Consider the following 57,671-nt stretch of genomic DNA (forward strand, 5'->3'; position numbering starts at 1 on the left):
TGTCTCTCAACACTGTCCCTCTCCGCTTTTCTCGTATAATTTTCGGTTACATGGGAAGACTGAATATAAACGGTTAATTTATCAGTCTGTTTCTTTAAATAACTCAGGCATTCACCGGCAAAAATACCCTCCACAATAATCACATCTTTTGGCGGAAATTGAACCTCACCATCAATTACCCTATCACTGGAGGGCATATCATAAGTTGGTCTGGGAATGGTTTTTCCAACTTCCAATGCATTGAGATGACTTCTGATCAACGCTTGATCTAAAGCTTCAGGTACGTCAAAATTCTTTTCTGCAGTTGGATCTATCCTGCTTTTAGGAAGATAGTAATGATCCAGACTTAATATAGCCACCGAAAGACCAGTCTCTTTTACTTGCTCAGCTATTTCTTGAGCAACAGTTGTTTTTCCCGACCCGCTGGATCCAATTACAATAATAACTTTACATGATGACGTAAGGTCCAGTTTAGATTGTGCCATATGCTCTCCGATGAACAAAAAAAAGGCATTATAATTGAAGAGCGTTAAATTACAATAAGGGATATTATAGATATCGATTAATAGATTGGCTTAATGTGTTTAGAATAACAGGTCTTAGCATTTTTCATTTGTTTATAAAGAAAAATACCCGGTTTGTATCAACATTTGCCTTACTCAACACCGAGCATTGCTCTTGAATACTCAAGGAGGCTTTTTATCGCCAACGTCCTTTTCATAGAAATATTGTCTTTACCCTCACTGATTTCATTATGTTGAGTACGCGTTTCCTTGGGAAATGGGTACTCAACAGGGTTAAATATCAAAGCAATTTACAAATTCTTGCATCTCCAATGGGAGCTGCTTGGCCACTTGGTTTGTATCTATATTATTTTTAACAAAAAAAGCAGCATAAGATTTAAGATTTGGAACCTCTTCTCTTAAAAGTCCACTCCTCCAGGCTAAAAATTGACGAGCTTCTGGATTTTTGGTATCTATTACGTCGTTTCCTCTATCATCTAACAGGATAATATTTTTAAAATTTGGAAAAATTTCTTTTAATGAAATCCACTTATTTTGAGACATCAATTTAGTTTCTCGCTCGCTCAAATAAATGGTTCTCACCTCAGGAAGCAGGCCTTTTAATTGTTTTAAATCAGACTCAGATAACTCATCAAGAGAATTGTATTTCAAATTTAGCGAGGTCACAGTGGGCGGTAAGGCTATAAAAAACTGAGCTAATTTAGCTCCGGTTGTTGTCCCAAGAGCATTCATGCTCAAATCAAGCGAAGTCACTGTCGGAGGTAGTGCTGCAAATGCCTGAGCTAATTCAGCTTCGGGTATTTTGCTATTATCATCTCGCCTCTTGTAACCCAAACCATTCGAACCCAAATTAAGTGAGGTCACAGTGGGAGGTATGGCTGCAAATAGCTGAGCCAATTCTGCTCCGTCTTTGTTGTACAGTCTATTGTCACTTAAATTAAGCGAGGTTACCGTAGAAGGTAGTGCTGCTAATGCCTGGGCTAATTCAAATCCAGTTAATTTGAAAAAATTATTGCCACTTAAGTTAAGCGAGGTCACGTTAGGAGGTAGTGCTGCCAATATCAAGGCTAATTCAGCTCCGGTTTTTGCCCCAAGCCCATTCATGCTCAAATCAAGCGAGGTCACGCTGGGGGGTAGTGTCGCAAATGCCTGAGCTAATTGAGCTCCGTTTTTTTCCCAAAGAGAATTCATGCTCAAATCAAGCGAGATCAAGCTGGAGGGTAGTGAGTTGAATATTGAAATCAAGTCATTTAATTCCTTTCTACCAAGGTGATTGAACTTTAAACTAAGCAAGATCAGACGGGGTAACGCTGTGAATGCTTGGGCTAATTCAACTGCAGTTTTTTGGTAAAGTTTATTGTCGCCTAAATTAAGTGAGCTGAGGCTACGAGGTAGTGATTTAAATATGGGGGCTAATTCATCTCCTGCTACCTGGTTAAGGCTATTACCGCTCAAGTCAAGGGTAGTTAATGTGGCAGGGATTGCTGCGAATGCCTGTACTAATTCAGCGTCGCTTTTGTTGCTTAGGAGATTGGAACTCAAACCAAGCAAGTTCAGGCTAGGAGGTAATGATGCGAAGATTTGGGCTAATTCAGCTCCGGTTTTTTTCCAAAGTTCGTTAATGCTTATATTAAGCGAGGTCACTCTGGGGAACGCTGAGAATGCCTGAGCTAATTCAGCTGCGGTTTTGTTATAAAGATCATTACTACTCAAATCAACCGAAGTTACACTAAGTGCTGCGAATGCGACAGCTAATTCAGCTCCGGTTTTTTTATAAAGACTATTCCATTTTAAGTCAATTGATTTAACGCTGGCAGATAGTACTGAAAATCCTTGGGCTAATCCGGATCCATTAATGCAGTCAAGATTATTGGAGTTAAATTCAAAGGCAGTCGTTCCGGGTGGAACTCCTTTAATGATGTCGACGAGTTGATCGGCTGTTGTTGGAACGCAGTTTTCTATTAAGTAAGGCATTTAAGCTCCTGTATTAACAATCGATTGAGATGGAAGTCTCATTTTCAAATATAAATTTGTTTTGAAATTATACATTAAATCAGAATTATGTCAAAATATGAACATTATGTTTACATATGCATCTTTTAGTGTCACGTCAAAATTTTATACTCACTACTACAAAGTTTGCAGGTTATGTGTATATTTATACTAATTAAAATTTACCTTCTGGGTGGCTTTGCGAGAATGCCTTAGAGTGTCTGCTTGAAAATCCGACAAAATAATTTCGCGACTTAAAATTGGTGAGTCGACCGAGGGAACTTCCCCCTCAGCCGCTCGCAGAACCGGACATGATACTCTCGCATCATCCGGCTCCCATTAAGTCAACGCACCGAACATACCTTCGCGCCAATGAATGAACAGCGTAGGCATTTCTTTATGGATTCGTTCCATTAGTTTGCCTGCTTTGGTTCTGCTGTTCCCCAATGATTTATACTTCTTCTTTGCCCAGGCCAACAACATATTGTTGACGCACCGCCAAACTCGATACATAGCGGATCGTGAGTATTTTCCATAATACGCAAGCCATCCCCTTAGCATCGGGTTGATGAAGTCAGCCAGTTCTTGAAGACTCAAGGAAGTGTTATTTCTCCAGCTGCCCCTCCGCAGTTTCAATGTCATTGCCTTCACGGCCTTTAATGATACCACCGGAGTGAAGCCAATGAAGAAACTGTTTCTTGACTTGACTTTGACTCGTCTTGCTTTGAACGTATAGCCTAGAAAGTCGAATGATTTATTTCCATATCGTCCTTTCCGTGCTCCGTCTTTGCAATAGATAATCTTTGTCTTGTCAGGGTGAATTTCAAGACCACGAGACTTAAATCGATCATCAATCTCTTTTAGCATTTCCTCTGCTTCTCGCTGTGTCCGGCAATGGGCAAGCCCATCGTCGGCATACCGACACCATGGAGACTCCGGGTGATGTTTTGTCATCCAGTGATCAAATGCATAGTGCAGAAACAGATTACTTAATAGAGGACTGATCACGCCGCCCTGCGGCGTGCCGGCCGTTCTCGGCAGGCATATTCCTTGTGGATCATGAATTGGTGCAGTTAACCATCTTTCCACATACAGCACTATCCATTTGTCGCTGATGTGATGCTTCACTGCTTTCATGAGAAGTTCATGGGATAAATTGTCAAACAGACCTTTTATGTCAAATTCAACGACCCAGTCATAATCCCAGCACCGTTTCCTTGTAACGCCTATCGCATCTAAGGCGGATTTATTAGGCCTATATCCATAGGAGTCGTTCAAAAAGTGCGGTTCAAGAAGCGGCTCCATCATTAATTTCACCGTCATTTGCGCAATTCTGTCCGTCACTGTAGGTATACCTAATTTTCTCACACCGCCTTGTTTCTTAGGAATAGCTACTTCTTTCACCGCTGGTGGAAAGTAGCTTCCTGAACTCATGCGATTCCATAGCTTATACAAGTTGCCCTTGAGGTCTTGGCTAAACTCATCAATGGATTGATTATCAATACCAGCAGAGCCAGCATTGGCTCGCACCAATTTATAAGCTTGCCAGACAAGTTGTTTTGGTATGTTAAATGGTTTTGTTGTCACTAATATGTCATCCTGCTTCCAGTTGTACATTAATGCTAACGACTTAACGCAACCCCTTCGCTCCATCACCATTACAGTGACTTCAACACTAATACGAGTTGCTCCGCCCCAATGTATTGCATCAGTACTATCAGCCTCATTGTTTCTGCAATTTGACCTTTCCCTTGGCATCAATACATTGGTTCCCGCAGTTCCATAGAAAAGCCCGAAAACAGACTCACGCCACCTACACGCCGGACACCATTTATGCAGCACCCAAGTTCGCTCATAAACTCTTCCCGGAAGTACGACCTTGCCCCCGGTTTCGATGTCAATATCACGCGCTATCGACGCGTCATCAGTGGTTCATTTACATTCGTCTTTCTGTTCCACACCTGCCAGATCTATTCTGACTTTTCTTCATCGCTCATGACCTATGCTCTTAACATACGCCACATGAAGTGGTTTCAAGCCCGCTCTTGGTCGCTTGCTTCGGCGGGACTACCGCCATCTTTTCTATAGCTTCTATGCTTCGAGGTAAATTCGTTCCTTAAATTCACGTTCTGTGCATCTACGGCACACAATCGTTGTCGCGTAATGATTTGAACGAATGGTGAGAGCGGTTTATGGCATTTAAATAAACTATTACTACTAAAAAACTTAATTTTGGCATACATCTGAGGCCGTCAAGAACCAATAATTAGCAGCGCCGTATTCCACATACTGTCCGATGCTCTTCTTGCGCTCAGCAGTACACGTTCCAATCGATTTTATCGGCCAAAACAGTACGCGACAGCGACAAGTTGGTGAGTCGACCGAGGGAACTTCCCCCTCAGCCGCTCGCAGAACCGGACATGATACTCTCGCATCATCCGGCTCCCATTAAGTCAACGCACCGAACATACCTTCGCGCCAATGAATGAACAGCGTAGGCATTTCTTTATGGATTCGTTCCATTAGTTTGCCTGCTTTGGTTCTGCTGTTCCCCAATGATTTATACTTCTTCTTTGCCCAGGCCAACAACATATTGTTGACGCACCGCCAAACTCGATACATAGCGGATCGTGAGTATTTTCCATAATACGCAAGCCATCCCCTTAGCATCGGGTTGATGAAGTCAGCCAGTTCTTGAAGACTCAAGGAAGTGTTATTTCTCCAGCTGCCCCTCCGCAGTTTCAATGTCATTGCCTTCACGGCCTTTAATGATACCACCGGAGTGAAGCCAATGAAGAAACTGTTTCTTGACTTGACTTTGACTCGTCTTGCTTTGAACGTATAGCCTAGAAAGTCGAATGATTTATTTCCATATCGTCCTTTCCGTGCTCCGTCTTTGCAATAGATAATCTTTGTCTTGTCAGGGTGAATTTCAAGACCACGAGACTTAAATCGATCATCAATCTCTTTTAGCATTTCCTCTGCTTCTCGCTGTGTCCGGCAATGGGCAAGCCCATCGTCGGCATACCGACACCATGGAGACTCCGGGTGATGTTTTGTCATCCAGTGATCAAATGCATAGTGCAGAAACAGATTACTTAATAGAGGACTGATCACGCCGCCCTGCGGCGTGCCGGCCGTTCTCGGCAGGCATATTCCTTGTGGATCATGAATTGGTGCAGTTAACCATCTTTCCACATACAGCACTATCCATTTGTCGCTGATGTGATGCTTCACTGCTTTCATGAGAAGTTCATGGGATAAATTGTCAAACAGACCTTTTATGTCAAATTCAACGACCCAGTCATAATCCCAGCACCGTTTCCTTGTAACGCCTATCGCATCTAAGGCGGATTTATTAGGCCTATATCCATAGGAGTCGTTCAAAAAGTGCGGTTCAAGAAGCGGCTCCATCATTAATTTCACCGTCATTTGCGCAATTCTGTCCGTCACTGTAGGTATACCTAATTTTCTCACACCGCCTTGTTTCTTAGGAATAGCTACTTCTTTCACCGCTGGTGGAAAGTAGCTTCCTGAACTCATGCGATTCCATAGCTTATACAAGTTGCCCTTGAGGTCTTGGCTAAACTCATCAATGGATTGATTATCAATACCAGCAGAGCCAGCATTGGCTCGCACCAATTTATAAGCTTGCCAGACAAGTTGTTTTGGTATGTTAAATGGTTTTGTTGTCACTAATATGTCATCCTGCTTCCAGTTGTACATTAATGCTAACGACTTAACGCAACCCCTTCGCTCCATCACCATTACAGTGACTTCAACACTAATACGAGTTGCTCCGCCCCAATGTATTGCATCAGTACTATCAGCCTCATTGTTTCTGCAATTTGACCTTTCCCTTGGCATCAATACATTGGTTCCCGCAGTTCCATAGAAAAGCCCGAAAACAGACTCACGCCACCTACACGCCGGACACCATTTATGCAGCACCCAAGTTCGCTCATAAACTCTTCCCGGAAGTACGACCTTGCCCCCGGTTTCGATGTCAATATCACGCGCTATCGACGCGTCATCAGTGGTTCATTTACATTCGTCTTTCTGTTCCACACCTGCCAGATCTATTCTGACTTTTCTTCATCGCTCATGACCTATGCTCTTAACATACGCCACATGAAGTGGTTTCAAGCCCGCTCTTGGTCGCTTGCTTCGGCGGGACTACCGCCATCTTTTCTATAGCTTCTATGCTTCGAGGTAAATTCGTTCCTTAAATTCACGTTCTGTGCATCTACGGCACACAGTCGCTGTCGCGAAATGATTTGGGCAAGTTTGAGGAATAAAAATCGAAGGAATTTTTTTGATTTTAAATCATGAACAAAGTATCATAATTAAGAGTAATTTTTCAATACTCACTAACGCCAAGTAAAAATATAGGATTGCTGATGCAGGGAATGAACTATCGATTAGATATCAAAAAAGGATTGCTGGTAAGGTCCAATGACGGGACGATTGCCAGCAATCAGCAATCAGCAATCAGCAATCAGCAATAGCTTTTTCCTTATTTTCAATGTCCTCTATTATTTTTTATTGTGTGTATTTCCTTTGTTCAGGGTTCTTGCCTATCCTTTTGCTCAGTTTTTATTCAGCGATGCGTATTAGTCCATTTATTCGCTTGTTATTGAAATCGATTGCCGCTGCCTGTTGTTTAAGTCCATTTAATAAATCATTTGTATTATACAAGGAACGTTTATGAAGCATCGCTTAGTTCTTTCTCTCATCACGGCAGGAGTGCTGGGAAGTACAGCCTCAGCTGGCACTATGGGGCCTGTCATGGCCATCAAAGACTGGACCTGGGTAGGCTCTGTGAGCGCAGGCCCGGTTTGGGCTCGTGGTGGGGAGACTCAGACTTTTTATTTGGCTCCGGAAATTGAAAAGACGTATGCGGCCAGAAAATCGACCAATGCATTAGCATCAGGTGAGCTGTTTGTGGGGATACAAAAGTCATTATCCTCCCAGTGGTTGGGTCAATTGGGACTGGCAGTGACCACCACCGGCAGTGCCCATCTTCAGGGCATTATCTGGGATGATGCCGACCCTCAATTTGATAATTACAGCTACCAATATAAAGTACGCAACACGCGCATAGCGGCAAAAGGAAAACTTCTGCTTGATAAAGGCTATTGGCTCATGCCCTGGGTGAGCGCGAGCCTTGGCGTTGGTTTTAACCGCACTCATGAATTCACCAACACACCCTTGATTTTTGAAGCCTTACCCAATGCCAATTTTACAGACCACACAAAAACCGCATTGACCTACACGCTGGGGGCTGGCGTGCAAAAGTCGCTCAATGACCACTGGCAGGTAGGGGTTGGATATGAGTTTGCCGACTGGGGTAAAAGCGAACTGGGTCGCGCTTTTGGGCAGACTATGAATTCAGGATTAGCACTCAATCACCTTTACACCAATGGGGTGTTGGTCAATCTTACTTACGTGGCATAAGGATAAAAATCATGCTAGAGAAAACAAAGACATTTTTCAGCAATGCAATACTGACCGTTTTATTCTCCTGTCTGACGCTTGCAAGTGCGCAGGCGGCGAAGCCCTTATGGACGTTTGTGCCGCAAACACCAACCGAGATTACCGTAGCTAAAGGGGGCAGTGCACAGGTGATTTACACGGTACAAAATCAGTCCTCGAGAGCCAAAAACCTGGTGATGAAACCCATTGCAGGGGTGATTCAGGGCGCACCCTGCCAGTTTCCAGCTAAAGGAAGTTGTACGCTGACGCTCAATATCAATGGCTCTGCCCTGCTGGGCGATGTATTGGGCGGCCCTGTTTTATGCCAACAGGGCAATGACCTGCAGTGTTACCAGCCGAGTTCAGCCAATATCCTGCGTATTCACCTGGCAACGCCGCCACCGGTGCAGCAATTCACCGTGGCACCATCGGCGGGTGCGAATGGCTCCATTTCCCCCACAACAGCACAGGTGGTCAATGCTGGCAGCAGCCTGACGTTTACGGCAACACCCAATACCGGTTTCGGAGTCAATCAGTGGCTGCTGGATGGCAATGTGGTACAAAATGGTGGCACGAGCTTCCAGTTGAACAATATCCAGGCTAATCATGCTATAGAGGTAACCTTTAATCAGACAACCCTGTCTCCTCTCACGCAAAACTTGGCTTTGTCAATTAACAATCCAGGAGCAGACCCAGCCCTTTCTGGCACTGCGCGCATCATTCGAATAGAAAATACGGGCTCAATACCAGCAAACAACGTACAGGTGAGTACATCCGGATTTCCTGCTGGAACGTCAATTACCAGTAATGCCTGTATGGGCACACTGAATAACGGAGCCACCTGCGACATCACCATCACCCCAGGCATTAATGCCAGTTTGGATTCTTTAAGCTCTGCCTGCACTACTGCGCCAGGAACTGCGCCTGTACCAACAACGGTCACAGTAACTGCAGATAATGCGCCATCTACGGACGTTAATGTCTTGGTGTTAGGATACGGTTGTATTTATCAAGGGGGTTTTTTGTTTTCTGTGGATAATGCCACACCCAGCACACAAAGCATTGGTGGGAAAGTGGCCGCATTAACGGATGAAGAAGAAAGTCCAGCAGACTTTTTTTTCCAATGGGCAACATTATTCGATAATACGGCAGCGGACAGTATCACGGATGGATTAAGTAACACCAATGCGCTTGAAACCCCTGTAGGTCAATATCCGGCAGCGCAGGCCTGTCGAAACAAGAGTGAACAGGGGTTTACTGACTGGTTCATGCCGGCGATTTGCGAGTTGGGACGATATTCCAATCCACCAGGAGGAACTGATGCGGGTTGTGGCACTACCAATCCCAACTTATATACAACGTTGCATACGAATGGTTTAGGCGGTTTTGCCGGTGACTACTACTGGAGTTCTACCGAGTTTTCCGGCGTTCCTACGACCGGCGCCTGGATCCAGAACTTCTTCGATGGCGTCCAGGACGTCGACAATAAGTTCGACAGTCTTCGGGTTAGGTGTGTTCGGGCTTTTACCCCTTAAACCCTTTATCCCTTTTCTTTTGAGGCAGCGAAGCTGCCTCTTATAAAACCGCATAGCGGTCGGACTTAATTTTTATGGTTTAATGATGGCGCTATATACCGAGTTGCCGGTTTATCGGGACGCATACCTTTTGACACTAAAGGTGTTTGAGATAACAAAAGATTTTCCAAGGGAGTACAAATACACACTGGGCCAGGATATGAAGCGTGACGCCCTTCATTTGCTTCGTTGTATTTACCGAGCAAACAAGAATCAAAACAGAGTAGAGCACTTAGAGGTGTTTTTAGATGAGTTGGAGTTATTGAAACTAGAAATTCGCCTGTGTGTCGAGATGAAACTGGTATCACTTAAAAAGCAGGCATTATTAAGTGAGCTTTTAGATCGCATAGGCAAACAGGTGACCGGCTGGCGTAATGCCAGTCGATAAAGCCAGAATCATGAGAGCTACGGCGTTCATGAGCGAGCATGCTTTTGTTTAAAAGCGATAAAGGGACTGACTTGGCAGTTGATTCGCGTCTGCACAAGACGCCTTGTACAGACCAAAACACCTTTATTAATTGTTTAGGCGGTTTTGCCGGTGACAACTACTGGAGTTCTACCGAGTTTTCCGGCAATCCTACGAACAACGCCTGGAACCAGAACTTCAACAATGGCAACCAGAACGACGACAATAAGAACAACAATCTTCGGGTTAGGTGTGTTCGGGGTTTTAAACAAAGTAAAGTCACAATCGGCGTGGGCTTTTAACAAGTCCACGCTACCCTATTAGAATGAGACTATTGATAGAAAAGGAACAGAGCCGTATGAACTATGGTGCGTCATTGGAATCCTTATTTCAAGCCTATTTTGACTGCCGCAAGAACAAGCGCAACACCATGAATGCGCTCCGCTTTGAAACGGATTATGAAAGCAATCTCATTGCTTTGCGAGATGAACTCAATTCTAGCACCTGGAACCCTGGGCGCTCGATTGCTTTTGTGATTGATAGGCCTGTGAAACGCGAAATCTTTGCTGCTGATTTTCGTGACCGTGTGGTGCATCACTGGTTAATCAATCAATTGAATCCTCTGTTTGAGAAAGCCTTTATTTATGATAGCTATGCGAGCCGCAAGGGACGAGGCGCGCACATGGGCATTGCGCGTGCCGACGAATTTATCCGCAAATGCTCTTTAAATTACCAAAGAGACTCCTATGTGCTGAAGCTCGATATCTTAAGTTTTTTCATCCGCATTAACCGCCATATTCTCTGGGAGAAACTTCGCTGTTTTATCGAGACCCATTATAACCAGCCCGACAAGGGATTAATCCTGGAGGTCGCCTGCAAAGTCATTCAAAATGAACCAACCAGCCACTGCTTTATCAAGGGGAAACGACGCGACTGGCAGGGTTTTCCCAAAGACAAGAGCCTTTTTTATGCCAGGTCTCACTGCGGGCTACCGATTGGCAATCTCACCAGCCAGGTATTTGCCAATTTCTATTTAAATCCCTTTGACCATTTCATCAAACACGATTTGGGTGTGCGTTTCTATGGTCGTTACGTCGATGATTTTATTCTGGTGCATGAAGATAATGCATTTTTAAAATCACTCATACCCCGAATGGAGCAGTTTTTGCAAAAAGAGCTCGAACTTGAGCTTCATCCGCGTAAACGATACCTGCAGCACTACTGCAAAGGCGTCCCGTTTCTTGGAGTGATGCTCAAACCACACTGCATCCATGCCGGACGTCGCATCAAAGGGAATTTTTATGAGGCCATCCAGCGCCATAACCAGGTTGTTAAAGACCATAAACCCACCAAAGAAGAGCAGATGGCTTTTTTATGCTCCATCAACTCTTATCTTGGGATTTTAAGTCATTACCAGACCTACCGCCTACGAAAAGGCATGCTTAAAAAGCACTTATCCATCTGGTGGTGGAATCTGATGTTTTTCAGTAACAGATGTGCCAAATTAGTAGCGAAGCAAAGAACAGTACGATAAAGAGGGTGTAAGCAAACAATGAGCTTGGATGTGAATGGCTTTGATGAGCCGGTTACAGGAGGCACCGCTACCATTACAGTCGGTAATGACCATCGCCTGGTTAAGCTGGCTCAGAAACTCCCCTGGGATGAGATGCTGCAATTAGTATTGCCTGATTTACAGCGCACGGAGAAGAAACATTGGTGGATGGGCAGACCCTTGCGAATCCGTATTCATTTAGGGGTTTATGTCTTACAGCAGATGTTTAATTTAACCGATAGGTTTGCTGAGCAGCAGGTACGTGATAATGCCGCCTTCCGTCTGTTTTGTGGTTATGGTCTCATCAAGAAATGGCATGCGCCAGACCATACCAAAATCGAGACGTTTCGTTCTCGATTAAGCCCTGAAAAACAACGACGGCTTGCCAATTTGATAGCGCAACAAGCGGTTAAACTGAATTATGCTAATCCTACGGAGCTCGATATTGACTCTACTGTGCAAGAAGCTAATATAGCCTATCCCGCAATCGCTAATTTATTGATTAAAGTTGCTGTCCTTGCGTCAAAAGTTGGAAAAGGACTGAATCAATTGTGTTCTGGTGGCATGAAACAGTACTGCGTTGGACTAAGCAATTTAAAACAAATCGCGCTGTATTATTTTAATTTGAAACGTAAAGATGTTGGTGGGGGTATATTATCCGTGGTACTTCAGCGATTATGGCGTGAAACGTATGCTGATGTACTGCCTATCTTAAATGATTTATATTTGTTTGGTGCTAAGTTAGCATCGGGTAAATATTGGGCGCTTCGCCGTTCTGTCGAGACGCTGAGCTGGCGCGGGACTATGTTATTACAGAATGTACATGGTTATCTTTTTGAAGGTATTATCAATACATCGATCTCTTCATTGCATGCTTATGAAGTCGGCTGTTTTAACAAAGGTAAATTAAATAAAGGAGTGCAGTTTGGCCGCGTCTATCAATTAGGACGTATTGGAGGTAATTTTCTTTTTGTTGGCGAATGCACGTCTACTTATATGCCAGATGCTCAGTCTTTACCGCTGATGCTCAATACACATGAGCATCTTTTTGGAAAGGGGTTGCTGGCATCTGTGGCGACAGATAAAGGGTATTATTCACTGAGCAACGAACAGCTATTGATTGAAAAAGGCGTCCTTGAAATTCAATTACCCCGTCCTGATAGGACGCTCAATGCGGCTCGTGAAACAACACCATGGCCAATTCGGCAATTATTGCATCATCGACGCGCTGGTATTGAGCCTTTGATTGGCCACACGAAACACGGAGGTCAATTGGGTAGAAGCCGTATGAAATCTGATGAAACCACCAAAAGCGCTGGTTATGCTGCTGTATTTGGGTTCAATTTAAGGCAACTTACTCGTTATCTTTCAGGCGAGGTACGTCCAGAAATTGATAAAATGACTAATATTGCAGCAAATAATGCAAATAGCACCTATAAAACGGTTATACAAGGGTGTAAATCAGCATGCAAAAATGACCCCCTTTTAGGGTAAATCAGCATCCAATTTTGACCCTCTAAAATCGAGTAAAACGTGTACTCTAGATTTTAATAATCTAGAGGGAATTAGAGGATGTTGATCATGGAAACAGAAGCAAAAATTAGGCGCATGTTTCATGTGCAAAAATTAACTATTGCGGAAATTGTTCGCACAACAGGATTATCGCGTAATACAGTTAGACGGGTAATCCGAGCAGAAAAGTCTGGGAAAAATTATCAACGCTCCATTCAACCACTACCTGCACTGAATATCTTCAAAGAGACGTTGGTATCATGGTTGAACAACGACCACAAGTTATCGAAAAAGGAACGCCGTAGTGCAATGAAGTACTACACTCAACTAAAAGAAAGTGGCTATTGCGGTTCTTATGATAGTGTCCAGCGTTTTGTTAAAGTATGGCGCTGTACGAGTCGAGAGTCATTAAAAGCCTATATTCCACAATACTATCATCCCGGAGAGGCCTATCAGTTTGATTGGAGTGAAGAAACTGTAGAGCTTGCAGGCGTTGTTCAAAAAATCAAAGTAGCTCAATTTCGTTTAAGCTACAGCCGTAAATTTTTTCTTGTAGCATATCCTCGAGAAACTCAAGAAATGTTATTTGATGCGCATAATTTAGCCTTCAAATTTTTTGGTGGCTTAACGCTAAGAGGTATTTATGACAACATGAAAACGGCGGTAGATAGTGTTTTCAAGGGTAAGGAGCGTGCTTTTAACCGGCGATTTTTGGCATTAATGGATCATTACTTAATTGAACCTACAGCCTGCAATCCCGCAGCCGGATGGGAAAAGGGGCAGATTGAAAATCAAGTTGATAATGTACGTGACTGGGTATTTAAACCACGTCTTAAATATGAAACCTTGTCGTTATTAAATGAACATCTTCAGCAGCAATGCCAATTATTGGCCGAGAAAAGGCATCACCCAGAACAACAAGAACTAACTGTTGACGCTGTATTTCAAGAAGAAAGAACTCATTTTAGAGCGTTAAATCATCCATTTGATGGGTATAAAGAAGTTTCAACTCTAGTACATTCAACCTGCTTGATTCATTGCGATAGAAATCGTTATAGCGTTGATTGTGCCTATGCCAACCAGATGGTGACGCTCAGGATATACGCATTAACTATAGAGGTATTTTCAGGTAATGAGTCCATCGGTTGCCACCAACGCACCTTTGGCCGCAATAAAACACTGTTTAATCCATGGCATTATTTACCTTTACTGGAGCGCAAGCCAGGGGCATTACGCAATGGTGCTCCATTCAAAGACTGGCAATTACCACCAGCCATTTTAAAAATCAAAAGCATTCTCATGAAGCGCCGTGGTGGTGACAGAGAATGCGTTGAGGTGCTGTTGGCAATGAGTGAGCATGGCATTGAGGCGGTGAGTGTAGCCTGTGAATTAGCGCTAACAGAGCAGGTGGTTAGCCGTGATTATATTCTTAATGCGTTGCATCGATTACGGCCTACAGCACTTCCTCAAGCAACGACAATGCCCGCTGGATTAATCTTAAAGGAAGAACCCACAAGTAATTGTCATAAATATAATTTACTCTTAACGGGAGCAAATCATGCCATTCACTAAATTATCTGAGTTGCTTAAGATATTAAAATTACAAGGCATGTTAGATAGGTTGCTAGCCTATGAAGAGTCGAAGCCTTTGGTGAAACTAACTCATTATGAGTGGTTATCTATGCTATTAGAAGCAGAACAAATAACACGCAAAACGCGTGCTATTAATTATCAACTGAGTGTCGCAAAATTCCCGGTCAATCGTAATTTAAGCCAATTTGATTTTACGCAACATCCTGTTAATGAAGAAGAAATAAGTTTATTGCACGCAGGGAGCTTTGTTGATGCTGGGCGCAATATTATTTTTGTGGGTGGCACGGGCTCTGGTAAAACGCACTTAGCTATTGCTATAGCAACTAATTTAATTAAGCAAGGAAAGCGGGCTTGTTTTTATAATGTTGTTGATCTGGTCAACAAATTAGAACAAGAAAAAAAACAAGTTAATACAGGACGGCTAGCTAATCGCCTGCAAAATTTTGATGCTATTGTCCTGGATGAGCTTGGATATTTACCATTTTCTGAAGCGGGCGGAGCTCTGTTGTTTCATTTAGTTAGCAAATTATATGAAAAAACATCATTAATCATTACAACAAACTTAAATTTTGGTGAATGGCCAAAGGTGTTTTGTGATACAAAAATGACCGCAGCCATGCTGGACAGATTGACTCATCATTGCTCTATTGTTGAGACTGGAAATGAAAGTTATCGCTTTAAAAATCGAAGCTAAAACAGTAAAGTAAATAATCAATGTGATATGTTTTTGAGGGTCAATTTTGGATGCGGTTTGAGGGTCAAAATTGGATGCTGATTGACAATACAAGGGGCGTGATTGAGCTGGCTGGGTTCGATCTGATTTAAGTTACATGTTGGTGCGTCAAATCAAGTCTCATCGATTATTTATCGAGCAAATCATTTCGCGACAGCGACGAGATATCCACAGAAAATGTGGATATCTTATTGCTAATGCACGAATAATAAAATAATGATACACCTTATACAGAAAGGAATTAGATTTAGATAGATTTTGAATTAGGAAAAAACAGGTAGTGTAAAAAAAAATTACCCACAAGAGAGAAGCATAAATAGATATACTTTAGAGATAATAATAACAACAAAATATTTAAAAAAACAGTCTAGACTGGCACGATCTATGAAAAATACCAATTTAAATTAGTACATTTTAACCACTCTGGAAATTAAGATGCAACATGCAATCAATCAAGGCATCATGCACTGAATGTCTCTATTTCGTGACTTAATCTCCATTTGCAGAGCAGAGTTTCTCGTTCCGCTTTCATTATAAATCTCTTTGTTCCATAATGTTACAATCAATAGCAAATTTGGGGCTCGGCGATAGTTTCATGAGAACTCTGCTCTTGCTATCTTAAATATTATTGCTAAATAGCTTTTCATGAACAGTCTGTGGTACGTCATTTATTGTCTTTGGCTCACCATCTACACTGAAAAATTTACCATATTGATGGATTTTCATGGTTTCAAGTAAAAGAGTAAATGGTTCTGGCCTAGCTTCTTTAATGATTAAAATTTTCTGTTCTAAAGCAGGAGATAATGCTGGGTACTTTTTTAGAACTGAGGTTAAACCATTAATGAGCATAGTTTCAAAAAGACCTTCTTGCTTAGGGTGCAAAGAACGCTTCAAAATATGATGTTGTCCTTGTTGGTAATTTTCAGTCTTTATAGTTCCACTATCGAAACGCAGTATTTGCACTGTACTTAATGCAGTTATAATTATGTTAAAGAACTCTTCTTGATGCAAAGCAAACGACTCTTCAGCATATTGTGTGGATAGCGCATTCAATTTATTGCAACATTCTTGGGCTGCTTGTTCAATTTTTTTTGTTAACGTCGTATTGGTAAATCGCTCTTTTGTAACATCTGAATACCAAAATTCATACCAAAGAGCTTTGCGGTTTCCTTTTGAATCGAGATATTGAAAACTACTTATAAACTGCGCAACAACGTTCTTTAACATAGGTATTATCTTCTCTTAAAAATAAAAGTGGCCAATGATACCTATCAACTAAATTAAAAACCAGATAGTGGCCACTATCTATAGGCACGCCCGATCCATTCTCGGCTGTAATAGCCTCCATCGTAACCACCAAATCCATAATCATTTAATACATAGCCAATCCGTCCATAACCAAGTCTGTAACTTACACCACTCAAACCATCCGAATTAAAATCACGATATCCTGAATGGATATAATTGTTATGGGCAGTCGTATCGCGGGTATTCGTAACACAACCAGTTAGAAAAAGGAGAGACAAACCTGATAGAGTTATCAATGTTTTTTTCATGAGCAGATCCTTGGGTCATTATTGTGTATTAATTATACTTAATTGGATTTATCTTGAGAAATATTCCGTTTTATATTGCTGGGCTTAGCTAAGATGGAGTGTTGTATTGTTCTTTACTCCCTTAACCCTGCCTTAAGTGATTCGGGTAGGGTTGAAAGCCCTAACTTCCTTAAAATATCATCGGTTAAGTACTCTGACACCCTCGTGCCATCTACTCCCCGAATACCACCCATTAGTACCATTATGCCATCTGTCCACTCCTACAGGTCGCCTCCATCTCTTACTATAGGAGCGTCCGCGGCTATCATAGTCAACAAATTTATCATCACCGCTCCCATAACCTAAACCGTAGTTACTATTTCCATAGTGATACGCATAATCACAATTTCCATATTTACAATTCGCATAGTCGCCGTTCCCATAATCATCAGGCCCATAGTTAATCCCATAACCTTTTCCAAAATCAAGCCCATAACTCACCACCCCTAAATTACCTGTGGATGAATTTGACCGTTTATATAAATAATCACTATTATAGCCGGAAGAATAGGAGGTTCTCTGAGTAACACAGCCAGTCAAAAATGTTGCAGGTACCAATATTAATACAGCCATAATGGTTTTGTTCATGATTACATCCTTGCACATAAGTTAGTTTAATTATACTATATGGGCAATAATTAATCATTTTTATTCGTACTTATTACTCTCTAGTGTCTAAAAGTTTTATACCTATCTGATTAAATTTAAGATTTTTCAAAAAAATTCTTTATTATGAGATAAAGTGGTTATCAGTAACAGGCAAGGGTTCGTCAGCTCGATACCCACCTGCCAACTCCTGGTATAGACTTACAATAGTGATTAATTGCAATAGCTTATCCTCATTAAGAGTGATATTGATCCTGTCTAAAATAATTTTAGCTTTTAACATATCCACATAGTTTTGAATTCCTTGCTTATACAAACGACGATTTAATTCATAAGATTTTGCCAAGTAATGCTGCGCCTCTTGAGTTTGTTTCAGTTTGTTTGTAAAACGTTCATTTGCGGATAAAGCATTAGTAGTATCACGTAAAGCCTTTTGAAGCGTATCTACATAGTTAAAATAAGAAACTTTATCCAATCCTCTTGCATTTGCAATTTCACCCAATACCGACATTTTAAAGTTGTCTAGATCAACTTATATCTATAGTATGCTTATATGTTTAAGAATGGTGATATGGGTCCGCATGTCTGGAACAAAATTAAGGAAAAATAAGAGCTATTCATCCATCATTTATAGTTAAAAATTCACTCAAATTAACCTATTTAAACCTACTCAATACCGTATGAATAGTGATTGCTACTACGAATTGTCTTAGGTCATTTTACCACAACTCTATCAGAATGACTTATCCACAAGTCCACAGGTCAGGAGAGCTTCACTTTCTCGTATAGGCCTGTGGGCCTTGTGGGTAAGTCATGACGCTCTCATTTAGGGTTTATGGTCTTTTCCGGCCATAATACACCTCTGCGGGCGTTAAATAATTAAAGGACTGGTGAAGCCTTCGGTTATTATAATACTCAAAATACTCCGTTAAGGCCAGCTCAACCTCTTCAATTGTATCAAAATCATACCGGTAGATTTTTTCTTGCTTAACACTACGCCACAATCGCTCGATAAATATATTATCTAAATAACGTCCTCGCCCATCCATGCTGATAGAAATGTGGTGAGATTTTAGCGTATTTATCCAATCTTTTGAGGTAAATTGAGAACCCTGATCCGTGTTAAAGATCTCACAACGCGAATGCAGCAAAGCGTTTCTAAGCGCCTCAATACAAAATTCAGCCTCCATAGTAGGTGAAATAGCCCATCCAATCACATAACGACTATACCAGTCCATAATAGCTACTAAATACACATGCTTTCCTTTCATGCGGATGTAGGTGATATCTGCGGCCCAAACCTGATTTGGTTTGGTGATATCCACCTCTTTTAATAAATAAGGGAACACCTCATGCTCCTTATTGGGAACGCTTGTATTTGGCTTTGGGTAAACAGTCGATAACCCCATCATTTCCATCAACTTTTTTACTCGACGTTTACCAACAGGATAGCCTACTTCTTTTGACAGCCATCTTGCCCGCTTAATTTTACCTTCACATGGATACTGCAGATAGTGCTCATCAAGTAGCGCCATAAGCGCTTCATCTTCGACAGAAATGGGCTTGGCACTATAATAATAACTTGAAACAGGCAAGTCTAATAGCAAGCATTGTTCACGAATGGTGAGCTCGGCAAGAGGATCAATCATGACGCGCTTTTCATCCAGACTAAAGTTCATGCTTTTTTTTTAGCCAAGATAGCTGCGCTTGAAGTCGACCAATTTCTTGATATAATGCCTCAACAAGCTGCTCTTGGGACTTGGCTTCTTTTTCATTAGCCCCAGAGAATAAATCGTTAATGGCTTTGATGGCCGATTGCTTCCAAGTTTTTACCTGCGTTGCGTGAACACCGTATTCACTGGTAATTTGCGCTTGTGTGAGTTTCCCCTCAATCGCAGCTAGCGTTATTTTTGCCTTCTTGGCCGCCGTATAATAAGCTCGCTTTTTAGACATTTTATTCTCCTCTTTGTATTAAGAAGAATAGCTCTTAAAAAACCTTTTTTTGTGTCCAGAAAACCGCGCCTATATTACAACAACCTTTTGCCCGTCAACTGTGCCCTCATTAAAAACATGGAGGTAGTCTTTTTCAGGAATCGTCCTAAATAATGATGGCTGCGACATGTTCATAGCAGTACTCATAGATGAATGCATTTATACCTACTTAAAATAATGGCGTTTATACACGATTTAACCATGAATATACCATATTTTTACCTTGTTATGTAAAGTATAGCCTATATTTTTTCTAAAGCAGCCGAGCACTTTTAATTCAGTAATCCCTCATTCGCTATAAACGTAGCTTTTCTAAGATTGAAAAAAATACCAAAATAAGCGATAGTGCCGTTAAGAAAACCCACCAAGGCTATGTTCAGAGAGTATCCTCAAACCGGTGGGTTACTTTTTTAAGGTGTTAAAAAGTACAGATCTATTGGGTTCAACTAAAGATTAAGCATCGTTCTATTTCGTATCTTTTCGTAACTCTTCAAATAAGGTATCATACCCTACGTTGGGTAAGATCTTGGGTAAGATTTGAGTCCTTATTATTTATATTATTTAAAATCAAAGTGTTGCGGCAATGTTCGATTCCGGCCCTGGGCACCAATTAAATCAATGAGTTACAGCGCAGTTAATAAGGCGAATTTTAACTCCAAATGCGACAATCATTTTTATATTACTGTATAAACAGTTCATTGGGCGTTTTATAACCGATACACTTTCTAGGACACCGGTTCATTTTGGCTGCTATTACATCAAGTTCATCTTGTGTTATTAGGTTAATTCTAGCATTTTTTGGTAAGTATAGTTGCTACATACTGCTAACGTCTAATTCCATAAGGTATACAATTAATGTCTGTTGATAAAATAATTTGTGTGGGAAAAAATTATCTTGATCATGCCAAAGAGCTTGGAGATGCAGTCCCAGAAAAACCCGTATTGTTTCTAAAGCCAGCAAGTGTTCTTAAACAAGCTTCCAATTGGGGTGAACAAATCCATCTTGACTTTCCTTTTGAAGACACTGCGGTGCAGCCCGAGTGCGAAATTGTGTTACGCATGGCTAATGATGGGTATAGAATGACTTCTGAAGAAGCTAAAAGCGCTGTTTCAGACATTACTCTTGGTCTAGAGATGACTTTAAGAACACGCCAATCTGAACTAAAAAAACAAGGCCATCCCTGGACTACAGCAAAAGTATTTAAAGATGCTGCTATTCTTGGTCCATGGATTCCCTATAATCAATTTAATGACTATATGGAGACTGAATTTCAGTTGCTTATTGACGGCACTCCTCGGCAATGTGCTAAAGGGGCAGACATGATGATGAAACCAGAAGATTTGATAGTTTATATTAGCCAATTTTTCCCTTTAAAATCAGGGGATGTTATTTATACAGGAACTCCAGCAGGAGTGACTTCAATATCAAGAAACACTACTGCTGAAGTACGCTGGCACAATTATTCCTACAGTGTAAAATGGGAGTAGTGCATCAATGATGCATTATTTGACCTGGAGGCCACAAAAATATTTTAAGATAAGAAAATCGCTTCTAAGTGAAGTTGGGCCGATAAACGACAGGTTTGTCAGGTAGTAGTTTCATGATTTACCATATCGATTTAATGCGTACTCCCCCATATTTCTAGCGATTTCTCCTTCAGCAAAGAATACTTTTCCGGTGATTTCTTTCTGTAATAACACTGCTTCCTCCTCATCATGTGTCCGAACGATAATTTCTATTTCTGGATTAAGTTGATACGCACATCGAATCATTTTTCTTACATGGACAGTATCTGATATGGCAATCATGAGCATACTGGCATGAGTTATATGGGCTTGAATCAGTACGGCTGGTTTGGATGCATCTCCATACACTGCATGAGCACCGGCGGTTCGCAGATCCATGATTAGTTCCCGATTATCATCAACCACAACATAAGGAATGGCTTTTTCAGATAGCAAATAAGTAATATGCTTTCCCACGCGACCATACCCTACCAAAACCACTTGTCCTGACAGATACTCTTCTTTAGTTGTCATCGGTAATTCAGCCAATGGATCGTCTGATCGTTCAAGAAAACTAACTAATTGTGGATGAGATCTCATCCAGATAAGAATAGGATTTATGAGTTTAAATATGAGAGGATTAACGGCTATTGATATCAACGCGCCTGCAAGAATAAAGCTTTGCCCTTCTTGTGGAAGCATTTTTAAACGTACCCCTAGCTCAGCAAGGATAAATGAAAACTCACCAATTTGTGCCAGACTTGCAGACACGATTAGTGCTGATTGTATTGGATAGCGAAAAGCAAGAACAAGCACAAAAGCTGCGATTGACTTTCCTATAATGATAATACCTATTACGGTTAAAATTTGTAATGGTTGCTCAACCAATACAGAGGGATGTCATGGGCCACGATTACTAGCCCACTAAAGGTCGGGTTTGGCCACGATTAATGGCCCACTCCATGGCCATCTCTGAGTCCCACTTTGAGTAGCAAATAAACAGTGTTAGTTTGGTCATTACCAATAACTAACGGATTTGTTATGAGATGAGGATTAAAACAATGGCAGAAATTAGAGAGGTGCTATATCAGCACAAAAAAGGGATGACTCAACGCAATATTGAAAAGTCTCTAAGCGTTTCACGAATGAGCATACGCAAGTACGTTTCAATGGCCAAGGATTTGGGTTATCAGGAGGATATTTCCAATGATGAGCTCGAAGTTATCGCTTTGCAGATACATAATAAAATCGTTAATACTACAGCCAACAACAGACCCAATAAATCAGAAAAAGAACTTGAGGCGCATCACGAAAAAATAGCATCACTCCTCACTGAGAAGTGGATTACCCATATGCAGATACACCGAATTTTAAGCGATAATGGTCTTGTTAGCAGTCGAAGAAGTCTTAGTCGTTATATTGAACGTCATTTCCCCTCGTTGCCTAAGGCTACGGTACATTTGTTAACAAAGCCTGGGCATGAAGCACAAGTTGACTATGCGTTTGTTGGGTTTATCAATAATAAAAAAACATACGCTTTTATTATGACGTTATCACATAGTCGGTATCGATATGTTGAGTTTGTACATTCTCAAAATCAGCAATCATGGGCGCAAAGCCATATCAATGCCTTTCATTTTTTTGGAGGCGTGCCCAACTGCATTCTTTTAGACAATTTGAAATCGGGAATTATTAAAGCACATATTTATGATCCAACGGTCAATGAAACCTATGCAGAGTTATCTCGCTTTTATGACTTTATAGCCGATCCGGCGAAGGCTCGAACGCCCGAGCACAAGGGGAAGGTTGAGCGTAGTGTTCAATTGGTAAAAGAACAGGTTATCGCGGGGATAACCTATGATGATTTGGCCTCGATGAACGCCTTTGCACGTGATTGGTGCGCTAATAAGGTATCGCACGTCATCTGCAGTACCACTGGTGAAAAGCCAATTGACGTATTTAAAAATGAAGAATTTAATTTATTAAACCCACTGCCAGCAGGCGCTTTTGATATGCCCATTTGGATGGATGCTCAAGTTCATCGTGACCATCATTTTGTTGTTGCTGGTAATTTTTATTCTGTGCCAACGATACATATCGGGACAAAGGTTAAAATTAGAGTTGGCTTGAAGACCGTTCAGGCCTATGTGAATCATGCTTTGATTAAGACCCATATTCGTAACTACGGGCGTGGACAGTGGGAAACGGATCCCAATGACTACCATAATTCTGCAAAGTATTACTTAGAAAATACTGCTGGCGTTTGTATTGAAGCGGCCAAAGCAATTGGTCAGGCAACGGAGGAAATGGTCACAAAGGTACTGGCTGAAGGCTCTAGAACGAGCTTAAGAAAAGCCCAGGCTATCATCCGCTTGGTTGAGGAATACGGTAATGAGCGCCTTGAAAATGCATGTTTACGCGCGATTTTATTTGATAATTATACTCATCAATCATTGAAAAAAATCCTCACGGAAGGCCTGGATAAAAAAGACACGAGAACATTCTCCACTAAGCGCTCGGCCAATCATGAGAACTTTGCCTATATTCGCGCAGCAAGTGATTACAGCTCAACGATGGAGGCTCATTATGAGTGATATCAATATGTTAGAGCTTGCAAAAAAACTACGTTTGACAGGGATCCCAGACACACTGCTAGCAAGAGTAGAACAGGCTCGCGCAGCGTCCCTCTCTTATGAAGAGTTGCTCTCAATGTTGTTTCAGGATGAGGATGAGGCTCGTCAACAAAAATTGCTTGCTGGGCGTGTAAGGCAAGCTCGATTTGAGGAGCCTCAGTGTTTTGAAAATTTTGAACTGGCTCGATATTCAACACAAGTCACACAAGCCATCCGCACCCTGATGACAGGGAAGTTTATCAAAGAAAAAAACCATGTCATCATCATGGGACCTGTTGGCACCGGAAAGACTCACCTGGCTCAAGCCCTGGGTCTAATGGCATGTCAACGACATAAAAAAGTCTGCTTTATAAGAGCGAATGAACTGTTAAATCAGTTCCACCAAGCAAGAGCGGATGAAACATGGACTGCGCTTTTTAAACGTTACTCACGATACGATGTGCTTATTTTAGATGACTTCGGGCTGAAAGCATTATCGCCAGAACAGTCCACTGATCTGTATGATTTAATAGCAGCTATCCATGTAAACTCTATGCTAATTATAACTACTAACCGTAAAATAGAAGGATGGATGGAGCTATTTTATGATCCGGTTATGGCAAACGCAGCATTAGATCGTATCGTAAATAAAGCTTATCGAATTGTTCTTGATGGGGAGTCATACAGGAAAAAATTTATACCGAAATTTAATTTAGTAGATGACAAGTGAGTTAAAAAAATTTACCCTAAGTGGGCTACTTTGAGTGGCCAGAGGGTGGGCTAGTAATCGTGACCCATGACACTTGCATTTATTACTCAAAGTTTTGCTCTTGATGGCCCCTTATCACTGTTAAATGCCAATAAAGATTTATTACCTTCACCTTATCCTGTTTATGTTATCAACAACTCAGCAGTCGTTAATCAACCTTATCCCGGAGCAGTAAAAGTTTTGCTGCCTACTGATAACAGTTACACTGAAGCACCTGGCTGTTATATCGCGTGTTACTCTCATAAAACCGGAGTATACAGTGTCTCTCCCAGCATTTCGGTCATGGGACAAATCAGGGTCAAAGGTCAATATATTTCACGTGTTTGCCAACCCGATGGATATCAAGGAAAAGATATCAGTGCTGAGCCAATGTTTAAGCTATTGTGTGCGAAAACAATACCTAATTGTGATGATGAGGGGTGTTGGGGTGGTGGGGATACAGGAGGATGGTTTGGCATTCAACCCTAATTCACTTAAACTGATTGATAGTTGCTGAAGTCTGAATGTCAGGGTTTGTTGTTAATTGTTTTAGCCAAATTGTTACTCTCTATTTGTGGTACATAAATATTACAAAAAAATCGTCAATCTTCCCGCGGACAAGTCCTGAGAATGTATTCAGAACAAGCGCGGGATTTCGATAGATTAAACGGTGATCTTTTAAGCACTCCCAAGAATATCAAAGTGATGAATATTGTTCAAAACACCATTTTTCCATCCTCCTGCAATTAAATTACTTGCCTTATTTTTAAGTGTGCTTGCAACAACTCCTTTGAAATGGAAGGTCCTTGCCGCTTCATCAACAAAGGTGTCGAATATGGCATAAGTTGCGTCATTTAGTTTTAATGCCAGCCAAAATGAAGTTTCAGGCTCTGTTTTACTGATGATACTTGCAGCCGATCGTAGCAGAGTTTCCAACTCTTTTTCCTTTCCGGGTTGGGCTTTTAAAACAATATAGCTGGCTTTAGTTGCTTTAAGAACTGTATCCGGTTGATAGTCGTTGGTAGAAAGAACTTCAGAGTTTTGGACCTTATCTAACACGCCTTTATCCCAACCACCATTTATTAAAGTGCTCGCATTTTCGTGCAAAGCAGCTGCTACTTTTCCGGAGAAATGAGCTGTTCTTCCTGCATTATCATGAAAAAAATCGAAAATAACAAAAGTTTCATGTTCTCCCTGAAGAGCAAACCAAAATAGTGTTTGTGGTTCTGTTTCACGAACTATATCAGCTCCATTTTTCAAAAAATCAGCAAGATTTAGTTCTTGCCCTGCATTTGCTTTAAGTTGAATAATCGTTGCCTGATGCAGATCATCAACCAGTGCAGTTGAACTTGCAATTGAGGAACCAACAAGGCCTAAACCAAGCAGACTTGAATTAAAAATATTTTTGATGTTCATTAGGGCCTCCTATCTACTGGAAGGTAGATAAATAAATTAAAAAAATTAGTACATTAACGTCAGTTATGGATAAGAAGCTTATTAAACCCAGTCACTACCTCGATCCGTTCGCCCTGAGGAGTCGCTTTAGCGACGTCTCGAAGGGTTTTGGCCCAGTGCCTAGCCTTCGAGACGGGCTAAAGCCCTCCTCAGGCCGAACGGAGCATGGTAAAATCTGAGTTCCTTATCCATAACTCACGTTACATTATATGATTTATAAATTGTTTCACCAAATTAATATGCGTTATGTCACCATACAAGCGTGACATTAATAAAGCCCCTTCTATTTGTAAGATCAAAAGATGGGCATAGCTATCAATAGGGTACAATAAATTAACCTCTTCCAATTGCTTCCCTTCAGTCATAATTTCTTCAATCCAATTATAAAGTGTATTGAAGAAGTATCTGACTTTGCTCTGGACGCTCTCTGGTAATGATAAAGCGTCCGACGCAAGCATTCCACCAAGACACATCTTCTTTTCATCGCCAAAAGTTAATGAAATAACTGCATCGATCATCGCTAAAATCTTGCGCTTGGTAGTTAATTCTTGTTGTCTTTTTATAGTCTCCAGACTGATCACTATCCTTTGTAAGTGCCAATTAATAACAGCAATAGCCAAATCTTCTTTGCTGGGATAATGATAATGAATACTCGAGGTTTTAATTCCTACAGTTGCCGCAATGTCCTTATAACTAAAGGCATTGTAACCCCGTTTTTGAATTAAATTCTCTGCAGCATTCAGAATGCTTTCTTGTGTTAATGAATAGTTCATACCTGCCATTCTATCTATCAGTAGATAGTTCGTCAAGTATTATTTTAAAAATATTCTTCCAGAAGAATCGATTAATGCGGACAACACATCGCGTCACTTAAGAAAAAGGTGGATAATTTTGTTGAAGGTTATATTAATCATTAACCTGATCTTTTCCTGAATAATCTGTAATAGAGAGTGGAAGAATGAAGATATTAATTAATCGTGAAGTAAAAAATAAGTTTCAAAGATTGTCTTATTGTGACGGCCAAATTACGGTTGAAATCAATATTTCTTGCAAAGAAATAACAGATGACACAATTAAACCCTCTAGGTCTATAAGACAAGTTACTGCATGTTACCCCCATACTTGTTATGATAGTACTTCAAAATTTATAATTGAAGTTGCTGTTAAGAACTCTTTAAAGCAATTTTTTTTAGAGAGCTTCCGCCAGCAGTTAGAAAAAAAAAGAGCATCTGAGATGACTCAATACTATCGGTTTTCTGAAGAGTATTATCTCTTTGATGAGGAATATAATAATTACCAAAAATTAGCAGAAAATCTGCTTCTAGAACTTGGTGCTAAATCAACTTCACCTTCTTTTTCCTACAAGAAACTTTCAATGGTTCCTTTTTTTAATCCTAATGAACTAGCTTATGAGGAAGAGTTTCCACCCTTGCCAAGCCCTCTTGGCCCCTAGTTCTCTTTTAATTAATTATATTCAACATGTAAAATAGAGAACATACTCCCTGGTTTTGTTAAAGTACGCAATCTTTCAATACCGTAAACTCCCTCCTTCTCAAGTGATTATTTCAGCTTGAGAAGAAAACCGAACAAGACAATGCTAGTAGAATACGGGTTAATTTAACTCTATTACCTTATTTCACCATACAGCTTATGAATTACAATTGCCACTTGCATCACTGCTTTGGATAATTAATACTGGTTTATTGCTTACAGTACCCACCAGAACATTCATATGAACCAGAATCCTTCAACTCGAAAAACTCTTGGTGTTTTGCTCTTTTCCGAATTTGAAACATTAGATGTCTTCGGACCGTTAGAAATGTTTGGCATGTTGCCTGATCTTATTAATATCGCCCTGATTGCCGAACAACGAGGGTTAGTCAAATCCGCTCAAGGCCAAGCTGTCTTTGCAGAATTTGATTGGAAAAATGCACCTCACCTCGATTTATTGTTAATTCCTGGTGGTAAAGGGACCAGAAAAGAGGTTTCTAATCAACCCTTACTCAACTGGATTAAATTTCGTTCTGCTACTGCTGATCTCACGTTGTCTGTGTGTACTGGTGCAGCATTGCTTGCCAAGGCAGGTGTTCTGGACGGTCACCAAGCCACAACGAATAAATTAGCTTTTAACTGGGTAGCAGAACAAGGCCCTAATGTAAGCTGGATTGGAAAAGCGCGTTGGGTAGATGATGGTTCGGTGATTACTTCCTCTGGAATTTCCGCAGGAATTGACATGAGTTTATATGTGATATCACGATTGTTTGGAGAAAATACCCGAGATGAATTAGTTAAAAGGGCAGAATATATAGCAAACCTGGATCCTTCCGTAGATCCCTTTATGATTCTCTAATTTTTAATATACTATACAGACAAAAAACACGAGTATATATTGATACTCAAGCTGCTGCAGAACTTATTTGTGAGCGAAATTCTTCGAGCTCTTCTACATGAGCTTTAAGCTTTAAACACTTCGGCGGACGAAACAATCCATGTCGATAGTTTGCTTTAATTGTTGTAGCCTCTATTTCTCCACCTGGTTCAATATCAGGTGTTTTATTGTGATTAATAATGGTATTTTTTAGATCAACAGTGACTTTAGCAACAGATTGACTTATTGATGCAAGTTCTTCCTGTAAACTGTTTTGTAATTGTTGATATTCCTGATCACTGATTTGCTTTAAACGACTTAAAACAACTAATGGAGCTTGTTGGTAACTAAGATCATTATTACTATGGATATCGTACCATTCCAGACAAAGCTGGTGTCTTTTAATTCTATTTTCTTTTCTGCGTTCAATATCTTCCTGACTCAGAAGCCCTTGCTCGCGTTTCGCGCTATAAACCTGTTCAAGCGCATCACAGTTCTTTATTCCCTCGATATAAAAAATTCTCACTTTAGAGGCATTTTCCATAGAACCAAATGCGCCTAGCATTCTTGCATTAACCTGAAACTCAGGAATTTCAAAAAAACCACCGTAATATCGCTCACGTACATTTTTATATAGTTCATTTTTAATGGAAACATACTTGGTAGCGAGTCCTAAACCAATTATTAAAGCAGGAATAAAAGCTGCTGTAAAAGCTAATTCAGGTAAAGCCAAAGGAGCTAAAATAACTGCAATTAAAATAATAAAAGCAACAATAATAAGGATTGGCATAATGGTTCTGAACGATTTCCAATAAGGATTTTTTTCATAAAAGGCGATGTCCTTGTATTCTTCATATAAGGGCAATAAAGGACTCAACAAATTGGTCAATATAGATCGAGTTTCAGCAATTTGTTCATGATGTCGCGCATAGTTATATAGGTCGAGTATGGCTAAAAAAGAACTTTCATTTTGGGTAGAAAAGCTGGTGGCCTGGATGAACCCATGAGCAACGGCCATCTTACTTATAAATTCATTGACTTGATTAACAGTTTGGTTATTCCATAAATAGGACAGTGACTGCATTAAATCTGCGGCCACTCCATTTGGCTGCATTTCCCATTTTTTTCCATGAATTAATTGTACTTGTTTTACTATGTGCTTATGCAGTTTATTTTCATAATGTTTAAACCACCCATCCAAATTTAAGGTAGTTTTATCATGAAACGCCTTAAGAACTGCCTGAGCTATTCGATTAGCATGTTTTTTGTTGAACGCTTCAAGATTCATAAAGTCAATTTCAATTTCGCTCATTTGCTGCATGCAAAAATACAGTAAATCCGCCAACAGTTCCTCATCAACTCGTGCTAGTTCTTCCGTTATCTCTTCTGCAACCAAATACCTGGATTGTAGCTGATGGATGACGGGTTCCTCTGCTTTAAACTTACGGTAATTCAACAAGGGAAAAAATCTACTTAATTGTGTTGCATGCTCCAGTAAAGAACAACGCTGTTGCTCTAGTTGATTCTGGTGAATTCTTTTCTGGTGGTCTTCAATAGTTTCTCTAAGGGAGGTCATATTCGGATTTTGAAGAAACTCAGTGCTCCAAAGCTGAATCGCCTCATCCCTTTCTGTTTGCAGTTGATCTATATAATCTTCATGAGAGGCATAAGTACCGTTTATTTTTGACCATAAACTCAAATTATCCCTATCTTGTTTTTCTTTCTCAATTTGGGGATTCAGTTGAGTAAGAGTCGCGACTAATTTTCTTGAAAACTCAGCATTGGAGAGCAACTGCTGCTGTGATTCTGATAATAACTGAAACTCTTCTATCTCTTGGGCTAGTACTGCATGAGTAATGTGCATAAGAATAGTTTGATATTCAACAGTGGAATTAATTGCTTCTAGTAACTCTTTTTTCTGTAGCTCCAATTGAATTTGGAAATCTCGTTTCCTTTGTTCTGCCGATCCGGTCAGCTTATGCCAAAATCCTGATGATGCTCTTAACGCGTCAGATGAGGTTAAGATACTCTGAACTACTTGAGAAAATTTTTTCCCTGGGATAGAGTCTTCAAAAACTGCTCTTGTTTTTTCAGATAAAGATTCGTAACCCGCTATAATCAAGGCAGAAGTCAACAAAAAAGTCATACAATGCATTACCTTAGGTTTAGACAGGAACCTTTTTTACCACAGAAAGATTAACGTTTTATTAACACGTAGATTACAATTAATACACATTGACACTAAGTGTATAAATTAGTAGCAATTCTTTTTTTTGAATAATTTATCTACACAACGCACTTTAAATATTCTCTTTTTTATATTATAATGCCATCTGTTTTATATGGGATAGGATAGATGATTCTTTTTAGCGAAGTTGTTTTCTTCTAGGGAAATCATTTGTTCTTATTCTTTAATATAAGGATTCACACGTGCCCGCTATCTCAGAGAATAAATACCTGCAATTAGTTTTAGACAATCTAATTACTTCCCATGAAACTGAGATAAACTATACACCCATTGAAGTTGAACTTGATCCCAAACAAATATCAAAAAAAGACATTGATACCCTGCTGGCGTTTATTACCGAGCCGCGTAAGCGCCTCTTTATTTTTAAAATCCCGGGCGATGATTCCACCACTAATAGACTCACTTTTACTGCACGTCGTTCCGTGCTTGATAAAGCAGCTGAAACAATTTTAGAAAGTACCTCCAGTCAGCCGAAAATCAACCCGTTGAAACAAGCTTTGAATAATGGTTCTTCATCTATTCGAGCCGCCATCCAAATTCAAAAAAGCTTCGTTGTACCCAAACAAGCCATTAGGGTAAACAATACGCAAGAAGAGCAGATTGAACAAATGGCGAACCCGGATTTAGTACTTATCCCAATCGAGCTTCCAGAACTGCCAACCTTAACAAAGCAACTGAAGGTTCTGGGTATTCATGCGTTACAGGACTGTGCCGAACTTAAAATCAAAGAACATCCTGATGTTTTCACGGACGGTATTATCCCCCGTAATTTGCCCAAGGGATTTTACATTGATGAAGAAAAACAGGCGCTGTGCTATACCAATACTCCACGCAGACTACCATCTGCTTTAGCACCCACGCTAGAAAAGACGGAGCAAATAAGACTGCCCTCAGTGGAACAAACCCAAGCACTGTTACCTTCAATTCCTATACAGCTATTAAACTCTCAATTCTCCAGATCTCAGAAAAATGCTTTAATTCGTGTCTTGCCTGCTCATTCAGCTGAAATCAGAAGTTTTCTTAATTTACTCAAGCCAGCAGAGATTGAATTCATCGTACCACTGCTCTCAAAACTATTTATTTTAGGAGGTGAAGCACACGCCAGTTTATTTGCCAGACTCCTTAATAACTGCCTAAACAAACGAATAAGTCTTGATTTTCTAAAAAATCCGGAGTTCCAAAACGCATTTTTCAGTACCCGTGGGATTAAAAATCTTCAGAAATTAGCTCATCTCCCTGCGGAACAGAGGGAGTGGTGGAATACCTTGGTTATGGCTCATCTGAGTAATGACCAGCATCATTTTGATTTTAATGCTTTTTTTGAAGCTTATACCCAAATATTCCTTCCCCGGATTGCGGAAAAAAACCTGACTCTCCCCAATCCATGCCCTATTCAACATCAAGGTCATCTACTTATAACTTTAAACCGTGTACTGGATGTGTTGGAACATGCTGAGAACCCGCAAGAACAATGTTTGTCTCTTGCAAACCTCAATTGGGGGGCTACCGGAGTACATTATGCCATGTCTAAAAAGCCTGAGTCGGGGCGTTTTAAACAAGTGGCTTCCTGCATGGAACTTGAAAACGAGAAAGACCTCATAACCAATCCTGAAATAATTTATCAGGACCTGGAGAACGAAAACCTCATTCTAAGCCCTTGGTTATTTCGCTACATAGGTCAACATTGGAAGGCAGAAATCAGATTAACAGTTATCCAGGAACAACTCAAAAAAATCCAGGAACTCCCTTGGCCCCAAGTACAAAAAAATCAATTAATTTTTATTTTAACAACGACTTTTTCGCATCAATCTACTCTTACAGCGGAACAATGGAAAAATAGCCTGACTAGTTCCATTAGCCTTCTTCAATCGCTAAATCAAAGTGATCGCAGTGATTTACTGCAGGGATTATCTCGCTGCTTTCAATTCAAGCCACATCCCTCGCTTGCACAAATGCAAAAATTAGTTGAGAAATGCATTGAGCTCAAATCTGCATTTCCAGAGAAATGCTTCAAAAATGAACTCATTAAGCCACTAACTTCCTGTTTGGAACAAGAAGGTTATGAATTGTTAAATACGCTGCAAGAGCGCATTCAAAAAACAGACAGTACTCCCGAAGAAAATCTATATTCTCTTACCGCTATTGTTTCCTATACGACAATAATACATAACAATCGCCAGGACCTGCATGCTGACTTCATCAAATTATTAGCGAAACTTGATGAACCGAAATTAAGCCAAACAAGTGTAGACAAGTTACTAACATCTTTTAAAACATTACAAACAAAAAAAGGTGATGCTTTTTATAGCCTTGTATTAAATACCCTAAGTCAAATTAATATTTCCAAATCCCAACCATTACCCAATATTGAAAACATTCAAAACCAACTGGCTACTCTTTCGGAATTACCTGAGATCATACCCGTTGACCATACGACTGTTGAAAAAAAGGAGGCCTGGTTAAAAAATCTCATTATTGATAAAAATCTCTTTCCAGGTTGTGTTCTTGGTAATGGGGATATTTCCAAACTTGATGATCTTATTGTCGATGCTCTGGTTGATGCAGTTAAAAAGCGCAGTGCAGCACTAAAAGTAGAAAAATTAAAAAATGCGTTACAAAGAAATCTACAAAATTTCATTGTACCTCAGCAACTGAGAGACCAACTAGACCTTGAACTAATGCCTCTGTTTGATGCCTTAAATAATCTTGTTCTTTTGCTGCAAACCCCTAACCCTAAGTTTCATGAAGTCATCGAAAAGTTTCACTACTTTGAAGAGAAAAAACCCGCATTGCTTGATGGAGTATACGGAGTAGGCATTCTAGGGCGATCTAGAGGCGAGTATCTTTTAAGTTTTCTCCTCACAGGAAAGAAAAAAGATACGGACGACATGACTGGAGCAGCATTTTCTACTGTTTTAAATCAGCTGCATGGTTTATTTGTCCGGGAAATGAACGCCTTTTTTGATAATCCACAAAATAAAGCGGCTGTTAAAGATTTGGATGTTAAAACCAGTCTTGGCTGGATGGCTTCCTTCAATGAGACACATTCACTTACATTTTTATTTAAAGAAGAGCTGGTGCAGAAAAAAGTCTTACCTGCTCTGAAAAAAACCTTACAACAACTTAATACGCAAGACCCTGACTTTGAAAAAAGCATCCTTGATGCAGCTGCGGAACTGCCTGAAAATCAACCTGCAGATCAAGCTCTTCAGAATTACAAAACAAAAATAGAAGCAATCGCCAACTATCTTAATTTGCTTATTGATATAAAAGATCGACTCCCGGAACAATTCAATACACTCTATAAACAACTTAATACCGGTGCTTTAGCTCGCATTAATTACACTCAAAAACAAATCCTGGTTAGTAAATTAATCGAGGCTAAGCCGGATTCTTTAGATCTGTATATAAGATTAATCACCCAAGCTCTGGAAGAAAGTCCTGAGGCAGATAATCTCGCTATTGCTCGTTCAATTAATGGTTTGGTAACCCTATTTAATTTATCGGATATTGAGCCAGAAACTGAAATTATGTTTTTTAAAATGAGCATGGCCCATAATTTAAAAAATCCAAGTCCTTTTCCGCTTGCAGCCTTAAATGAATTAAAAAAATCGGACCTTCCTGAAGAAATGAAGTCCAGTATAATCAAACAACTTATTCAGATTTTAAGTCGCATGCCTCAATCTGATTCTCCAGAGCTTGTGAGTGGTTTAGTACAACAAATCCAATTGTTCTTAACTCATAACCAGGATCAGGCGTCACTTTGTGTTGCCCTGTTAAAACGAGTCTCTCGAGGAAATCTCACTCAAGATTTAAACGCTTACCCTAATATTTTGCAACAAATGAATACACTGGGTGCAGAAAATAAAGAAAAGCTGGCTAGTATTTTAACTGGATTAGCCCTTAGTAAAAAAGACGACACCGTTAATTTATCGGTGTTATTGGAAATTACCAAAGGTTTGGTACGCCGATCTTCTGCTGATATAGATCAGGTCTTGAAATTATTTAGTACCCCACCATACCCAATTGCTCAAAACCTCAACTCAGCTTTACTCGCCCATGATTCGGAAAAACTCGAAGCCTATTGTTTAAGTTTCGATACAAACCCATTTGCAAAAACAGGTGAAAACAGAGAGCTGGAAAAACACTTTGCAACAGATAGAATACAAGATGCACTGTTAAGCTTAACGGATTTGATCGACGAAATAGAATTACCGCATGCCCTCCGGCTAAAACTTGCTAAACAATTAACGTTCATTGAAATTTTAGGCTATACCGATCCGTTAAATCCTAATGATTTCAAGAAATTAAAAAAACTAACTGCTGTTTCACGTCACGAGTTAAAAGATCGAGTTTGTACCTTACTTGAACAAATACGCTCCAAAAAAGTTCTTCCAGACCAGCTGGAAGTAACCCAGTTGGAGCTATTAGCCTATCTTCGAGAGATCTATTTCCGTACAACAGGTTTATTTCCCAATACGACTCAAATGCTTGTCCTCTTATTGGCTCTGCAAGACCCTTCCTCTAATTTACTGATGCGCATCAAGACTGGAGAAGGAAAAAGTATCAACACTCCGATGCTGTCCGTTTTGCAATGGACGCAAGGTGGCACTGTGGATCAGTGCACTGCCAACCCAACCTTGCTGATTAGAGACTATGAGAATAATTGCGAACCCTTCTTTAAGTTTTTGGGTATTGATTCGGCTCTGATTCAAAGTGATAGTGCTCCTGAAGAATACAGGCTCAACGGTATTAATTGTTTTACTATTGAAGATATGGCTATTTTCCGGCTGATAGCTAAAGAGTCTAAAAAAGAATCTTTAATTCAAAATGATGGTCCGATTCATGTAGTTTTAGATGAATGTGATAATGCACTTCTTGATCAACTAATACTTTATAAACTAGTTGCCGAGAATGATCTGTCCGAAGGTACAGAACACAATTCAGCCCAATGGATTTATCCGCTGGCTTATCAATTTATTAACCTGGCTGCTTTTCGTAATACCGATCCCTCTTTTGGGCCAGTCTGGGATGAAGATGAGGATCTGGAGCAATTCAGACTATTCCTAAACAAGGAAATCAACGAAAAATTTCATGGTGATGCCGAAAAGCAAAACTTCTTGATGGCGGCCAGCAATACCCAACTCATGCAGTGGATCCATGCCAGTTGTATCGCAGCAACCCAGTTTGAAAACAAACGATTTATTGTACAACCAATCAAAGTAAAAGACGAAACAGGCAATGACATCACTAAAAAAATAGTTTGTGTACCGCTCATGCGTAGTACTCCAAAAACCGGCTCCATTTTTACCGAGGGCGTACAACAAGCTTTGCAAGCTCGATTGATGGCAGAGCGTCCTGATCAAGCTCATCACTTTGTAATTGATGCTGATCCCCCTGTGCTTGCCAGTATATCCTCTCGGGGTTTAATGAAATTTTATCAAAACACTCAAGGGCGACTGATTGGGATTTCTGCAACACCGGGCGATAATCTGGAACTAAAAAGTTTAGCCACCCAAATAGGCACTCAGGCAATTGGTGTAGCACCCTATGCCGGCGACAAACGGACAATGCATCCACCAGTCTTCACTTTTTCTCGCCAAGAGACTATCAGTTCCATATGCAGTGCAATTGACAGGCTTAAGCTTCCTGTTACTAATCCCAGGATGGAACTTAATGCAGATGTAGCAATTCAAACTTTTGAAGAGCGAGAAGCATTTATCGCTCAAACAAATAAGGCAGTTGATGAATGGAGCCTGAGTCAAACCCAACCTATTCTCATTATTAATGAGGATTTTAGTGATGCTACAGACATTGAAGCAAATTTGGAAACATATAAAAGAGAAGGGTTCAAAATACAGGTTGTAACAGGGAAAGAAACTCAGGAAGAACTCCAGCACATTATTAAACAAGCAGGTCGCCCAAATACCATCACTGTGGGTACTGCGATGCTTGCAACAGGTATTGATATCAATACAGGTGATCATCCTCGTGGACTAATTGTGATTCAACCGTACACGGACACTGAGAGGATGACGACCCAAATAGCAGGACGTGCCGCTCGAAACGGAAAACCTGGTGAATGGCTTCCTATTTACCAAATCGAACCACCTAAAACCATTTTTGCAAAAATACTGTATTATATTTTTCCCTGGTATCGGCAAAGCATTCATGAACACGCCGTAGAAAATGCACGCAACAAAATCAAATTACAAGCTACAATTGATCGAATTTACACCCAATCTATTGATGAAATTCAACAAACCCTAATGCAACAAATTCTAGCTTGGGAAAGCTTACTCCTGGAGCTGTACCCCACTGATTACAAACTTCAGTTAGAGTTGTATCAATGGCGTGAAACTATTCTAAGTGAGCTCACTCGTTCACAAGAAACGAGCCTTTCTCAAGGTACACTTGAATCAAGCATCACTCAATTCAAACACTCAGCGTGCAGACTGTGGGAAACGCTTAGAGAAGAAAAGTGGGCTGCAAGAGCAGGTAAAGCCACTAATCTTACTGAAGAGCAAAATATAAAGCTCAATTATTTAAAACAATCAGATTTACCCCGGGAATTAGACGTTCAAGCAGTCCTGCAGCAAAAAAAGAAGTCTTTCACTGCTGGGGCAAAAGCTTTAATGCATCAAAACCTGGAAACGATGATTTTGGACAAAGCAGGGGTAGCTTTAGAGTATACCAATCCAACAGATGAAGAGAAGAAGGACCTGAAACTGGCTCAGTGCAAACAGCTTTTACCCAATTTTATTGGTTCCTTTTGCGCGGTTTACCCTCAGGCTATTAATCAACTCATTCCCCGAGATACGAGTCAAACCTCATCGTTTTTACCGGAAATGGTAACCTCAATAATCAAGAAAGTCATTGAGCAAAAAAATCGAGCATTTGGTAAAGAGGAACAACACCAGATTTCTCAAACCGTTATTAAGTTTTTTCAAAACGAATTGGCAAACGCTGATAGCCAAAAAATCAAGTTGCTTCTGGAACAAGTCAAACCATTACTTCTTCTTCACAGCGAGAAGTTAAATAAAGAATCTCTGGTGAACCAGTTCAAAATGCAAGGATTAGTCCTTACTTTTTGCACTCTTTACCAGAATTTGGAGCTACCTGAAGATCCTCAATTAACTGTTCTAAAGTCAAGTTATAGTGATGAAATCATGCAAAAACTCTCCCTGCGCCTGCTTGAGGAACTGGCATGGGTAAAACAGACACCTCAACCCGTACACGCCTATTTTGAGCGCAGTGTAGCTAAAGAAGCTGCCCATGCCATTTATGATCTGGCAGAGGCAGTAAGTGGATCACCAAACGATGCTGAACGAATTCAAGCGCTCTATGCCGGACTTCAGAAACACCGTGTCAGTTTAAAAGACAAATATCTATTTTCTATAGGACACTCCACTCCTCGTAGCGTGATAAATCAGGCACTTGATGCAATTGATTCATTAAATAATGCACCTCATTGTGAGCAAAGTTTCAGAGTCATTTGTCATGACAATACACTTGCAGAATATCATCTTGCCCAATTTCGTGACTGCTTGGAGCAGACATCACCAAATACAACACCCGATCCGGTTTGGCAGCATTTGAAAACTGCACTCCTGGGAATAAGCAACAGAAACAATCAAAGCTCTCTTATTCAAGAATTACATGCTGCAGTAGAACGCTTTGGAGCCTATGAAGCATACCACCCATACAAAAAACAACTTAAAGCGTTGCACCATCAACTGACTCAATCTATGGAGATCTTAAATAAAACTGACGGGCTCAAGCAAGATGTGAAAGACATTCTCTTTGAACAAAAAACGGTTCAAATAGCTGATTTAATGCACGTTGATGCAAATCAGGTTTGCATTCAAAGTGGTACAGATGGCCTACACTCTTTTATTGAATTACAAGTCGAAAACGCCCCCCTGAAAGAGGGGTTTACAGGGTATCAATCTTCCTTTTTTCCAAAAATAGAGACTGGAAAAAGCATGCAAACGTTTAGAAAATCCACTTTTGAAACAAACAAACAAGCTCTTGTGGGTTTATCAGATTTACACGTCATAGAAACGCTTCCACCAGTAAAACGTGCTACATTTGAGAAGTTATTCAAATTGAAAGCATTGTTAAATCTTGATTGGAGTAACGGTTTAGATAGCGATTTGCATGGTGAACTGCCAGAGTGCATTCAATCCAGAATGAACAACATAGAACAACTTAAGCAGTGGAACTGGACATTGGAACCCGTAGATATTGCCCAACTTACCAATATTTTGGATACCCCTCCTGAACAAAGCTTTATGTTACAACTGGAAAATCAATCTACTTTAAACAGGGATCTTCTGCAAATAAAAGCTAGAGCAGCAGATGCAAACAAAGCTGTAGCAGATCAAAAAGATAAGATAGATGCAATAGAAACTTCAATCAAAACAAAAGAGACCCGAATACAACAGCCTGATTGTAGTTATTTTGAAATAATGTCTTTAAATGCTCAAATTTTAGCTCAAAAGGCTCAGCTTTTGTACCTTAAGAGGCAAATTTCTGGCCCCATTGGAATTTATAATAAAATTATAATAGAAGAGGTTAAGTGTCAAGAAGGGTTAAATGGAATTAATCTGTCACTTGATAGTCAAAGAAAAGTATATATTTCCATCCTCACAGATAAGACCAAACAAGCATTAGATACTCATCTACAGGATAAAAGTAAAGAATATATCGTTGAGATGGAGGAAGAATTTCAAGCAACTGATACAACTCTTGCAACAATAGAAAAAACAGAATTGAAAAAATCCCGGTACCAAACCTGCCGCTTTTTCAATTTGGATGGTCTATTAAGTTTTGAAGCACGATTAGCCCATGAAGAAGAACGCATACCCCAAAGTGTAACACCACAACACCTAAGAAATTTAAGCGGTTCTCAAGAAGGAAAGACAGAGGATTATAACCACGAGCAGGAAAATAGCTGGGTCTTTGAGTGAGAAAAAAGCGGGAGAATAGTCAATTTTACAGACATCCCGGGTGAAAGTGTGATCTTTCACCCGGGATGTTGTTAATATAAACGAGGCTTATGACTACAACTCTCCTCGTAACAAAAAAGTAAATACAGGTGAAATAAGATTACTTTTAATAAATTCCTTTATTCCTTCAACAGATCTCGTGTGGACTGTTGATAGGAATTAAAAAAATCATCCATAACTACAGTAGCTGTATTATTCACTGTTGAAAGAGTTGCTGTTTTTTTAAGAACCCCTGCTTTAAATTGCCAGCCTGGAGGTAATCTTAACTTTAGTGCAAGCTGAGAAAGTGATGCTTCTTTTTGTGGGGATATTTGTTGACTATAGGATTGCATCACAAAAATATGGCCTTTACTGTCTATAAGTTCATAAACAGGTTTACCAGCCTCATAAATCCAGGTTGTACGTCGTTTAATATTTCGCGTTTGGTAAGGCACATTTGCGGAAAAAAAATCATTAGGACTAATCATAATTTCACCTGCCTGGCGCAGAGTTAAACCGCTAAACGTCTCTGTAGAAGGGCTGCCTAAAGCGGTGCTTTTCATACCATCCATCATCCAGTAACGAGGTCCGTTCAAACGAATAAAAAAAGAGTTTGTCGTTTCCTTTATCTGTACAACTGTTATTTTTCGCCAAATGTTTGGGGGGCAATCGTTTAAGCCAAATGTGCTGTATACAAAGATTTGTGTCGGTTTTTTGAATAAAATGATCTCACAATACCGTTTACCCCTTGTATTAGACAGTTCTGTTGCTTGAGAAAAATTCGGAATAATGAGTAAGAAAGAAAAAAAAGAGAACAAGAAAGTACTCAATTTAATTGATTTAAACAACAAAGCGAAGTTGCAACGCATTGGTTAGCTCCTTAAATTCTTTCATATTAACTATAGAGCATTTAACATAAAATGTACCATAGCTTAACCCAACGAAAGTAAAAAAATCATCTTATTATGTTATGACGGCAACCCCAAACTCGGTGTATCATATCTGCTCCGGAACTATATTTATCCAAGGAGTGAAGAAATGCTTCGTTTTTTTCCAGCCCATAAAGAGCCCGACCGAAATAAAAATTTTTTCCAGAATTACTCTGATCATCTCAATTATCTGCAGGTTAAATTTCAAAAAATCTGGGACGATTTTCAGGAGAAAGCCACCTTCGACCAAAAATTGGACTTTATAGGGGAGCAAGCATTAGAGCGATTAACATGTATCCTGTCAGAATCGCCGGGTAAGTGTCTGCCACTGAGTCCGGATTAATCCGAGCCGCGCGCGTCAGCAAGCGGAATTCTTTAAAAATATTCAAAATACCTATTGACACGGTTTTTCTGTAAAACTGATGTTTTTCCATATCAAACGTAAGTCATGCAATATGCATGCCCTAAGATCCCCAAGATCACAATGTAGCCCCTTTCACTAATAAAACATCTCCCTCCTGAGGTCAGATTTTTTCTTAGCCCTTAGTGGCGTTAAAACTCGAAAAATGCGTTCAAAAAAAGTCATGTTATGATTGCCGTATCAGCATTAGTAACGCAGTGGTAGATGATGAAACGCCAAGAAATCAAACAAGTTTTAGATGAGTTAACAAAAGATATCGATAGTCTTGCCGACAAAAAGGCCGTGACTATCATTAAGGTATTGGTTAATTTGGTCGAAATGCTTGCCGAAGAAAATGCTTTGCTCAGAGAGGAAAACCAAGTATTACGTGATGAGATAAACCGCCTTAAGGGTGAACAGGGCAAACCTAATATTCGCGGTCAATCCAAAGGTAGCAATGGCGATAATACAGGCAATTCCAATCATTCATCTGAAGGAGATCGCAATAAACGTGGTAAAGGGAACAATAAAAACACAGGCAAAGACAAAAAAAACGTACGTATTGATAGACGTGTTACGATTGCTCTGGACAAAGCAACGCTGCCAGATGACGCCAAGTTCAAGGGTTTTGAGATTCGAATCATCCAGGATCTAAAAATCATCACGGATAATGTTGAATTCAAGCTGGAAACGTATTACTCACCATCTTTGAAAAAAACCTTTATTGCGCCGATTCCTGGCGAATATAAGGGCAGTGAATTTGGTCCTGGGGTTAAAGCGCTGGTCATCACATTATACCGTGATGCAGGGATGACGGAGAGCGCCATTGAGCGCTTTTTAAAAACATGTGGTATTCAAATATCACATGGTAAAATTGCTTCCATGCTGACAGAAGGCAATGATATTTTTCATCAGGAAAAAGAAGATATTGTCGATGCCGGTAGCAACGCAGGCTTGTACCAGCAGATGGATGACACAGGCAGTCGTGTTAACGGCAAAAATCACTACACCCATGTTTTATGTAATGACTTTTTTACAGCATACTTCACTCGTCGTAAAAAAGATCGCTTGACCTTATTGGAGTTGCTGTGTCGAGACCAATTAAAGTTTATGTTTAATCAGGAGGCTTATGAGTTAATGGATGAGTTTGGTCTCGCAAAAAAATGGTTGGATCAAATTAAACCAATGCTGCATGCACAACCCCTCACACGTGAATCAATCGATAGTTTGATGGGAACACTTTTTCCAAATCCAAAAAAACACAGCACGAATCGACGCATAATTCTTGAGTCAGCAGCTCTTGCCTATTATCAGCACTCGAAATACTTCATCCATTATTTAATGACAGATGATGCGCCTCAGTTTAATAAATTGGCCCTACATCATGCGCTGTGCTGGATCCATGAAGGTCGTCATTATAAAAAACTCACTCCATTCTCAGATATGAATCAGAATATATTGGCTGTATTTCTTGAGCAATTATGGGATTTCTACCATGCATTATTGACTTACAAGACGGCTCCATCTCAATCAATGGCCCAACAACTATCAATGCAATTTGATACTTTGTTCGCAACCACGACAGGCTATGATGTTTTAGATCAACGCATTGCAAAGACACGTGCTAAAAAACAAGCGTTATTATTGGTGTTAGACCATCCATTTCTGCCATTGCACAACAATGCCTCTGAATTAGGGACACGGTTTCAAGCAAGGATACGCGACATCAATCTCCAAACGGTCTCCCAAAATGGCACCAAATCAAAGGATACGTTTGCCACGATTGTACAGACGGCCAGAAAACTGAAAGTTAACGTTTATCAGTATATTTACGATAGGGTGACTAAAAAATTTGAAATGCCATCATTGGCTGAATTAATCTTACTTAAAGTGCGGCAGGTTCCATGCACCACATAAGCATCTCGAGATAATTCCGCTTGCTGACGCGCGCGGCTCGGATTAGTCCGGGCTCAGTGGCAGACACTTACCCGGCGATTCTGACAGGATACATCATATTGTATTTAAAAAGAACTCAGATTAAAAGGTTACTTAATATACTTGATGTATTGTCTAAATATAGTCCTACATATGTTTGGCAGCAACTCATTAGTGGTGTATTAATTATCGCGGACTGGCAAACAAATATTTTACAATCAGGTAAGCAGCGTGTTTATCTAACTATCGTACTTTTCACCATTGCTCTGTGCTTGGTTGTAACCAGTGCTACTCAACATGCGATTCAAATTAAACTGCCCCAACCTTCTGTTTCCTGGCTGCCCATGTTTTTATTTTCCTGGATCTTTGTATCTGCAATATATACCATTTGGGTTGACACTTATTTAAGAGGGCTAATTTTTTTAGGAATGTTTGGTTTAGGTGTCGCATTGTTGTTTTTGGTAAATGGGGCTCCCGATGTTGCAATGACGCAAGTATTGGTCGAAACCTTAATTGTCATTATTGTGGTGCTTAATTTATACCGTCAGCCCCACTTGCCAAATATAGTAACTGAAGAAAAGAAAGTGTGTCTGATAAATATGACCATTGCCATCAGCATTGGAATATCGATCACATTACTATTGCTTACAATTACTCATCAAAACTTCGATCCGGAGATAGGGGATTACTTTCTAAAGAATAGCGTTAGTCTTGCGCATGGACGTAACGTTGTGAATGCTATTCTGGTTGATTTTCGTGCATTAGATACCCTGGGAGAGGTTATTGTGGTTGCTACAGCATCACTCGGTATTTATGGACTTTTAAGACCACATAAAAAAGGTAAAAAGCGATGAAGTCACTTATTCTTAGGACTGCATCAAATTTTTTACTCGTTATCACGTTACTCTTTTCGATCTGGGTATTATTTAGAGGACACAATTCTCCTGGTGGTGGCTTTATTGCTGGATTAATTGCAGCCAGCGGTTTCGCGTTATATTTATTGGCACACGGAGCGCAGGCATTGCGTGGGATAATTAGGGTAAAATTATCTTTGTTATTAGCATCAGGATTCATATTTGGGCTGACTAGCGGATTAATCGCTTTATTGCAAAATAAGAATTTTTTAACAGGGATCTGGATTAATACAAAATATATTCATGGACAAATTGGTTCACCCATTTTATTCGATATAGGTGTTTACCTGGTAGTATTAGGAAGTATATTGGTCATGATACTGGCCCTGGAGGAGTCCATATGACCGACATGATTTGCTGGCTAATTGGAAGCTTGATTAGCATTAGTATCTATCTGATCTTAAGTCCGCAAATTATGCGCTGGTTGTTTGGTATAGTCATTTTAAGCTCTACAATTAATTTAGTAATTTTTGTTGCTGGACGCTTGTTTTCTCAAAATCCTGCGTTTATTCCTGTGGGAGCGCAAGCTTCTGATGCCCAATTAGCTAATCCGTTACCACAGGCACTTATTCTCACAGCAATTGTAATTAGTTTTGGATTGCTAGCTTTTGCCCTGGTACTTGTACGCAAAGTTTGGCGCACGTTTGATACCACCAATTCCGATTTGTTAGGCTATTCGGATGGCAATCACTCCAAGACTGTGAAGGATAAGTCATGAGTTGGTTACCTCTTTTACCATTATTAACATGCTTTATTGTTATAATATTGAATTGCCTGTTTTTGCGAAATTCATTTTTACAAAAGTCCTTTCATCTTATAGGCGCAACTTTATTGTTAGTGGTCACGGGCTTACTTTTTTACGTTGTCTCTTTTCAAGAGATATTAGTTGTTCAACTAGGCGGATATAAAGCACCATTTGGTATCTCTTTTGTAATTGATAGACTAAGTGCCATTATGTTGCTCATTACTGGAATCATTGGATTTTGTGTCTCGATATATGCTATTCATGATATTAAAATCATGCATCAAAAATCAGGATTCTATCTTGCCTATTGGATACTATTAATGGGTTTATGCGGGGCTTTTTCAACCGGTGATTTATTTAATTTTTATGTCTGGTTTGAAGTAATGTTGATTGCCTCATTTGTTTTATTAGTATTAGGTAATCATAAAAAGCAATTAGACGGTGCAATGAAGTATGTAAGTTTGAATCTTGTTGCAACCATCTTAATGTTGTTAGCAATTGCTATGCTTTATGCAATGGTAGGTACGCTTAACATGGCTGATTTGGGGCTGAAGCTTAAAGCATACCCTTTAACAGGCACAGTAACAACTGTTGTACTTTTACTGGTAATAGCATTTGCCATTAAGTCGGCGTTATTCCCGTTGTTTTTTTGGCTCCCGGCATCCTATCATACAACGAATGTCACAACTGCTGCTATTTTTGCAGGCATGCTGACTAAAGCGGGCGTGTATGCACTGATACGCTTGACAACCCTCATTCTCCCAGATAGTCACTATATTTTATCACTATTATTATTTATTGCCGGCCTTACCATGTTAACCGGCGTATTAGGTGCAGCATCGGAGTTCCATTTCCGACGCCTGTTGTCTTTTCATATCATTAGCCAAATTGGCTATATGGTAATGGGGCTCGGAATTTATACTCCCTTTGCTTTGGCCGGCACAATATTTTACATTGTTCACCATATTATCGTTAAAACCAATTTATTTTTAATTAGTGGTATTTGCTCCAAAATTGGAAAAACAGCAGATATTCGTAAACTGGGAGGCTTTTATAAGCAGTATCCATATTTGGCAATACTTTTTTTTATTCCTGCCTTTTCCTTAGCCGGAATGCCCCCTTTATCTGGATTCTGGGGAAAGTTAATCTTATTAAAAGCAGCTTTACACTCATCTCATTATATTATTACAGTCATCGCACTTCTGGTCAGCCTATTAACCCTGTACTCAATGACTAAGATCTGGACGCAAGTGTTTTGGAAAGAACAATCATCGCACACGCTGTCCCCGGAGTCATTTGGTAATATTAAATTATTCGTTATTCTCTCCCCTGTTATTATTCTTGCAGTGATGACCCTTACTATTGGTCTCTTTCCACAACCAGTTTTTAAAATAATGCTGCAAGCAGCTGAACAGATATCCCATCCAGAATGGTATATACATGCTGTGCTAGGAGTTGAATAAGAATGAATGATCTACTCATAAAATTTATCCTGATTATAAAGTTTATGCTTATTTTTATTTGGCAAGTTTTAATTGCAAATCTTCGCGTAGCACATGACGTTATCACCCCGCGTTATCGAGCAAACCCAGGTGTTATTGCAATTCCTCTGGATTGTAAAACTGATATCGAAATTACTTTACTGGCTATTATTATATCCCTTACACCTGGCACATTGGCATTAGATGTCTCTACTGATAAGAAAAAATTATATATTCATGCGATGTTTATTACAGATAAAGATAAACTAATTGCTGAAATAAAAAATCATTTTGAGAAACCTATAATGAGGATATTAACATGAGCATTCAGGTATCGCATATAACATGGTATCTTTCTTTATCACTCGTCATGCTGTCTGTAGTTTTTTGCTTTATTCGAATAATTATTGGCCCAATTTTACCTGATCGTGTGATTGCATTAGACCTAACAGCAAATTTATTAATTTCATTTATCGCCATATACAGCGTCATTACAAATCAACCTGTCTACATTGACGTTGTTATAGCTCTGGCGCTTATCATTTTTCTTACAACAGTTGCATTTGCAAATTTAATTGCATGGCAATCTTATAATAAAAAAGAACATAAAAAGGAGATATAATGAACATATTAAATGCAATTTTCATGTTATTTGGCTCATTATTTATATTAATTGCTGCAATTGGAATAGTGCGCATGCCGGATCTTTTAATGCGTATGCATGCGGCAACTAAAGCAGGCACTCTAGGCACAGGGCTCATATTGATTGGAGTAATTTTTCATTTTCAAAAATGGAATGTCACAATTGAAGCATTACTTACAATTCTATTTATTTTTCTTACCGCACCAATTGCATCACACTTATTAGCAAGAGCCGCTTATTTTCGTGGAATTAAACTAGCACAAATCACAATAACCGATGAGTTAAAAGGTAATTACGATCGTAACATGTCGTAACTGTCACGTGCAAAAACGAGGGGACTTCGACATCGTAAGACTTGCTTTGACAAGGTCTCACTCGACTTAGCCGTCCAAGTACCTGCTTTATGACTGTCAACGAACCTTAGTCGCGGAAATTCTCATATTGCAAGGGCAACTCGATGTCCGATTTTTTTAACAAGGCGATAATTTCCTGAAGATCATCACGCTTTTTCCCTGTTACGCGAATCTTGTCTCCTTGAATGGATGCTTGAACTTTAGCTTTTGTATCTTTAATGTATTTTATTATTTCTTTGGCGGCAGGTTGATCAATACCTTGCTTAAATGTCATAGTTAATGAATAAAATTTACCACTATGTACTGGCTCATCCTCCATATCCACACCTGATGTACTCAGATTGCGTTTAGTACAATGATTACGAAACAAATCTTCTAGCTGTCTTACCTGGAAATCAGATTCAGAACGCAAGGTCACAGTAAGCTCTTTTAATAAAATGGTAGCTTCTACACCTCGAAAATCAAAACGAGTACTGACCTCACGTACAGCATTTTCTACCGCATTGCGCAATTCAACTTCATCCGTTTCAGAAACTATATCAAAAGATGGCATAACGAACCCATTAAAATCAAAAGTATAATTTAACAAAAAACATGGCTATGGGGAAGAAACCATCCATGATCGATCTAAAAAAGTCACTCAAGCTGATATGTTGCTTAATCTAAAAAAGAATGTTATCAAATAAATTGATGTAAATATCAACTAGTTGATTAGAGAAATCATTACTCGGTAGTAAATGGACCCACTGCCAGACAATAAACATCCTCACAGGATTCATTTTCTCAAGGAGTGAGAATATGGTAAGAAACAAAAATGAACATCAAGCTTCCTATAGACCTCTACCCCACAAAAACCGCTTTTGGCTTTATTCTGAACATTGTTATACCGAAGAAGATTTAGCGTTACGAGAATGGATTCTAAAAATTCGAGCAAACTCAGGAATTGATGAGGATTATTTAACCAATCCAAGCTCCTGGTTTACTGAGGATCAACAGGCTCTGATCAATGTATATGAGAATGCGTGGTTTTACTCCAGTGCATTTAAAACCCGCCACGTGTTATCCCGTGATGATTTTCACGTTCAACCAGTTGACAGCCAACGCCTTCAATGGCCTGCCTTATATGATTTGATGCAAAATGTTGGTGATTATCTCCTGATAAGAAATCAGGATTTGCCACCGGAACATTTGAATCAACCGATGAACTATGTCCTGCTTGATATTAATTTTATATTAAAAGGACTAAGCCAGAACTCCAACATTGAGCAAGTTAAAGAACAGTTAGAAATATTGACTCGATATGTACGTACTATTGAAAAAAATAGTTCACCCACTGTTGGTTCGGATCGTTTGTTTATGGCTAATTTTCGCCGAATAATTGATGATAACATCACCCCTCAGTTAACTTATTTTATGGATACACAATTACTCAAAGAACGGTTTAACGAACTCTCAAAAACCATTAAAAAAGCGTCCACTGAACGCAACCGGATATTACATTTTGCTCTTAATATAAATTCGGTGAATCCTCACCCTTATGATTTCTCAACAGCAGCTCCTGCAGACTCGAGTGCCTATCCCACTCAAATAGCAAAAAACTGTGGTAGCAGTAATAATGAACTATCTACCGAAATTACATCAATCTTGCGATTAACCGTGGAACAACTAAAAGCCTGTCCTAATTTCAATTTAATTTCCATGGATGAAGAAATTTTAAGTCATTATGCAAAAGCAGTATCTGATCTAAATGAATTGGACCGGTTTCAAAACGTTATTTCCCAAGTGATGGTTTTATTGAATCAAGCAGGTGAAGTCTATACCGTCTATCAATTCAAAGAACAAATGTTACATTTACTCAATCAAATTGAAGGATTTATTGATAACTCTTCCCTTCATGTCGAAGCAATTATCCATGCCAATACCCAAGCATATCATAAGGCTATTGAGGTAGAGCAAAACTTATCTCTCTGGCAGAAATGGCTGACTACAGAACAAGATAAATTAACCACCTTTATTAAAAATCAAGATACCTTAGCGCAATTTCCATCCACTAATTCTGATTTGTCCAAAACAAATAAGGTATTGAAAGGTCAAGTTAATGAAGTGATCAGTCATTTAAACCAATCCAAAACAAGAAAAATAACCTTTGATAGTCTTGCTGAACAAGCACAAGAGCTTAATAAGTTAATGCTATCAATGCATCAATGGATTAAAATTCAGTATGAAATTAAAGGCATTGAACCGCCAAAACTTCCAGAACCGCTTAAACTAGTACCACGTGTCATGGGTCACGATTACTAGCCCACCCTCTGGCCACTCAAAGTAGCCCACTTAGGGTAAATTTTTTTAACTCACTTGTCATCTACTAAATTAAATTTCGGTATAAATTTTTTCCTGTATGACTCCCCATCAAGAACAATTCGATAAGCTTTATTTACGATACGATCTAATGCTGCGTTTGCCATAACCGGATCATAAAATAGCTCCATCCATCCTTCTATTTTACGGTTAGTAGTTATAATTAGCATAGAGTTTACATGGATAGCTGCTATTAAATCATACAGATCAGTGGACTGTTCTGGCGATAATGCTTTCAGCCCGAAGTCATCTAAAATAAGCACATCGTATCGTGAGTAACGTTTAAAAAGCGCAGTCCATGTTTCATCCGCTCTTGCTTGGTGGAACTGATTTAACAGTTCATTCGCTCTTATAAAGCAGACTTTTTTATGTCGTTGACATGCCATTAGACCCAGGGCTTGAGCCAGGTGAGTCTTTCCGGTGCCAACAGGTCCCATGATGATGACATGGTTTTTTTCTTTGATAAACTTCCCTGTCATCAGGGTGCGGATGGCTTGTGTGACTTGTGTTGAATATCGAGCCAGTTCAAAATTTTCAAAACACTGAGGCTCCTCAAATCGAGCTTGCCTTACACGCCCAGCAAGCAATTTTTGTTGACGAGCCTCATCCTCATCCTGAAACAACATTGAGAGCAACTCTTCATAAGAGAGGGACGCTGCGCGAGCCTGTTCTACTCTTGCTAGCAGTGTGTCTGGGATCCCTGTCAAACGTAGTTTTTTTGCAAGCTCTAACATATTGATATCACTCATAATGAGCCTCCATCGTTGAGCTGTAATCACTTGCTGCGCGAATATAGGCAAAGTTCTCATGATTGGCCGAGCGCTTAGTGGAGAATGTTCTCGTGTCTTTTTTATCCAGGCCTTCCGTGAGGATTTTTTTCAATGATTGATGAGTATAATTATCAAATAAAATCGCGCGTAAACATGCATTTTCAAGGCGCTCATTACCGTATTCCTCAACCAAGCGGATGATAGCCTGGGCTTTTCTTAAGCTCGTTCTAGAGCCTTCAGCCAGTACCTTTGTGACCATTTCCTCCGTTGCCTGACCAATTGCTTTGGCCGCTTCAATACAAACGCCAGCAGTATTTTCTAAGTAATACTTTGCAGAATTATGGTAGTCATTGGGATCCGTTTCCCACTGTCCACGCCCGTAGTTACGAATATGGGTCTTAATCAAAGCATGATTCACATAGGCCTGAACGGTCTTCAAGCCAACTCTAATTTTAACCTTTGTCCCGATATGTATCGTTGGCACAGAATAAAAATTACCAGCAACAACAAAATGATGGTCACGATGAACTTGAGCATCCATCCAAATGGGCATATCAAAAGCGCCTGCTGGCAGTGGGTTTAATAAATTAAATTCTTCATTTTTAAATACGTCAATTGGCTTTTCACCAGTGGTACTGCAGATGACGTGCGATACCTTATTAGCGCACCAATCACGTGCAAAGGCGTTCATCGAGGCCAAATCATCATAGGTTATCCCCGCGATAACCTGTTCTTTTACCAATTGAACACTACGCTCAACCTTCCCCTTGTGCTCGGGCGTTCGAGCCTTCGCCGGATCGGCTATAAAGTCATAAAAGCGAGATAACTCTGCATAGGTTTCATTGACCGTTGGATCATAAATATGTGCTTTAATAATTCCCGATTTCAAATTGTCTAAAAGAATGCAGTTGGGCACGCCTCCAAAAAAATGAAAGGCATTGATATGGCTTTGCGCCCATGATTGCTGATTTTGAGAATGTACAAACTCAACATATCGATACCGACTATGTGATAACGTCATAATAAAAGCGTATGTTTTTTTATTATTGATAAACCCAACAAACGCATAGTCAACTTGTGCTTCATGCCCAGGCTTTGTTAACAAATGTACCGTAGCCTTAGGCAACGAGGGGAAATGACGTTCAATATAACGACTAAGACTTCTTCGACTGCTAACAAGACCATTATCGCTTAAAATTCGGTGTATCTGCATATGGGTAATCCACTTCTCAGTGAGGAGTGATGCTATTTTTTCGTGATGCGCCTCAAGTTCTTTTTCTGATTTATTGGGTCTGTTGTTGGCTGTAGTATTAACGATTTTATTATGTATCTGCAAAGCGATAACTTCGAGCTCATCATTGGAAATATCCTCCTGATAACCCAAATCCTTGGCCATTGAAACGTACTTGCGTATGCTCATTCGTGAAACGCTTAGAGACTTTTCAATATTGCGTTGAGTCATCCCTTTTTTGTGCTGATATAGCACCTCTCTAATTTCTGCCATTGTTTTAATCCTCATCTCATAACAAATCCGTTAGTTATTGGTAATGACCAAACTAACACTGTTTATTTGCTACTCAAAGTGGGACTCAGAGATGGCCATGGAGTGGGCCATTAATCGTGGCCAAACCCGACCTTTAGTGGGCTAGTAATCGTGGCCCATGACACCACGTTCTAAAGCACGACTAAAAACCGTTACCAACTCATCTCCTCCCCCCATTACTTTCTTCACAGCGAGTACAGATTCTTTTGGTGTTCTTCAATCATCTCCTGCAATTTGCCTAACAAATAATAGTGAATGTTCAATAGAATCGATCCAACTTGAGTCCACACAAAATGGACTCTTATATCTAGGGCTGATTAATATAGGCGCGGTTTTCTGGACACAAAAAAAGGTTTTTTAAGAGCTATTCTTCTTAATACAAAGAGGAGAATAAAATGTCTAAAAAGCGAGCTTATTATACGGCGGCCAAGAAGGCAAAAATAACGCTAGCTGCGATTGAGGGGAAACTCACACAAGCGCAAATTACCAGTGAATACGGTGTTCACGCAACGCAGGTAAAAACTTGGAAGCAATCGGCCATCAAAGCCATTAACGATTTATTCTCTGGGGCTAATGAAAAAGAAGCCAAGTCCCAAGAGCAGCTTGTTGAGGCATTATATCAAGAAATTGGTCGACTTCAAGCGCAGCTATCTTGGCTAAAAAAAAAGCATGAACTTTAGTCTGGATGAAAAGCGCGTCATGATTGATCCTCTTGCCGAGCTCACCATTCGTGAACAATGCTTGCTATTAGACTTGCCTGTTTCAAGTTATTATTATAGTGCCAAGCCCATTTCTGTCGAAGATGAAGCGCTTATGGCGCTACTTGATGAGCACTATCTGCAGTATCCATGTGAAGGTAAAATTAAGCGGGCAAGATGGCTGTCAAAAGAAGTAGGCTATCCTGTTGGTAAACGTCGAGTAAAAAAGTTGATGGAAATGATGGGGTTATCGACTGTTTACCCAAAGCCAAATACAAGCGTTCCCAATAAGGAGCATGAGGTGTTCCCTTATTTATTAAAAGAGGTGGATATCACCAAACCAAATCAGGTTTGGGCCGCAGATATCACCTACATCCGCATGAAAGGAAAGCATGTGTATTTAGTAGCTATTATGGACTGGTATAGTCGTTATGTGATTGGATGGGCTATTTCACCTACTATGGAGGCTGAATTTTGTATTGAGGCGCTTAGAAACGCTTTGCTGCATTCGCGTTGTGAGATCTTTAACACGGATCAGGGTTCTCAATTTACCTCAAAAGATTGGATAAATACGCTAAAATCTCACCACATTTCTATCAGCATGGATGGGCGAGGACGTTATTTAGATAATATATTTATCGAGCGATTGTGGCGTAGTGTTAAGCAAGAAAAAATCTACCGGTATGATTTTGATACAATTGAAGAGGTTGAGCTGGCCTTAACGGAGTATTTTGAGTATTATAATAACCGAAGGCTTCACCAGTCCTTTAATTATTTAACGCCCGCAGAGGTGTATTATGGCCGGAAAAGACCATAAACCCTAAATGAGAGCGTCATGACTTACCCACAAGGCCCACAGGCCTATACGAGAAAGTGAAGCTCTCCTGACCTGTGGACTTGTGGATAAGTCATTCTGATAGAGTTGTGGTAAAATGACCTAAGACAATTCGTAGTAGCAATCACTATTCATACGGTATTGAGTAGGTTTAAATAGGTTAATTTGAGTGAATTTTTAACTATAAATGATGGATGAATAGCTCTTATTTTTCCTTAATTTTGTTCCAGACATGCGGACCCATATCAGATTACCTTAATTCCAATTGGCCTTATTGTCTTATATCTATTGATGAACAGAAATAATAAAGAGCAAGAATCCACCCTAATGGGAACTCAAGAAGAGTTTGAGCAAGTAAAAGTTAATTTTGATGATTTAATTACGATAATCAAGGGGATAGAATTCGCAGAGGATAGAAACGTTTCCGCCGAATATGAGCGGATGATTAGCGAATACCAAGAACTATGTACGAAGGCACTACAGGGTAGTTATGATGTTACAGCGTTAAAAGAAATTTATCATGAATTAGAGTGTTTCTACCAGGAATCAGTTGATTTATCACCAGTAATAAGCTAGAAAAGCACACTAATTCTCCAGCAGATGTTGATTCAATTTGCTGGAGGCACCTGTATTTTTGTTAATAAATTTTATTTGCCCATAGATATCTAAACGAATACAACACTACTTGTCTCTTCCTTTTGTTCTTTTATTTCATGAGTCAAAGCCTCTTCAATTTGTAAAATTTGAGTGTTCATTTTATTCTTTCCACCGAAAAACTCATAATTAAGTGCTGCTTCAGGATTTTTTTCAATAAACTGCTTAAGAAACTGAAGCTCGGTTAGACTGTCTTCATTGGTTAAATCTTCAGTATTTTTTTCGATACCCAATGCCTGATTAATACAAAATTTCAATTTTTCCATCCCAGGGTACTGTAATAATAAGGAGTAGCCACCGATAATAGTATGACAGGCTGTATCGGAACTGCATTTCTTCATCGCAGCCAGAAAACTATGGTGGTCCGCATTCTCAGTATTTGATTTGATAAAAGGTGTGTACAGTAAATCAAGAATTTTCTCTCTTGTTGATGCAGTTTTAATATGAGTAATCATATGAGACTCAATGGTTTCGATATTTACGAAATCAAAATCAGGGTGTTCCCTGGCAAAAATTCTATTCCATTCAAGAAGTGTCTGTTTGATTAGCTGATGCTCAGCCTCAACTTTGTCTGCCAAAGACTGAATAAAATCGATTGCCTTGAATTGTTTTAATACTGGAGCACCACTCATCTTATATTTATCAATAATTTCCTGTAAATGCGTTTCAAAATTGGGGTCTTCTACAGCAAAATGATGATATTTTTTAAAACGAGGTATTTGTTGTTCATCTTTTAATTTCATATTATCACGAAAAGTCTCTAGAGCCGTCACAATAGTAGTAACATCAAGGATAGCAAGATCTGTCTGCCTGTAGTCATAGGGCATCTGTTCAGGTAGTTGTAACGCAGCTCTGATGGCTAAAAATAACTTACAGCTTCTTGGGTCCCATGTATAGAATCTGGTACTCCAATTATCATATTCTTGCATCAATCTAAAATAGCGATGAAGTAAAGCGCCAAGCAAAAATAATGTACCTTTATTATTTTTTTCCTGATCTTTAAGTTTAAGGACTTCACGTAATTCATTGATTAGCAGATTAAATACCTCAAGCTGGGTTGCCCGGGCAGATTTACAATCTATTACCTGCTGGGTTCTTGCGATAAGTACTTCCAGGCTGTTTCGTTTTATAACTGCATCATCTACATCAGCTATTTTGTAACGTCCTAATAAAGTTGAGAGTGTAATATCCAAGTTACGAGTGTTTACCCTTACTGTTGAAAATCCTGGTGGGGTAAAAGCCATAGTTTCTCCTCCTAAGACACTGTGTTCATTCCCAATGTGCGCATTACTTCAGTACAAACTCCATACCAAGAGGAATCTTCTGTAAATTTCAAGTTACGAACTGTATGAATAACTACCTGAATTGTTGCACCTAATTGCTGGTTCAAATCAGCGTATATTGGTTGATGTTGATTCTCATAAATGAAGGAACAATATTGGCTCAATGCGTGTAAGCTTGCATCCACCATCATATCATCCATCTCTATTGGTGATTGTATTCCTAAATCCAGTTGAAATAACTCCACCAAAGGCTTATTCAAATAATAGGTAACTGGTGATTTATACTGAGACCATTTAATTAAATATATTCCAATAAGTACCTTTGTTTTAAACTCCTCAAACTCACTCTGATTTACTATAGAACATTTAGGTATTTTTTCAATATAACTTTGTAAGTATTTGTCATTAGTTTCTTCTAAACTATAAGCAATCTTACTAATAGTAGATGCATCATCTAAAGCACCACTGTTTGGAACAAATGTTGAAAAAAAACTGATACAGCTCTGTCGACTCATAAAACGCTGCGTTAATTTAGTATACAGATTCTGTGCGTTGTGCAGAAATTTGGCAAACTCTGGCATGGCGTCCTCCCCGCAGGCGTTCACCCGCAAAACTGCAGCGAGTAATTGGTCCTTATAAATTAAGGCACCTTCAATTTTTATATCAACCTATAAAAAATATTGCAACTATTAATTTAACTAATTGCTCAACTAATATTTCAAATTACTAATTCGTAAGCGTCAGGCTTTGTGCCGTTTTATCAATTGCCCAGAATAAAGGGGTGTATCCAAAGGCATCCTGAGCCGATAAATCTATAACCTCGCTCGCTATAAATCGTTTAAGTAAGTCAGGACTTTTACTTAAAACAGCAATGCCAAAGTAACTCCTATTGGTGAACACTTTTGGTGACTTTTTGCTTTTTCTATAGATTCAAGTATGGCGATGTTTTTAAATTTATCATTTAGATAATGGCCTCTGAACACGTCGTTGGCGTCAAACTTAAATTGCCCATACTCCCTGGTACCTATGTGTCTGTGATATTAATTTTTACGTATCAGATAAATCGTTTATCTATTGAATTTATTAATTGTTGATGAATACCATTAAAGCCTCTATTGCTCATCACCAAAACAGCGTCCCCATCCCTTACGGTGCTAGCAATTGCCTTTACTATTTCATCATTATTGCTGCAAATTTTATAAGGACAAGTCCATTGAGTCAGTGTATCTTGCAAATTAAAATCTTTAGGGTCTAATATGTAAGCACCATCAACCTGGGCAAGCGCATAAGCCATTTCTCTCGCATGAATTCCTGTACGCATGGTATAAGAAGCAAACTCCATTACCGCAAAAATACGTTGATGTCTTTTGCTTCTCTTTAACGCATCAATAGTTTTTGTAATGGCTGTAGGGTGGTGAGCAAAATCATCATATACAGTGATACCATGTCTCTTTGATTTCACTTCAAGACGACGTCTCACCGGTGTAAATCGCGCTAAAGCCTCAGCAGCCTGTTGTGGACTAACGCCAGCACGAACACTGGCAGCTATGGCTGCCAAGCCATTTTCTATATTAAAGCGACCAATCAAAGACCAATGAACCTGCGCAACTTCTCGTCCTAAATGCAAGACTTTAAAAGCTGAACCACTTTCTTCCAATAATTCTGCAGACCATTGTGCCGTTCCTGATAAAGCAAATTCCTCAATAGGTGAATATTCTCCCCAAGATAACACCTCATTTAGCGCCTTATCATCACGTGGTTTAATGGCTATACCTTTTCCAGGTATCGTTTTTAACAAATAATGGAATTGTTGTTGGATAGCAGGCAGATCAGAATAAATATCAGCATGATCAAACTCCAAATTATTTAATATAGCAATTTGTGGACGATAATGCATAAATTTGGGGCGCTTATCAAAAAAAGCACTATCATATTCATCGGCTTCGATAACAAACCACTCTCCCTTACCCAGACAGGCACTGGTATTAAAATCTGTAGCAACACCCCCTATTAAAAAGCCCGGATTTAGACCCGCTTGATTGAGTATCCAGGCAATCATAGAGGTGGTTGTGGTTTTACCATGCGTACCTGCCACAGCAATCACTTTATATTTATTTAAAATATGCTCCGCTAACCATTGAGGTCCAGAGGTGTAGTTTTTACCTGCCTCCATAACAGCTTCGAGTACGGGCATCCCTCTTTTAATTGCGTTGCCAACAATCACCAAATCCGCTTGTAAAGCCAGGGTTGCATCCTCATATCCTTCAGTCCATGATATCCCTTTAGCTGCAAGCAAATCACTTATTGGTGGATAGCAATTGGCATCACTTCCAGTAACCTTATAACCCGCGTCACGCGCAAGAAGAGCCAACGCGCTCATAAATGTTCCGCTCAATCCTAAAATATGTAAATGCATCATGATTTTATCGCCATAAAGAAACAGTTAAAATATTTACAGCAAGTACACCAAAAGCAGCCAATACAGATTGAATTGCTGAGGTGCTCAATGCATATTTATAAATATGCGCTGTGATAAAAAATTGCCACACTGATAAACCCAAAGTAACAAATAAATATATCACACCGATAAATAAAAAAAGCGGATTTTTTGAATGTATATGCGCTAAATAAGGATCAAACAAGAACAAT

General features: G+C 39.6%; 49 protein-coding genes and 1 pseudogene (2 of these 50 only partly in view). 27 read left to right on the forward strand and 23 right to left on the reverse strand.

The annotated features are described in order from the left end of the window. From HRS36_RS10470 to ltrA (HRS36_RS10485), 4 genes are all read right to left on the reverse strand, one after another. Positions 1-485, reverse strand: partial view of a uridine kinase family protein gene (locus tag HRS36_RS10470; protein WP_173237275.1) — the 5' portion only. Its footprint begins 220 nt before the window's first position; the window shows 485 of its 705 coding nt (coding positions 1-485); it begins with the start codon at positions 483-485; the stop codon falls past the left edge of the window. A gap of 312 nt (positions 486-797) precedes the next feature. Continuing rightward, positions 798-2,498, reverse strand: coding sequence for a leucine-rich repeat domain-containing protein (locus tag HRS36_RS10475; protein ID WP_173237276.1), 1,701 nt, complete (start codon positions 2,496-2,498; stop codon positions 798-800). Positions 2,499-2,855: 357 nt separating this feature from the next. After that, positions 2,856-4,274, reverse strand: coding sequence for a group II intron reverse transcriptase/maturase (gene ltrA / locus HRS36_RS10480; RefSeq protein ID WP_226905451.1), 1,419 nt, complete (start codon positions 4,272-4,274; stop codon positions 2,856-2,858). 690 nt (positions 4,275-4,964) lie between these two features. Next, positions 4,965-6,383 carry a group II intron reverse transcriptase/maturase gene (gene ltrA, locus HRS36_RS10485; RefSeq protein ID WP_226905451.1) on the reverse strand — a complete coding sequence of 473 codons (1,419 nt, stop codon included), beginning with the start codon at positions 6,381-6,383 and terminating at the stop codon, positions 4,965-4,967. Between the two features lie 840 nt (positions 6,384-7,223). On the opposite strand from ltrA (HRS36_RS10485), the gene HRS36_RS10490 reads away from it, so the two are divergent. The 8 genes from HRS36_RS10490 to istB (HRS36_RS10525) all read left to right on the forward strand — a co-directional run bounded on the left by HRS36_RS10490 (position 7,224) and on the right by istB (HRS36_RS10525) (position 15,322). Beyond that, positions 7,224-7,973: an outer membrane protein gene (locus HRS36_RS10490; protein WP_173235454.1), complete on the forward strand. Its 750-nt coding sequence runs from the start codon at positions 7,224-7,226 to the stop codon at positions 7,971-7,973. Positions 7,974-8,395: 422 nt separating this feature from the next. After that, complete coding sequence (locus HRS36_RS10495) at positions 8,396-9,526, forward strand: Lcl C-terminal domain-containing protein (RefSeq protein ID WP_226905452.1); 1,131 nt, start codon at positions 8,396-8,398, stop codon at positions 9,524-9,526. An 85-nt stretch (positions 9,527-9,611) separates the two neighbouring features. Next, entirely contained in the window at positions 9,612-9,953 is a 342-nt protein-coding gene (locus HRS36_RS10500; RefSeq protein WP_173236534.1) for a four helix bundle protein, read from the forward strand. A 38-nt stretch (positions 9,954-9,991) separates the two neighbouring features. Then, entirely contained in the window at positions 9,992-10,273 is a 282-nt protein-coding gene (locus tag HRS36_RS10505) for an Lcl domain-containing protein (RefSeq protein ID WP_173235465.1), read from the forward strand. A 32-nt stretch (positions 10,274-10,305) separates the two neighbouring features. Continuing rightward, complete coding sequence (locus HRS36_RS10510) at positions 10,306-11,505, forward strand: RNA-directed DNA polymerase (RefSeq protein WP_226905453.1); 1,200 nt, start codon at positions 10,306-10,308, stop codon at positions 11,503-11,505. A gap of 18 nt (positions 11,506-11,523) precedes the next feature. Beyond that, positions 11,524-13,017, forward strand: a complete 1,494-nt coding sequence (locus HRS36_RS10515) for a transposase (RefSeq protein WP_173237278.1) — start codon at positions 11,524-11,526, stop codon at positions 13,015-13,017. Positions 13,018-13,095: 78 nt separating this feature from the next. Then, positions 13,096-14,607, forward strand: coding sequence for an IS21 family transposase (gene istA / locus HRS36_RS10520; protein ID WP_197933184.1), 1,512 nt, complete (start codon positions 13,096-13,098; stop codon positions 14,605-14,607). Beyond that, positions 14,594-15,322: an IS21-like element helper ATPase IstB gene (gene istB, locus HRS36_RS10525; protein ID WP_173235816.1), complete on the forward strand. Its 729-nt coding sequence runs from the start codon at positions 14,594-14,596 to the stop codon at positions 15,320-15,322. The genes istA (HRS36_RS10520) and istB (HRS36_RS10525) overlap by 14 nt, the downstream gene beginning before the upstream one ends. 657 nt (positions 15,323-15,979) lie before the next feature. Here istB (HRS36_RS10525) and HRS36_RS10530 read toward each other — a convergent pair. The 7 genes and pseudogenes from HRS36_RS10530 to HRS36_RS19065 form a co-directional block, all read right to left on the reverse strand. Next, on the reverse strand, positions 15,980-16,588 hold the full coding sequence (locus HRS36_RS10530; protein ID WP_173237279.1) for a hypothetical protein: 609 nt from the start codon (positions 16,586-16,588) through the stop codon (positions 15,980-15,982). Positions 16,589-16,662: 74 nt separating this feature from the next. Continuing rightward, the gene (locus HRS36_RS10535) at positions 16,663-16,917 is read right to left on the reverse strand and encodes a hypothetical protein (protein WP_173237280.1); all 255 of its coding nucleotides are present in this window, start codon (positions 16,915-16,917) and stop codon (positions 16,663-16,665) included. 177 nt (positions 16,918-17,094) lie between these two features. Next, entirely contained in the window at positions 17,095-17,544 is a 450-nt protein-coding gene (locus HRS36_RS10540) for a hypothetical protein (RefSeq protein WP_173237281.1), read from the reverse strand. A 142-nt stretch (positions 17,545-17,686) separates the two neighbouring features. Further along, a complete protein-coding gene (locus HRS36_RS10545; RefSeq protein WP_226905454.1) occupies positions 17,687-18,064 on the reverse strand; it encodes a TolC family protein in 378 nt (125 codons plus the stop codon). Between the two features lie 331 nt (positions 18,065-18,395). Next, a complete protein-coding gene (locus HRS36_RS10550) occupies positions 18,396-19,241 on the reverse strand; it encodes an IS3 family transposase (protein ID WP_173235473.1) in 846 nt (281 codons plus the stop codon). Continuing rightward, positions 19,231-19,515, reverse strand: a complete 285-nt coding sequence (locus HRS36_RS10555) for a transposase (RefSeq protein WP_173235475.1) — start codon at positions 19,513-19,515, stop codon at positions 19,231-19,233. The genes HRS36_RS10550 and HRS36_RS10555 overlap by 11 nt, the downstream gene beginning before the upstream one ends. Before the next feature lie 718 nt (positions 19,516-20,233). Beyond that, positions 20,234-20,362 (reverse strand): annotated as a pseudogene (locus HRS36_RS19065) (IS30 family transposase); the annotation flags it as partial. Between the two features lie 47 nt (positions 20,363-20,409). On the opposite strand from HRS36_RS19065, the gene HRS36_RS10560 reads away from it, so the two are divergent. Continuing rightward, entirely contained in the window at positions 20,410-21,042 is a 633-nt protein-coding gene (locus HRS36_RS10560; protein ID WP_173237283.1) for a fumarylacetoacetate hydrolase family protein, read from the forward strand. 111 nt (positions 21,043-21,153) lie between these two features. On the opposite strand, the gene HRS36_RS10565 is transcribed toward HRS36_RS10560, so the two are convergent. Continuing rightward, positions 21,154-21,876: an NAD-binding protein gene (locus HRS36_RS10565; protein ID WP_420814331.1), complete on the reverse strand. Its 723-nt coding sequence runs from the start codon at positions 21,874-21,876 to the stop codon at positions 21,154-21,156. Between the two features lie 230 nt (positions 21,877-22,106). Here HRS36_RS10565 and istA (HRS36_RS10570) point away from each other — a divergent pair, with 230 nt between their 5' ends. From istA (HRS36_RS10570) to HRS36_RS10580, 3 genes are all read left to right on the forward strand, one after another. Then, a complete protein-coding gene (gene istA, locus HRS36_RS10570; protein WP_173235442.1) occupies positions 22,107-23,654 on the forward strand; it encodes an IS21 family transposase in 1,548 nt (515 codons plus the stop codon). Further along, complete coding sequence (gene istB / locus HRS36_RS10575) at positions 23,647-24,402, forward strand: IS21-like element helper ATPase IstB (RefSeq protein ID WP_173235440.1); 756 nt, start codon at positions 23,647-23,649, stop codon at positions 24,400-24,402. Before istA (HRS36_RS10570) ends, istB (HRS36_RS10575) begins: the two co-directional genes overlap by 8 nt. 66 nt (positions 24,403-24,468) lie before the next feature. Continuing rightward, the gene (locus tag HRS36_RS10580) at positions 24,469-24,909 is read left to right on the forward strand and encodes a hypothetical protein (protein WP_173237285.1); all 441 of its coding nucleotides are present in this window, start codon (positions 24,469-24,471) and stop codon (positions 24,907-24,909) included. Positions 24,910-25,098: 189 nt separating this feature from the next. On the opposite strand, the gene HRS36_RS10585 is transcribed toward HRS36_RS10580, so the two are convergent. Next, positions 25,099-25,836, reverse strand: coding sequence for a putative quinol monooxygenase (locus tag HRS36_RS10585; protein WP_197933188.1), 738 nt, complete (start codon positions 25,834-25,836; stop codon positions 25,099-25,101). A 239-nt stretch (positions 25,837-26,075) separates the two neighbouring features. Next, on the reverse strand, positions 26,076-26,648 hold the full coding sequence (locus HRS36_RS10590; RefSeq protein WP_173237286.1) for a TetR/AcrR family transcriptional regulator: 573 nt from the start codon (positions 26,646-26,648) through the stop codon (positions 26,076-26,078). 185 nt (positions 26,649-26,833) lie between these two features. Here HRS36_RS10590 and HRS36_RS10595 point away from each other — a divergent pair, with 185 nt between their 5' ends. Together HRS36_RS10595 and HRS36_RS10600 are read left to right on the forward strand one after the other, a co-directional pair. Continuing rightward, on the forward strand, positions 26,834-27,328 hold the full coding sequence (locus HRS36_RS10595) for a hypothetical protein (protein ID WP_173237287.1): 495 nt from the start codon (positions 26,834-26,836) through the stop codon (positions 27,326-27,328). A gap of 279 nt (positions 27,329-27,607) precedes the next feature. After that, on the forward strand, positions 27,608-28,225 hold the full coding sequence (locus HRS36_RS10600; protein ID WP_173237288.1) for a DJ-1/PfpI family protein: 618 nt from the start codon (positions 27,608-27,610) through the stop codon (positions 28,223-28,225). A gap of 46 nt (positions 28,226-28,271) precedes the next feature. Here the strand turns inward: HRS36_RS10600 and HRS36_RS10605 are convergent, their stop codons facing one another. Then, positions 28,272-30,389, reverse strand: coding sequence for a hypothetical protein (locus HRS36_RS10605; RefSeq protein ID WP_173237289.1), 2,118 nt, complete (start codon positions 30,387-30,389; stop codon positions 28,272-28,274). Positions 30,390-30,673: 284 nt separating this feature from the next. On the opposite strand from HRS36_RS10605, the gene HRS36_RS10610 reads away from it, so the two are divergent. Further along, complete coding sequence (locus HRS36_RS10610; RefSeq protein ID WP_173237290.1) at positions 30,674-39,463, forward strand: helicase-related protein; 8,790 nt, start codon at positions 30,674-30,676, stop codon at positions 39,461-39,463. A 158-nt stretch (positions 39,464-39,621) separates the two neighbouring features. On the opposite strand, the gene HRS36_RS10615 is transcribed toward HRS36_RS10610, so the two are convergent. Next, entirely contained in the window at positions 39,622-40,350 is a 729-nt protein-coding gene (locus HRS36_RS10615) for a hypothetical protein (protein ID WP_173237291.1), read from the reverse strand. A gap of 685 nt (positions 40,351-41,035) precedes the next feature. Here HRS36_RS10615 and HRS36_RS10620 point away from each other — a divergent pair. Genes HRS36_RS10620 through mnhG form a run of 8 tightly spaced genes read left to right on the forward strand, consistent with a single transcriptional unit; the run spans position 41,036 to position 46,842 of the window. Continuing rightward, positions 41,036-42,727: an IS66 family transposase gene (locus HRS36_RS10620; protein WP_173235423.1), complete on the forward strand. Its 1,692-nt coding sequence runs from the start codon at positions 41,036-41,038 to the stop codon at positions 42,725-42,727. Positions 42,728-42,783: 56 nt separating this feature from the next. Then, positions 42,784-43,599, forward strand: coding sequence for a hydrogen gas-evolving membrane-bound hydrogenase subunit E (gene mbhE / locus HRS36_RS10625; protein WP_226905455.1), 816 nt, complete (start codon positions 42,784-42,786; stop codon positions 43,597-43,599). Beyond that, a complete protein-coding gene (locus HRS36_RS10630) occupies positions 43,596-44,003 on the forward strand; it encodes a Na+/H+ antiporter subunit B (protein WP_173237293.1) in 408 nt (135 codons plus the stop codon). The genes mbhE and HRS36_RS10630 overlap by 4 nt, the downstream gene beginning before the upstream one ends. Then, on the forward strand, positions 44,000-44,377 hold the full coding sequence (locus HRS36_RS10635) for an NADH-quinone oxidoreductase subunit K (RefSeq protein ID WP_173237294.1): 378 nt from the start codon (positions 44,000-44,002) through the stop codon (positions 44,375-44,377). The genes HRS36_RS10630 and HRS36_RS10635 overlap by 4 nt, the downstream gene beginning before the upstream one ends. Further along, on the forward strand, positions 44,374-45,867 hold the full coding sequence (locus tag HRS36_RS10640; protein WP_173237295.1) for a proton-conducting transporter transmembrane domain-containing protein: 1,494 nt from the start codon (positions 44,374-44,376) through the stop codon (positions 45,865-45,867). The genes HRS36_RS10635 and HRS36_RS10640 overlap by 4 nt, the downstream gene beginning before the upstream one ends. A 2-nt stretch (positions 45,868-45,869) precedes the next feature. Then, positions 45,870-46,208 (forward strand): Na+/H+ antiporter subunit E, encoded by a 339-nt coding sequence (locus tag HRS36_RS10645; protein ID WP_173237296.1) that lies wholly within the window; start codon positions 45,870-45,872, stop codon positions 46,206-46,208. Next, complete coding sequence (locus HRS36_RS10650; RefSeq protein WP_173237297.1) at positions 46,205-46,507, forward strand: monovalent cation/H+ antiporter complex subunit F; 303 nt, start codon at positions 46,205-46,207, stop codon at positions 46,505-46,507. The genes HRS36_RS10645 and HRS36_RS10650 overlap by 4 nt, the downstream gene beginning before the upstream one ends. After that, positions 46,507-46,842 carry a monovalent cation/H(+) antiporter subunit G gene (gene mnhG / locus HRS36_RS10655; protein ID WP_173237298.1) on the forward strand — a complete coding sequence of 112 codons (336 nt, stop codon included), beginning with the start codon at positions 46,507-46,509 and terminating at the stop codon, positions 46,840-46,842. Before HRS36_RS10650 ends, mnhG begins: the two co-directional genes overlap by 1 nt. 106 nt (positions 46,843-46,948) lie before the next feature. Here the strand turns inward: mnhG and HRS36_RS10660 are convergent, their stop codons facing one another. Continuing rightward, on the reverse strand, positions 46,949-47,434 hold the full coding sequence (locus HRS36_RS10660; RefSeq protein ID WP_173237299.1) for a YajQ family cyclic di-GMP-binding protein: 486 nt from the start codon (positions 47,432-47,434) through the stop codon (positions 46,949-46,951). A gap of 245 nt (positions 47,435-47,679) precedes the next feature. Here HRS36_RS10660 and HRS36_RS10665 point away from each other — a divergent pair, with 245 nt between their 5' ends. Then, positions 47,680-49,182, forward strand: coding sequence for a hypothetical protein (locus HRS36_RS10665; protein ID WP_173237300.1), 1,503 nt, complete (start codon positions 47,680-47,682; stop codon positions 49,180-49,182). A 50-nt stretch (positions 49,183-49,232) separates the two neighbouring features. Here the strand turns inward: HRS36_RS10665 and istB (HRS36_RS10670) are convergent, their stop codons facing one another. Both istB (HRS36_RS10670) and istA (HRS36_RS10675) read right to left on the reverse strand, forming a co-directional pair. After that, positions 49,233-49,988, reverse strand: a complete 756-nt coding sequence (gene istB, locus HRS36_RS10670) for an IS21-like element helper ATPase IstB (RefSeq protein ID WP_173235440.1) — start codon at positions 49,986-49,988, stop codon at positions 49,233-49,235. Continuing rightward, complete coding sequence (gene istA, locus HRS36_RS10675; RefSeq protein ID WP_173235442.1) at positions 49,981-51,528, reverse strand: IS21 family transposase; 1,548 nt, start codon at positions 51,526-51,528, stop codon at positions 49,981-49,983. The genes istB (HRS36_RS10670) and istA (HRS36_RS10675) overlap by 8 nt, the downstream gene beginning before the upstream one ends. A 419-nt stretch (positions 51,529-51,947) precedes the next feature. On the opposite strand from istA (HRS36_RS10675), the gene HRS36_RS10680 reads away from it, so the two are divergent. From HRS36_RS10680 to HRS36_RS10690, 3 genes are all read left to right on the forward strand, one after another. Then, positions 51,948-52,232, forward strand: a complete 285-nt coding sequence (locus HRS36_RS10680; RefSeq protein ID WP_173235475.1) for a transposase — start codon at positions 51,948-51,950, stop codon at positions 52,230-52,232. Then, positions 52,222-53,067 carry an IS3 family transposase gene (locus tag HRS36_RS10685; RefSeq protein WP_173235473.1) on the forward strand — a complete coding sequence of 282 codons (846 nt, stop codon included), beginning with the start codon at positions 52,222-52,224 and terminating at the stop codon, positions 53,065-53,067. The genes HRS36_RS10680 and HRS36_RS10685 overlap by 11 nt, the downstream gene beginning before the upstream one ends. Before the next feature lie 309 nt (positions 53,068-53,376). Further along, a complete protein-coding gene (locus tag HRS36_RS10690; RefSeq protein ID WP_173237301.1) occupies positions 53,377-53,661 on the forward strand; it encodes a hypothetical protein in 285 nt (94 codons plus the stop codon). A gap of 89 nt (positions 53,662-53,750) precedes the next feature. Here the strand turns inward: HRS36_RS10690 and HRS36_RS10695 are convergent, their stop codons facing one another. The 4 genes from HRS36_RS10695 to HRS36_RS10710 all read right to left on the reverse strand — a co-directional run. Further along, a complete protein-coding gene (locus HRS36_RS10695) occupies positions 53,751-54,983 on the reverse strand; it encodes a type IV secretion protein Dot (RefSeq protein WP_173237302.1) in 1,233 nt (410 codons plus the stop codon). Between the two features lie 11 nt (positions 54,984-54,994). Next, a complete protein-coding gene (locus HRS36_RS10700) occupies positions 54,995-55,603 on the reverse strand; it encodes a hypothetical protein (protein WP_173237303.1) in 609 nt (202 codons plus the stop codon). Between the two features lie 473 nt (positions 55,604-56,076). Continuing rightward, on the reverse strand, positions 56,077-57,444 hold the full coding sequence (gene mpl, locus HRS36_RS10705; RefSeq protein ID WP_173238508.1) for a UDP-N-acetylmuramate:L-alanyl-gamma-D-glutamyl-meso-diaminopimelate ligase: 1,368 nt from the start codon (positions 57,442-57,444) through the stop codon (positions 56,077-56,079). Position 57,445: 1 nt separating this feature from the next. Next, a protein-coding gene (locus HRS36_RS10710; RefSeq protein WP_173237304.1) for a hypothetical protein crosses the window boundary here: on the reverse strand, positions 57,446-57,671 show its end. 317 nt of this gene lie beyond the right edge of the window; the window shows 226 of its 543 coding nt (coding positions 318-543); its start codon lies beyond the right edge, outside the window; the stop codon is at positions 57,446-57,448.

Origin of the sequence: Legionella antarctica (genome assembly GCF_011764505.1) — a bacterium.
GTDB classification, from domain to species: Bacteria; Pseudomonadota; Gammaproteobacteria; order Legionellales; family Legionellaceae; genus Legionella; species Legionella antarctica.

Bases quoted from the DNA above. Each gene is read 5' to 3' on its own strand.
- HRS36_RS10475 (WP_173237276.1), bottom strand. From the start codon at position 2,498: ATGCCTTACTTAATAGAAAACTGCGTTCCAACAACAGCCGATCAACTC.
- ltrA (WP_226905451.1), bottom strand. From the start codon at position 4,274: ATGCCAAGGGAAAGGTCAAATTGCAGAAACAATGAGGCTGATAGTACT.
- ltrA (WP_226905451.1), bottom strand. From the start codon at position 6,383: ATGCCAAGGGAAAGGTCAAATTGCAGAAACAATGAGGCTGATAGTACT.
- HRS36_RS10490 (WP_173235454.1), top strand. From the start codon at position 7,224: ATGAAGCATCGCTTAGTTCTTTCTCTCATCACGGCAGGAGTGCTGGGA.
- HRS36_RS10500 (WP_173236534.1), top strand. From the start codon at position 9,612: ATGGCGCTATATACCGAGTTGCCGGTTTATCGGGACGCATACCTTTTG.
- HRS36_RS10505 (WP_173235465.1), top strand. From the start codon at position 9,992: ATGCTTTTGTTTAAAAGCGATAAAGGGACTGACTTGGCAGTTGATTCG.
- HRS36_RS10515 (WP_173237278.1), top strand. From the start codon at position 11,524: ATGAGCTTGGATGTGAATGGCTTTGATGAGCCGGTTACAGGAGGCACC.
- istA (WP_197933184.1), top strand. From the start codon at position 13,096: ATGTTGATCATGGAAACAGAAGCAAAAATTAGGCGCATGTTTCATGTG.
- istB (WP_173235816.1), top strand. From the start codon at position 14,594: ATGCCATTCACTAAATTATCTGAGTTGCTTAAGATATTAAAATTACAA.
- HRS36_RS10530 (WP_173237279.1), bottom strand. From the start codon at position 16,588: ATGTTAAAGAACGTTGTTGCGCAGTTTATAAGTAGTTTTCAATATCTC.
- HRS36_RS10535 (WP_173237280.1), bottom strand. From the start codon at position 16,917: ATGAAAAAAACATTGATAACTCTATCAGGTTTGTCTCTCCTTTTTCTA.
- HRS36_RS10540 (WP_173237281.1), bottom strand. From the start codon at position 17,544: ATGAACAAAACCATTATGGCTGTATTAATATTGGTACCTGCAACATTT.
- HRS36_RS10550 (WP_173235473.1), bottom strand. From the start codon at position 19,241: ATGAACTTTAGTCTGGATGAAAAGCGCGTCATGATTGATCCTCTTGCC.
- HRS36_RS10555 (WP_173235475.1), bottom strand. From the start codon at position 19,515: ATGTCTAAAAAGCGAGCTTATTATACGGCGGCCAAGAAGGCAAAAATA.
- HRS36_RS10560 (WP_173237283.1), top strand. From the start codon at position 20,410: ATGTCTGTTGATAAAATAATTTGTGTGGGAAAAAATTATCTTGATCAT.
- istA (WP_173235442.1), top strand. From the start codon at position 22,107: ATGAGGATTAAAACAATGGCAGAAATTAGAGAGGTGCTATATCAGCAC.
- istB (WP_173235440.1), top strand. From the start codon at position 23,647: ATGAGTGATATCAATATGTTAGAGCTTGCAAAAAAACTACGTTTGACA.
- HRS36_RS10580 (WP_173237285.1), top strand. From the start codon at position 24,469: ATGACACTTGCATTTATTACTCAAAGTTTTGCTCTTGATGGCCCCTTA.
- HRS36_RS10585 (WP_197933188.1), bottom strand. From the start codon at position 25,836: ATGAACATCAAAAATATTTTTAATTCAAGTCTGCTTGGTTTAGGCCTT.
- HRS36_RS10590 (WP_173237286.1), bottom strand. From the start codon at position 26,648: ATGAACTATTCATTAACACAAGAAAGCATTCTGAATGCTGCAGAGAAT.
- HRS36_RS10595 (WP_173237287.1), top strand. From the start codon at position 26,834: ATGAAGATATTAATTAATCGTGAAGTAAAAAATAAGTTTCAAAGATTG.
- HRS36_RS10600 (WP_173237288.1), top strand. From the start codon at position 27,608: ATGAACCAGAATCCTTCAACTCGAAAAACTCTTGGTGTTTTGCTCTTT.
- HRS36_RS10605 (WP_173237289.1), bottom strand. From the start codon at position 30,389: ATGACTTTTTTGTTGACTTCTGCCTTGATTATAGCGGGTTACGAATCT.
- HRS36_RS10615 (WP_173237291.1), bottom strand. From the start codon at position 40,350: ATGCGTTGCAACTTCGCTTTGTTGTTTAAATCAATTAAATTGAGTACT.
- HRS36_RS10620 (WP_173235423.1), top strand. From the start codon at position 41,036: ATGATGAAACGCCAAGAAATCAAACAAGTTTTAGATGAGTTAACAAAA.
- HRS36_RS10630 (WP_173237293.1), top strand. From the start codon at position 43,596: ATGAAGTCACTTATTCTTAGGACTGCATCAAATTTTTTACTCGTTATC.
- HRS36_RS10635 (WP_173237294.1), top strand. From the start codon at position 44,000: ATGACCGACATGATTTGCTGGCTAATTGGAAGCTTGATTAGCATTAGT.
- HRS36_RS10640 (WP_173237295.1), top strand. From the start codon at position 44,374: ATGAGTTGGTTACCTCTTTTACCATTATTAACATGCTTTATTGTTATA.
- HRS36_RS10645 (WP_173237296.1), top strand. From the start codon at position 45,870: ATGAATGATCTACTCATAAAATTTATCCTGATTATAAAGTTTATGCTT.
- HRS36_RS10650 (WP_173237297.1), top strand. From the start codon at position 46,205: ATGAGCATTCAGGTATCGCATATAACATGGTATCTTTCTTTATCACTC.
- mnhG (WP_173237298.1), top strand. From the start codon at position 46,507: ATGAACATATTAAATGCAATTTTCATGTTATTTGGCTCATTATTTATA.
- HRS36_RS10660 (WP_173237299.1), bottom strand. From the start codon at position 47,434: ATGCCATCTTTTGATATAGTTTCTGAAACGGATGAAGTTGAATTGCGC.
- HRS36_RS10665 (WP_173237300.1), top strand. From the start codon at position 47,680: ATGGTAAGAAACAAAAATGAACATCAAGCTTCCTATAGACCTCTACCC.
- istB (WP_173235440.1), bottom strand. From the start codon at position 49,988: ATGAGTGATATCAATATGTTAGAGCTTGCAAAAAAACTACGTTTGACA.
- istA (WP_173235442.1), bottom strand. From the start codon at position 51,528: ATGAGGATTAAAACAATGGCAGAAATTAGAGAGGTGCTATATCAGCAC.
- HRS36_RS10680 (WP_173235475.1), top strand. From the start codon at position 51,948: ATGTCTAAAAAGCGAGCTTATTATACGGCGGCCAAGAAGGCAAAAATA.
- HRS36_RS10685 (WP_173235473.1), top strand. From the start codon at position 52,222: ATGAACTTTAGTCTGGATGAAAAGCGCGTCATGATTGATCCTCTTGCC.
- HRS36_RS10690 (WP_173237301.1), top strand. From the start codon at position 53,377: ATGAACAGAAATAATAAAGAGCAAGAATCCACCCTAATGGGAACTCAA.
- HRS36_RS10695 (WP_173237302.1), bottom strand. From the start codon at position 54,983: ATGGCTTTTACCCCACCAGGATTTTCAACAGTAAGGGTAAACACTCGT.
- HRS36_RS10700 (WP_173237303.1), bottom strand. From the start codon at position 55,603: ATGCCAGAGTTTGCCAAATTTCTGCACAACGCACAGAATCTGTATACT.